The following is a 57671-nucleotide window of genomic DNA, read 5'->3' on the forward strand; positions in this document are numbered from 1 at the left end:
GCAGATCCAGATGCTCCGGATGGTACTCCAGATGGCCTGCGTACGCCTCCGGGGAGAGTCCCAGCGCCTCCGCCAGCACGGCGGCGGTGTGTGGATCGAACCTGCCGCGGGAAAATGAAGCCACCTTCTGCGCGGGCAGCCCTGATTTCCCGGCAATCTCCTCCAGAGAGAGAGCCTGCCCCCGCAGAGCTTTCTTCAGAACGTAGGTGAAATCATCTTCAAGCATCCCAGTTACAATCGGACGGGATGGGAAAACCACAAGCGGCAATGATTCCGTGATATGGGAGTCCGGAATGGGGCATTCCTTCCTTTCTTTTTCCCGGAAGGATTATCCCGTTGCAATCCCTCCTCCAACCACCGAAAGGATTGGACTATATGGAAACACCGCGGCCGCAGTCATCCTCACAGGGTGCGATCAACGGTCTATGGACCATCGGTCTGTGTTCGTTCGTCATCGCCGCGCTGTACTTCGGGCGGGAGATCCTGACACCCATCGCGCTCGCGGCCCTGCTCACGTTCCTCCTGTCCCCGCTGGTGACGCGGCTCCAGCGGTGGGTGGGCCGCATCTGCGCGGTGCTGCTGGTGGTGATCATGATGCTCGGCCTCACCATCGGTTCGGGCTGGATCCTCACCCGCCAGATCGTGGATCTGGGAACAAAGCTCCCGGACTACAAGGAGAACATCCGGATGAAGATCAAAGCGTTCCAGCTTCCCTCCGGCGGCGCGTTTTCCAAGCTCTCCGAGGCTTTCGAGGATCTCAAGAAAGACCTCCCGATGGGGAACGGGAACATCCGTGAAAAAGCGGACGAGGGGATCCGGAAACTGGAACCGCAGGAAAGCGGCAGGGCCATCCCGGTGGAGGTGGTCTCCACTCCTGACGCCTCTCCGCTGGAGCTTTTCAAGCTGATCGTCGCGCCGGTGGTGGGACCGCTGGGAACGGCGGCGCTGGTGCTCCTGCTGATGGTCTTCATGCTGTTGCAGCGGGAAGACCTGCGGAACCGGATCATCCGGCTCATAGGCCAAGGCAGGATCAGCGCGACGACCAGCGCGATGGACGACGCGGCGGCCCGTGTTTCCCGTTATCTTTTCATGCAGTTGGTCGTGAATGTGACCTATGGCATGGGGGTGGCGCTGGGGCTGTGGATCATCGGGGTGCCGAACGCCATCCTGTGGGGGACCTTCGCCACCGTGCTGCGCTTCATCCCCTATGTCGGACCGTGGATCGCAGCCGCGTTTCCCATCATCCTCTCCATCGCGGTCTCTCCGGACTGGTGGATGCCGGCGAAGGCCATCGCCCTGTTCGTCGTGCTGGAACTGGTCAGCAACAATGTGATGGAACCGTGGCTCTACGGCTCCAGCACCGGGGTGTCCTCCATCGCGCTCATCGTCGCCGCGGTCTTCTGGACCTACTTGTGGGGGCCGGTGGGTCTGGTGATGGCAACTCCCATCACCGTCTGCATCGCCGTCATGGGGAGGCACATCCCCCAGCTCGCCTTCCTGAACGTGATCCTCAGCGATGAGGATGCGCTGACACCGGCGGAGGATTGTTACCACCGGTTGCTGCGCTCCGGAGGAGACGATGAACTGGAGTTGGCCGAGTCCTACCTGAAGACCCACACGCTCACGGATTTCTACGACAGCATGCTGATCCCCGCGCTCATCGCGGCAGGCAGGGATCAGGGCCGCGGAGTTCTGGACCGGGACCAGCTCAACCAGGTGGAGCATGCCATCGGGGAGTTGCTGGAAGAACTGGACGAACGGCTGCCGGGAATCGCCAAAGTGCCCGAATCCCTGCCGGAGCATGTCAGTTCATTGGTCGGCCCCTGCCGGATCCACTGCGTGCCCGCAAAGGCGGAGCGTGACAGGCTCTCCGCGGAGATGCTCGCCCAGTTGCTGCGGATCCAGAAGTTCGAGGTGACGATCTCCCCTCCCCAGCTCACCGCATCCGAGAAACTGGAGCGGATCCGGCAGGAGGATCCGGATGTGATCTGCATCTCCGTGACCGAGCCGACCACCCCATCCCAGGCCCGCTATCTCTGCATGAAATTCCGCGCGGCCCTGCCGAAAAGGAAGATCGCCATCGGACTTTGGAGCATGTCCACCATTCCTCCGGAAACGGAAAAAGCGTTGCGGGAAGCGGGAGCGGACCTGATCATGAAAGGCGTGGCCGACACCCACATCGCCGTCATGCGGCTGGCCAGTGCGTTCTCCCGCGAGATGCAGCCCGCCCCCATCCCGGCCAACGACGAGGCACGGGTTCAGGCGTTGGAACTGAGCGGTGCCATGAAGACATCGGATGACTTCACGGTCGTGACGGACAAGCTCACCCGGATCTTCGAGACCCCCATCGCCATCCTCAGCCTGATCGACAGGGACACGCAGCATTTCAAGGCCCAGTCCGGCCTCCCGGACGAACTGAAGGGAGGCGGAGGCAGCCCGCGCGAAACCTCGATCTGCGGCCACGTGGTCGCGGCGGACGAGTTCGTCATCATCGAGGATCTCGCGCGCGACCGGCGATTCGCCGGAAACGCGTTCGTGAAGAAGAACGGCTTCCGCTTCTACGCGGGCGCGCCGGTCCACTCACCGGACGGCCATGCCATCGGCTCGCTCTGCCTCATCGACACGAACCCGCGGGATTTCACCCAGCGCGAGCGGAAGCTGCTGGAGGAATACGCCGCGGAGGTGTCAGATGACATCCGCCGGGCGACGGATGCCATCTGATGGGGAGGAGCACTTGGAAGCCGATGTGCCTGGAGCACCGGGCGGCCTTTGCTGGGTAGCCGAGTAAGGAGGGGGGACATTGCGGCAGAGCCGCCATGTCCGCTGCGCTCCCATTCCTGTCCCCCGGCGGCATTGGCGGATGAAGGGAAGAGTGGATCAATCCCACGATTCCTTTGCTATGGGTTCCCGTTGCAGCAGGAGGACAGGAGTATCCTCCCTCCTCACTGCCTCCTTACTCCACCGCGAAGGTCATCAGGCCGTTGTGGATGTCCGCGCGGATGACATCACCTTCCTTGAAGTTGCCGTCCAGCACCTCGAGGCTGAGCGGGTCGAGGAGGTGGTGCTGGATCGCGCGCTTCAGCGGGCGGGCGCCATACACCGGATCGTAGCCCTGGTTGCCCAGGTATTCCTTCGCCCCTTCGGACAGCGCGAGCGCGAGGCCCTGCTTGGCCAGACGCTTGCGCACGCGCTCGAGTTGGAGATCGACGATGGTCATCAGTTCGTCCCGCTGCAGGCGGTCGAAGATGATCGTTTCATCGATCCGGTTGAGGAACTCCGGCCGGAAGTGCGCGCGCAGGGCTTCGGTCACCTTCGCCTCACGCTGCTCCGCATTCTCCTCCGCCAGGATGTACTGCGAGCCGATGTTGGAGGTCATGATGAGCACGGTGTTCCGGAAGTCCACGGTGCGCCCCTGGCCGTCCGTGATGCGTCCATCATCCAGCACCTGCAGCAGCACGTTGAAGACATCCGGGTGGGCCTTCTCAATCTCATCGAAAAGCACCACCGAATACGGCTTCCTCCGCACCGCCTCACTGAGCTGGCCGCCCTCGTCATAGCCGACGTAGCCCGGAGGCGCGCCGATCAGGCGGGAGACGCTGTGTTTCTCCATGTATTCGGACATGTCGATGCGGACCATCGCCGCTTCGTCATCGAACAGGAACTCCGCCAGTGCCTTGGAAAGTTCCGTCTTCCCGACACCCGTCGGTCCGAGGAAAAGGAACGAGCCGATGGGGCGGTTCTCATCCTGCAGGCCGGCACGCGCGCGCCGCACCGCGTTGGACACCGCCTTGATCGCCTTCTTCTGGCCGATCACCCGGGCACCCAGCCGCTCCTCCATATGGACGAGCTTCTGCTTCTCCCCTTCCTGCAGGCGGTTCACCGGGATGCCGGTCCATGAGGAAACCACGCGGGCGATGTCTTCCTCCGTGACCTCCTCCTTCAGCATCGCGCCGTTGGTCTGGAGCGAGGCGAGCTGGTCCTTCGCGTCGTCCAATGCCTTGTTGGCAGCGGGCAGTTCGCCATAGGTGATCTCCGAGGCACGGGTGAGGTCACCGATGCGCTGGGCCTTTTCCGCCTCCGTCTTGAGGATCTCGATCTGCTCTTGCGCCCCGCGCACCTCGTCGATGATCTCCTTCTCATTGCGCCACTGCGCCATGAGGCCCGACGACTGCTCGCGCAGGTTCGCCTGTTCTTCCTTCACCTTTTCAAGGCGTGCCGCGGATCCCTTGTCGGTTTCCTTTTCCAGCGCCTTCTTCTCCATCTCAAGCTGGAGGATCTGGCGTTCCAGGGTGTCGATCTCCGTCGGCATGGAGTCGAGTTCGATCTTCAGCCGGGACGCGGCCTCATCCATGAGGTCCACGGCCTTGTCCGGCAGGAAGCGGTCGGAAATGTAGCGGTCCGACAGCGTGGCTGCGGCGACAAGCGCGCCGTCCTGGATGCGCACGCCGTGGTGCACCTCGTAGCGTTCCTTCAGCCCGCGCAGGATGGCGATGGTGTCCTCCACCGATGGCTCCCCGACCATGACGGGCTGGAAACGGCGCTCCAGCGCGGCGTCCTTCTCGATGTGCTTGCGGTATTCATCCAGCGTGGTCGCGCCGATGGTCCGCAGCTCACCGCGTGCGAGCTGGGGCTTGAGCAGGTTGGAGGCATCCACTGCGCCCTCGCTGGCACCGGCACCGACGATGGTGTGCAGCTCGTCGATGAACAGGATGATCTGGCCGTCCGACTCCGTCACCTCCTTGAGGAAGGCTTTCAGCCGCTCCTCGAACTCGCCGCGATACTTTGCGCCCGCCAGCATGCCGCCGAGATCCATGGCGATCACGCGCTTGTTCTTCATCGAGTCCGGCACGTCGCCGGAAACGATGCGCCGCGCCAGCCCTTCGACGATAGCCGTCTTGCCGACGCCTGGCTCACCGATGAGCACCGGGTTGTTCTTCGTACGCCGGGAGAGCACCTGCAGCACGCGACGGATCTCATGATCCCGGCCGATGACCGGGTCGATCTTCCCGGCACGGGCGCGTGCGGTCAGGTCGTTGCCGTATTTCTCCAGCGTCTGGTATTTTCCCTCCGGCTGGTCGTCCGTGACCTTCTGGGAACCACGGACGCTGTCGATGCCTTCCTTCGCGGAGGCTTCCGTGAGCCCCGCGTCCTTCAGGAGTTTGCCCGCAGGGGAGTCCCCCTTGAGCGCACCGAGCAGGAAATGCTCCACGCTGAGATAGTCATCGCCCATCCCTTCGCGGATGGTATCCGCGGCATCCAGCGTGGAGCGCAGACCCACACTGATCTGCGGCTGGGTGCTGGCTCCCTGGACACGCGGCTCCCGGTCGAGCGCGGATGCCACCGCAATCTTCAGGTGGTTTGTGTCCACCCCCGCCTTCTGCAGGATGGGCACGGTGATGCCGCCTTCCTGCTGGAGCAGGGCGAGCAACACGTGCGCGCTTTTCAGCTCGGAATGCGATGACTTGGAAGCCAGCCGCTGGGCGGACTGGAGCCCCTCCTGTAACTTCTGAGTGATTTTTTCGAGTCCCATGATTTGATGCTACACCGTTCCCTAGCATTCGCCTTTATCAAATAAAGGATGCGGAAAATTTGAGAAAATCCGCCTCCTTCCATCTCCGCGCTGACTATTTTTCCATCGTCAGCCCTCCCCCATTTCCTCCACGCTCCCGGCTGTCATGAAACTCAGAACCGTTCTCGCTTTCGCACTCACCTCCGTCTTCGCGCTCGCCCAGCCCGCCGCTCCGGCGGCGGATGCTGCCCGCTCCACCACCCCGGGCGACCGCCTTGCCGAAGGCTGGTGGAAGGATCGCTGGGAGGCGAAGGTGAAAGCCACCGCGGAGGCCCGGGACAGCCAGCTTGTTTTCCTCGGTGACTCGATCACCCAAGGCTGGGAAGGCGCCGGCAAGAAAACCTGGGAGGAGAAGTTCGCCGCCTACAAGCCGCTCAACCTCGGCTTCTCCGGCGACCGCACGGAGCATCTGCTGTGGCGCATCGAGCAGGACAAGGAGAGTCTCAAGAAGCTCAGCCCGAAGGTGGCTGTCATCCTCATCGGCACGAACAACACCGGCCACCAGCAGCGCCCGGCCGGGGAAACCACCGCCGGCATCAAGGCGTCCCTCGACGCGCTCCACGCCATCTGGCCGAAGACCAAGCTGCTGGTCCTCTCCGTCTTCCCACGTGGTGCGGATGCGAACGATCCGCACCGCAAGCTGAACGATGAGATCAACGCGGAGGTGGCGAAGCTGGCGGACAACAAGACCATCTTCGTGCAGGATATCTCCTCCTCCCTCATGAACGCGGATGGCACCCTTTCCAAGGAAATCATGCCGGACCTGCTGCACCTTTCCCCGAAGGGTTACGAGCTGTGGGCCGCCGCCATCGAGCCGAAGCTGAAGGAGCTGGGCCTGTAAGCCCGCGCCTTCATTCCCTGGAGTAACCCTCCACCGTGCGCCGCAGGATTTCCGAGATCCTGCGGCGTTCCTTTTCCCCGATCTCCGGGAAATCCTTCCCCTGCTCCAGCACTTCCTTCAGCCGGGAAAAGACCGCGCCTTTCACCCGTGGCGGCAGCACCTTGAAGGCCTGTGAATAGATCATGTAGGAACAGCGGCTCTTGAACAGGCGGCTGCCGAGCTGGAACTCCGCCAGCGTGCCACCGTCGTCCGTTTTGGGGTAGCGCGCGGCAAAGGCATCTTGGAAGGCGGCATCGCCATCGACACCGCCATCCCCCATCGGGGCCTCGTCCTTGAACAGCATGGCCTCCACGATGGCCACCGCATGTTCATCCGCCGTCTTCCCCGCACGGCCGTCATCCGGGTCCGCGTCCGGCTCCAGGGTCTTGGAAAACCAATGCAGCCGCCGGTATTCCATGGAGGCGGAGACCAGCAGGTTGTGCATGCGGCACTGGTGCTCCAGCACCATCAGGGAAACGATGTCGCTGGTGTTGCGGAGGTATTTCGAAACGTCGATCACATCGTCCAGCGTACGGTGTTGCACGGCTTCGGTGACGCCATCACGCTCATCCGCCTCCGTGTAGATCCGGTTGCCCAGGTGCGGCAGTGAACTGTTCCCGGTGACGTAGTAGCCGCCCCAGCGGATGGGGATGGGGCTGCGGGCGTCGATATGGTCCATCCCCAACTTCAGGATCAGGTGGCCGTCCTCATCCGGATGCACCGAGCGGATGAGAACCCCCGGCACGGACTCCGTGCGGCGCGTGCCATGACAGGCGAGGCACGCGTTGCCATCCCTGGCGACGATCTTCGCGGGATCTTTCTGCGCCAGGTCGATGAGGTAGAAGGTCATGCCCAGCACCGGATCATGCGTGATGATCTCGATGTCGCCTCCCGGTACGAATCCGACATAGGAGTTCTCGTTGAAATACAGGCACCGTGGATTCTTCGGGCGTATGAGGGCGTTCTGCTGGCTGGTCTGGGAATAAACCAGCACCTGGGACTCCACCGGCACGTCCAGCATCTCCAGCACGCCCGCCAGTTTCTGGAGGTCCGTCTCCCCCTTGAGCGTCGTTTTCCCGGAGGCGAGGTCGGCCGCGAGCCGGGCAATGCGGTCCGTCGCCTGCGTGTCGGAATACCGGATGGGCTCCATCTCCCAGTAATCCACTGCTCCCGCCGTTCCGCAGAAGGCGCTCAGGATCATGACGGGAAACCGCTTCAACACCCCGAAACTGAATCTCCGGAGGCACGCCCGCAAACCGAAATCCGTACCACTTTCATACCACTCGACAACCCGGGCCGTTCCATCTTTCCATATCCCCGCAACAGTTGCATACAAATCCATGTCCGAATTTCTCGTCATCCCACGCGCCGACCATGATTCGCTCGTCATCGCCGCCTACCAATCCCGCGGCTACTCCGCGGATGAAGCCGCCGAGGGCGCGAAGCTGGCCGCTGAAGCAGCCCGTCACGGCATCCGCACCCACCACGCGCTGAAGGCGCTGCACTTGGACCACCTTTTCGGCTCGGAGATCGGAGGCTGCGTTCCCGGCGCGGAGATCGAGGTGCTGCCGTCCCGTTTCCCCGCCTCCGAGCGTTGGAACGCGAACAAGAAACTGGGCCAATCCGTGGCCTACCGGGCCATCGACCGCGCCATCGAACTGGCGGACCAATACGGCGTCGGCCAGATCGCCGTGGACAACACCTTCCATTACCTCTGGGGCGGCGGCTACGTGATGGAGGCTGCGGAGCGCGGCTACTACGCCTACACGAACTGCACCTCCACCCTCGCAGAGGTGGTTCCTTTCGGCGGAAAATTCCCGACGCTGGGCACGAACCCGCACTCCTGGGGCATCCCGAGCACGGAGGCGAACGGCTTCCCCATCGTGATGGACTGGGCGACCTCCACCGTGGCCATGGGCCGCGTGCAGGCGCTGAAGCGCGAAGGCAAGCAACTGCCTCCGGGTGCCGCCGTGGACAAGGACGGCCAGCCGACCAACGACCCGCACCAGGTGGCGGCGCTGCTGCCTTTCGGCGGCCACAAGGGCTACGGCATGTCCCTGCTCAACGAAATTTTCGGCGGACTCATCGGCGGATCACTTCCGACCATCCGTGGCCGTGAGACAACTATCCCCGGTGAGAAAACCACCACCGTCTTCTACTTCCAGGTCATTCATCCGGACGCCCTTTCCGGCGGCAATTTCGCCCAAGGCCGCACCCAGCAGGGCAACCTCAAGGCGGTGCTGGACGACGTCCTGGGCCACGGCAATGAAAACGCCATGCTCCCCGGCCAGATCGAGGCCGGCTTCCGCAAGCGTTCCGACGAAGCGGGCGGCATCCTGTTCACGGACGCCGAAGTGGCGGAGTTCAACGAACTGGCGGCGAGCCTCGGCTTGGCGACCTGGGATGTGTCCGCGCTGAAGCGCGCCTGAAAATCAACCGCGAGCCGTTACCGCATCACTCCAGATCAAGGGCGATGCGGGCGGCTTCGCGGATCTCCTCCACCTCCCCATCCGTATAGGCCTTTTTCCCGTCAAAGGCCCAAACGGTGCCGGGCCATGCGGGATCCCCGCTGGTCCGCCCGACGATGTGGATGTGCATCTGGCGGACGATGTTGCCGATGCAGGCGACGTTGAGTTTTTCAGGAGAGAAGTGGGATTCCACGAACTCCGAGACGTGGCGCACGACCTCCAGGACCTCGGTGTAGCGCTGCGGCGGGAGCTGATGCAGGTCCTCCACCCCCTCCACCTCCGGGACCAGAATGAGCCACGGAAAATGGGCGTTGTTCTTCAGCAACAGCCGGCACCCGGCGGTCCGGCCCAGCGCGAAGCCGCCATTTTCCAGCTTGGGATCGAGCGTGAATGCCATGCATGAGGAAGGCATCATCGGCGGCCCTTGTCACCCCCGGATTCCCGGTTTAGCCTCGCGGGGCCGATGCCCTTCAAACTCGCCAGCAACTACGAACCCCAGGGCGACCAGGCACAGGCCATCGCCAAGCTGACGAAATCCCTGCGGGCGGGGAACCGGCACCAAACGCTGCTGGGCGTGACCGGCTCCGGCAAGACCTTCACGATGGCGAACCTGATCCGCGACATCGGCAGGCCGACGCTGATCATGAGCCACAACAAGACGCTCGCCGCGCAGCTTTACTCGGAGTTCAAGAATTTCTTCCCGCACAACGCGGTCGAGTACTTCGTTTCCTACTTCGACTACTACCAGCCGGAGGCCTACATCCCGCGGAGCGACACCTACATCGAGAAGGATTCCTCCATCAACGACGAGATCGAGCGGCTGCGGCTCAGCACCATGGGTTCCCTGCTCACCCGCAACGACACGATCGTGGTGGCGTCGGTTTCCTGCATCTACGGCCTCGGTTCCCCGGAGGACTACAAGGGCCGGATGCTGAAGGTTTGGAAAGGCCAGCGGATCACGCGGGAAGAGTTCCTCAGCGAACTGGTGGGCATGCTTTTCGAGCGGAACGACATCGCCTTCGGCCGGGGAAAATTCCGCGTGCGCGGGGACGTGGTGGAGATCCACCCCGCCTATCTGGAGAACACCGCCATCCGGGTGGAATTTTTCGATGACGAGGTGGAGCGCATCACCAGCATCCACACCGTTTCCGGCCACGTGATTGACCGGCTGGAAGAGCACACTTTTTTCCCGGCCAAGCAGTTCGTCACGGAAGGGAACAAGATGCGGAAGGCCGTGGTCGCCATCCGGGAGGAGATGACGGAGCAGGTGGCGAAGTTCGAGAAAGAGGGCAAGCTCATCGAGGCGCAGCGCCTGCGCATGCGGACGGAGTATGATCTGGAGATGATGGCGGAAATGGGATTCTGCCAGGGCATCGAGAACTACTCCCGCCACCTCACGGGGCGCGAGCCGGGCGCGCGTCCGCACACGCTGCTGGATTTCTTCCCACGGGACTTCCTGCTGTTGGTGGACGAAAGCCATGCCACGATCCCCCAGGTCGGCGGCATGTATGAGGGCGACAAGAGCCGCAAGACGGTGCTGGTGGACCACGGCTTCCGCCTGCCCAGCGCGCTCGACAACCGGCCGCTGCGTTTCGACGAATTCATGCAGATGACGGACCAACGGGTGTATGTTTCCGCGACGCCCGCCGCCTTCGAGATCGTCAACTCCCGCCCGGAGAACAAGGCGTGGATCCCGGTGAAGTCCCGCGATGACATGGGCGGCTTCACCCACATCGACCTGAAGAAGCTGCGGGTGAAACCGAGCGGAAATGAGGAGCCGGTGGAGGATTTCGATCCGTCGAAGCGCGGCACTCCCCTGGTCGTGGAGCAGATCATCCGGCCTACGGGGCTGCTGGATCCCACCCTCACCCTGCGCCCGCTCAAGCACCAGATCGACGAGACCATCGAACTCTGCCGCCAGCGTGTGGAACGGCATGAGCGGGTGCTGGTCACCACGCTCACCAAGAAGACGGCGGAGGACCTGTCCGAGTATCTCCAGGGGACCGGGCTGAAGGTCCGCTACCTGCACTCCGACATCGACGCGATCGAGCGGGTGGAAATCCTCCGCCAACTGCGCGCGGCGGCGTTCGACATCCTCATCGGCATCAACCTGCTGCGGGAGGGCCTGGACCTGCCGGAAGTGTCGCTGGTCTGCATCCTGGACGCGGACAAGGAAGGCTTCCTGCGGAATGAAACCTCTCTGATCCAGACCGCTGGCCGGGCCGCGCGCCACGTCGGCGGCGAATGCGTGCTTTTCTGCGACAACGTCACGGATTCCATCCAGCGCCTGATGGATGTGACCGAATACCGCCGGAGCCGCCAGATCGCCCACAACGAGGAGCATGGCATCACCCCGCAGAGTGTGAAGCGGGCGGTGCAGCAGAGCCTCCAGACGCACGAACGCACGGTGGCGGGGGCGGACCAGCTCAACGCCTCCCTCGTCGCCGAAGACGCCGCCGCCTACGACAAGGTCCGGGTCATCGCCGAACTGGAGGAGGAAATGCGCGAGGCCTCCTCACGCCTTGAGTTCGAACGGGCGGCCCACCTCCGCGACCAGATCACCGCCCTGAAGAACGGCCGGACGACCGGGCAGCCGCCCGTGGAGGTGAAATATCCGAAAGGACGGCGGTCAAAGCGATGAGCCGGTATTTGGAATTTTGGGAAACTTGACCAAATGTAACAATTTCCTCACGGTGCCCCCCGTGTTCAGCGCGAAAGCAGACCGCCCTTACTTCGATGCCTGGCTGAAGCGGACGCGGAAACAACTCGCCGTCAGCGGACGCCTGTCACAGACCGCCCTCCTTCTTTCCCAACAGGAAGGCGGCACGATGGAAAGCTGGGCCGAACGCCTGCGGGGCCTGCTGGACGGACACGAAGTCCCATCCCTCGATCTGCTGACCAGGATCGACACCCTCCTTTCCCACACACCTTCCCCGCCTCCTCATCAGGAAAGCCAGGGTTCCCTCTGGTGAAAATCCCGTTTCCTGTTCCAACCCATCCCGATGCACCGCCTGCCTTCCCAATCCTCAGTCACCCGCTTCCGACTGGCCGCCTATCTCTATGTCCTTTTCATCCTGCTGCTGATTGCTGGAGCCAGCTACCTCGGCTGGGCGCTGCTCAACAACCATCCCCAGCACGTCATCTTCGCGGCTTCCTCCATCGGCGGGGCCGTGGCTGTTTTCATTTTCCACTGGATCACGGCCTCCCGTGTCCGCTGTCCGCTCTGCCTGGTCCCCTCCCTGGCCAGAAAAAATTGCTCGAAGAACCGCAACGCCAAGAGATTGCTGGGCAGTTACCGGCTGAAGGTCGCCAGTTCCATCATCCTGCATAACCATTTCCGCTGCCCTTACTGCAACGAGCCTACGGTTCTGGAGGTCCGGCAGCGCCGGAACGCCTGAAGACTCGGTATTTGACAGAATCCCCGGCAACGAAGAGTTTCCCCGCCGTGAAATTCTCCGCCAAACCCTTGCGCTCCACCGCGCTCCGTACGCTCGTGCTGGCCACCGCCCTCACCACAGCGTCACTTCCCACCTACGCAGAAACCAAAATGCCCGAGACTCCAGCCGATGTCAAAGCCGCCCCAGCCGATGCCGCGAAAACCGCGTCCGGCTTGGCCTCCAAAGTCCTTCAAGCAGGCAAGGGCGAGAAAAAGCCCGCGGCGACCGACACGGTGACCGTCCACTACTCCGGCTGGACCACGGACGGCAAGCTGTTCGACAGCTCCGTCCAGCGCGGCGAGCCAACCAGCTTTCCCCTCAACGGTGTGATCAAAGGCTGGACCGAAGGTCTCCAGCTCATGGTCGAGGGCGAGAAGCGCCGCTTCTGGATCCCCGCAGACCTCGCCTACGGTGAAAACCCGGGCGGCGGACGTCCGGGCGGCCTGCTCGTCTTCGACGTCGAACTCATCAGCATCAAGGAAGCCGCGAAGGTCCCCGCCGATGCCGAAAAGGCCAAGGATGGCACCGCCTTCAAGAAACTCTCCCCTGCCACCGGCGAAGGAAAGCCGGGCGAAGGCGATCTGGTCACCTTCCACTTCAAGGCGGCAACCATGGACGGTGAGACCGTACAGGACACCCACGGCGAGCCTGCGCCACCGACCGCCCCGCTCGACAAGCTGCCACCCGCCATGGCCAGCCAGTTCCAGGACATGGGACCGGGCGAAAAACGCCGCATCTGGATTTCCGAGCCACGGGCACCTGGCGGACACATCGTCGCGGATCTGGAACTGATCTCCTTCAAAGCCGCTCCTCCCGCGCCAAAGGCACCTGAGGACGTCGCCAAAGCACCGGATGATGCGGAGAAGACCGCCTCCGGCCTTGCCTCGAAGGTTCTCACCAAAGGCACCGGCTCCGCCAAGCCAAAGGCGACCGATACCGTGGAGGTCCACTATTCCGGATGGACCACCGACGGCAAGCTGTTCGACAGTTCCGTCCAGCGCGGTGAAACCACCTCCTTCCCGCTCAACGGCGTGATCAAAGGCTGGACCGAAGGTCTCCAGCTCATGGTGGAGGGTGAGAAGCGCCGCTTCTGGATCCCGGCCGATCTCGCTTACGGTGAAGAGCCGGGCGACGGACGTCCGGGCGGCCTCCTCGTGTTCGACGTCGAACTCGTCAAGATCGCCAAATGACCCGCGCTGCGGTCACTTTCCTCGCGCCCATCCCGTTGCTGGCCGTGCTTTCCTGCACCGGCGCGCAGCGGGAGGCCGGGGACGTGACCGGGTTCAAGCCTTCGTCCGGGCTGAAGGTTTCCGCGGAGGCGGATGAAACACCGGTGACACCCGGCGCAGGGCGTGTCACCCGGATCATGCTGGGGGATCTTTTCAAGCTCCAGCAGGAGAACCGGGTGCTGATTTTCGATGTCCGCCCGGCATTCCTCTACCAGCTCGGTCATATCCCGGGCGCGGTGAGCTGGCCGAAAGCTGGTTTCGATTCACAACTGCCGGCCAATGAGGCGCGCATCGCCGCCGCCAGGGCGGCGAAAAAGCCGGTGGTGGTTTATTGCGTGGATTTCGCCTGCCCGGATGCACGCACCGTCGCCACATGGCTGTCCGAGCGGGGGCACTCCACCGCTGTTCTCGAAGGAGGCTGGGATGCCTGGAAAACCGGGGGCTTGCCCGCGGAATAGCACGAACGCCATGGCTTCCTTCCCTCCTGTTCTTTTCCCTGTGGCCATGGCGTGCGTCATCGCGTCCTGCGCACCCTCCCAAGCTCCGGCTCCGGCACCATCCGCCGCAAAGCCGGAGGAAACCAAGCCCCCGGCACCGGAGAAAAAGCGACTGCCCGCCAGCCAACGCGGCGAGGTCAGCTCCATTTCCCTCACCAAGCTGTTCGAACTCCAGCAGTCCGGCAACGTCCTGATCTACGATGCACGCCCGTCCGTTTTCTACCGGGAAGGTCACATCCCGGGAGCGATCAGCGTGCCGAAGTCGGTCGCCGAGGAGGCGATCCGTGTGCGGGATCCGGAACTGAAGGCCGCGAAGGCCGCCGGAAAGCCGATCGTCGTCTATTGCACCGGGATCCTTTGCGCGGATGCCCGGACCGTGGCGCGGCTCCTTGCCAGCGCAGGCTACTCTTCCTCCACCTTTTCCGGCGGGTGGGATGAATGGAAATCAGCCGGCCTCCCCACCGAATAACTCTCAACACATCATGTCAGACTCCGCATTCACCAACGTCACCGTCGATACGAAGGCCAACATCTACTTCGATGGCCGCGTCATTTCCCACAATGTCCACTTCCAGGACGGCAGCCGCAAGACCATCGGCCTCATCTATCCCGGCGTCTATCACTTCGGCACCGCAGCGCCGGAACTGATGGAGATCATCGCCGGAGAGTCCAAGGTCGTCCTGGACGGAACCGACGAGACGCTGGAGATCACCGCCGGCACCTCTTTCGAAGTTCCGGGCAAAAGCGGATTCACCATCACGGTGGCGGACGGCATCTGCGAATACATCTGCTCCTTCCTCCCCGCCTGAACCGCTCCTTGATTTCCTGATGCGGGTGCTGAAATCCACCGGACGCGCGCTTTTCCTCTTGGGGGTGCCATTGCTGGCCACTTCATGCGGCCTGCGGCTGCCCGTCCACCGCCAGCCGGTGGCCACCAAGCCTGCGGAGACGCGCACCGTCCTTGATCGGGAAAACTTCCGGATCACGGATGAAAATGATCCGGATGTGGTGGTCTATCTGCTCGCGGACACCCTCCACACGGGCGTGGTCTTCCCCTATGACTGGCTGGTGGACTCCGGCTTCGTGCCGCCGGAAGGTTTCAAGGAAACCCCGGTGGCCGTCAGCATGAGCTGGGGGAACCGCGACGCGTACGTGGAGAAACGCTGGCTCAGCCCGTGGAAAGTGTTCCGCGCGCTCTGCACTCCTTCCCCTTCGGTGATGGAGATCATCCCGGTGAACTGGAACATCCCCGAGGTGGTCCCGCACCAGCGCGTTTATCAGAAACTGGTGCCACGCTCGAAGGGGCCGGAGGTCGCCGCTTTCCTGAACAACTGCAGCCGCATGGACGCCGGCGGCAAGCCCGTGAACATCGGCCCCTCCAGTTGGGGGACAGGGGTCTTGCTGGAGTCCCGGCACGCGTATTTCCTCCCACGGATCTGCAACATCTGGACCGTCCAGGCACTGGAAGCCACCGGATGCGACATGAACGCATGGATGGGCCTCAGTGCCAACGGAGTGATCCGCCAGGCCGTGAAACCGGGCAACGATTTCGAGCAGATCTGGCTCGGTCCTGAGACGAAGAAAACGGACTGATGCCAAAATGGCAGGCCAGCTTTATTCGATCAACAACCGTCCTGCCCGCCTGCGGAGGCGTTTTCCACCTGGTAGATTGACGGACGAAGGTTCCCCATCAATCATTTCAAGCGATCGATTCAAAAGATCCCGGCTTGGGGTGATCTCGTTCTGGAGCAGATAACGGGCAAGAGCTTCGCGTTGTAAAGCCAGTGGCAGAGTCTTGAACTGAGGAAGATGCAATCTTTTCTGTGGATCAATGATATCCACTTTTTTTAATGCAAAATCCGTAACCGATGAAATCTCCGCGAAATCTTCCATCAAGCGGACGAACGATCCAATGCCGTCTCTGCCGCCGATCTCATCCAACAAGGGAAACACTTCGTTCCGCAAGCGGTTCCGCACGGCGAGCGGTTCATTGTTCGTAGCATCCTCCCGCCATTTCAATCGATTGCTTGAAAGCCATTCACGAAGCTGTTTCCGCCGCCAATCGAGCAGGGGCCGATGGAATTCGAGGCCGTTGACGGCATTCATTTCCTTCATCCCTTTCAGGCCATGGGAACCCCGGAGGAGGTTCCAGAGGAGGGTTTCCGCCTGATCGTCCGCATGATGCGCGAGGACGACGCGGTTGCACCGGTGCCGGGCGGCACATTCGCGGAAGAACCCATGGCGCGCATGGCGGGCCGCCGTTTCCATGGACTGGCGGCGCTCCTCCGCCAACCGGCGCACATCCACCCGGGTCATTTCGCAAGGCAGTCCGAGCCGGGCCGCCAGGCGCTTCACGAACGCGGCATCCGCGGTTGAGACCCTCCCCCTCAGACGGTGATCGACATGGCAGACGACCAGATTCCGGAACCCTTCCTGAAACAGCAGGTGGAGCAACGCCACCGAATCGGCGCCGCCCGAGACGGCGACCAACCACTTCCGCCGCTTCGAAGCCTCCCCGAACCAACTCATCAGGAAGAATCCTCCATCTTCTACCTTGAATCTTCAATCCCCATTCCCAAGTCTTCCGCACATGCAGACCGCCCCTTTCTTGAAAGACCTTTTCGACCTGTCCGGGAAAACCGCCGTCATCATCGGCGGAACCGGCGAACTTTGCGGCACGATGGCCGTCGGTCTCGCCCGCGCGGGAGCGGAAGTCGTCCTCGGTGGCCGGATCCCGGAGAAGGCGGAAAAGCGTCTCGCTGAAATCGAAAGCCACGGCGGCAAGGGCTACTTCGTTCCGGTCGATGTGACCTCCCGCCAATCCCTCCATGATCTCCTGGACGCCGTGATCGCACGCTCCGGCAAGGTGGACATCCTCATCAACGGCGCGGGCACGAATTCGCCCACGCCTTTCCTGGAGATCTCGGAAGACGAATACCAGCGGATCATGGACACGAACCTGACCGCGATCTTCCGCGCCTGCCAGGTCTTCGGCCAGTATTTCCTGGATGAGGCGCGGGCCGGCTCCATCATCAACCTCGGCTCCATTTCCGGCCTCAATCCCCTCTCCCGTGTCTTCACCTATTCCGCTTCCAAAGCGGCGGTCCACAACCTCACCCGGAACCTCGCCCGCGAGTGGGCCGACCGCGACATCCGCGTGAACACCCTGGTCCCCGGTTTCTTCCCCGCGGAGCAGAACCGGAAGGTCCTGGACGAGTCCCGCGTGCTGGACATCCTCCGCCAGACCCCGTCCTCCCGCTTCGGCAATGCGGAGGAACTCATCGGCGCGACCCTGCTGCTCGCCTCCCCGAAGGCCGGCTCCTTCATCACCGGCATCGAGATGATCGTCGATGGTGGCTTCCACGCCATGACCATCTGATGAAAGGCCGGTCCCTCCGGCATTCCTCCCGCATTACATTTTTCGCACCACCACCGCTCTTGCGTCGCCGGATTTCCCGGTATATTGCCTCGCCCCCGGCGGAATATTCCCGCCAAACCTCGCTCTCACATGATTAAGTGGATCCTACAGAAAATCGTCGGCAGCAAAAACCAACGCGAGCTCCGGCGCATCCGTCCGACTGTTGCCCGCATCCGGGAGATCGAGGAAGCCCTGCAAAGGGAGCCTGAGGAAAAGCTCCGCGAAATGACCGCGAAGTGGCAGAAGCATCTGTCCCGCTATCATGCGCTGGAAGCTCCGCCGAAGCCGGTGGTGGAACGCATGGGACCGGAGGAACTCCGCGCCACGGCGGAGGCACTCGACGAACGTATCGCCCCGCTCCGCGACGAATTTTCCTCCCTGCCTTCCAAGGTGGAGGCAACCGCATCCTCGATCGACGCCGCCAAGACCGCGTTCCATGAGATCGAAGGTGACTTCATCCGCTCCCGCGCGCGCTATCTGGAACAGATCCTCCCGGAAGCCTATGCGGTCGTGAAAAACGGCGCCCGCCGGATGTGTGGCAGCACCATTGAGGTGAACGGCCACCCGCTTGGCTGGGAAATGGTCCATTTCGACGTGCAGCTCATCGGCGGCACGGCGCTGCATCGCGGGATGATCGCGGAGATGCAGACGGGTGAGGGAAAAACCCTAGTCGCCACGCTGCCGGTCTATCTCAACGCGCTGACCGGCCTGGGTGTCCACGTCGTCACCGTCAACGACTACCTCGCCCAGCGGGACTCCCAGTGGATGGGTTCCCTTTTCCGCTTCCTCGGCCTGACCGTCGGCTGCATCCAGAACCAGATGCCACCGTGGGAGCGCCGTGCGGAGTACTCCTGCGACATCACCTACGGCACAAACGCCGAGTTCGGCTTCGACTACCTGCGGGACAACGGCATGGCTTCGTCCAAGGACGAGCAGGTGCAGCGCGGCCATTACCTCGCCATCATCGACGAGGTGGACTCCATCCTCATCGACGAAGCCCGGACACCGCTCATCATTTCCGGCCCGACCAGCCAATCGACCCATCAGTTCGACAAATACAAGGATTCCGTCGAAGCACTGGTCCGCAGGCAGACCCAGCTTTGCACCGAACTGGCCGCGGAGGCGAAGAAGTTGCTGGACGAAGGTGACAAGGACGGAGCAGGCCGCGCCCTCTTCAAGATCAAGCTCGGGCAGCCGCGCAACCGCCAGCTCATGCGCTACATGGAGGATCCGGACATGCGCCGCCTCCTGGAGAAGACAGAGCTTTCCCTCTACCAGGATGCGCAGAAGCGGGAACTCTTCATCATCAAGGAAGAACTCTACTTCACCATCGACGAAAAGGCGCATGACGCCGACCTGATGGAGATGGGCCGTGAGTTCCTTTCGCCGGGGGATACGGAAGCCTTCACACTGCCTGATCTCGGCACCCTCTACGCCGACATCGACACCGACCTGAGCCTCAACGACGAGCAGAAGGCCGCGGCCAAGGAAGCGGCCCAGGTGCGGATGGATTCCCAGGCGGAGAAGATCCACAACATTTCCCAGCTCCTGAAGGCCTACTGCATCTTCGAGAAGGATGTCCAATACGTCGTCAAGGATGACAAGGTCATCATCGTGGATGAAAACACGGGCCGTGAGATGCCGGGCCGCCGCTGGTCCGACGGTCTCCACCAGGCCGTGGAAGCGAAGGAAGGCGTCTCGATCGAGAAGGAGACGCAAACCTTCGCCACCATCACCATCCAGAACTACTTCCGCCTCTATGAAAAGCTGGCGGGCATGACCGGCACCGCGGAAACGGAAGCGGCGGAGTTTCATGACATCTACCGCCTCGACGTGCTGCCGATCCCGACGAACGCGCCGAACATCCGGGTCGATGACAACGACCAGGTTTTCAAGACGCGCCGTGAGAAATTCAATGCGGTGATCCAGAAGATCGAGGCCGCCCACACCAAAGGCCAGCCGGTTCTCGTCGGCACAGCCTCCGTGGAAGCTTCCGAAACCCTCTCCCGGATGCTGAAGCGGGCGAAGATCCCCCACACGGTCCTCAACGCGAAGTACCACGCCCAGGAAGCGGAAATCGTCTCCAATGCCGGCCAGCTCGGCGCCGTCACCGTTTCCACCAACATGGCGGGCCGGGGCACTGACATCAAACTCGGGAAAGGCGTCCACGAACTCGGCGGACTCTACGTCGTCGGCACGGAGCGCCATGAATCCCGCCGGACCGACCGCCAGCTCCGCGGCCGCTGTTCCCGCCAGGGCGACCCGGGCCGTTCCCAGTTCTTCATCTCCTTCGAGGACGACCTGATGCGCAACTTCGCCGCCGCCGACCGCATGACCAACATGATGGAACGCTTCGGCATGAAGGAAGGCGAGGCGCTGGAGCATTCCTGGCTCAACCGTTCCGTCGAAACCGCCCAGAAGCGTGTCGAGCAGCGGAACTACACCGGCCGGAAGCGCGTTCTGGACTTCGATGACGTGATGAACAAGCAGCGGGAGGTCGTCTATGGCTACCGCAACGAGGTCCTTACCACCGAGACCCCACGGGATCTGGTCAATGAGATCATCGACGAATGCATCAACTCCAAGGTCGGCGAGTATCTGAACGACCGCGACGAGAACTCGGAGGATTACAACGAGCTGCTCCATTGGGTGAACTCCACCCTTCCCATCCGCGTCACTCCGGACGAACTGAAGTTCGAGAGCCGCGATGAGGAGCAGATCTCCCAATTCCTCATCGGCAAGGTGAAGGAAACCTACGAAACCCGGGTGGCGGGCCTTCCTCTGGAAGTACTGGACCAGGAGGAGCGCCGCATGGTGCTCGCCGCCATCGACAAGCAATGGCAGGCGCACCTCTACAACATGGACGCCCTCCGGGAGGGTGTGGGCCTCCGCGCACAGGGCCAGAAGGATCCGCTCATCGAATACAAGAACGAGGCCTACAACCTCTTCGTCACGCTGATGGACGCCATCAAGCAGGACGCCCTCCAGAACCTTTTCCGCTCCGCGGCGAATCTGGAAGCCTTCCTCCGCCAGCTCCACAGCGCGCCACAGGAACTCCACTCCAGCGAGGAAGACCACATCTCCCACGACAACATCGCGGAGTCCGGCAGTTCCGGTTCCATCGACCCGGCTTCCATGCCATCCCCCGAGGGAACGAAACTGACGCTCAATCTGCCCAAGCGCAAACCGAGCTTCGCCATCGAATCGACCGGGCGGAATGCCCAGTGCCCGTGCGGCTCCGGAAAGAAATACAAGCAGTGCTGCGGCAAGGAGGCGTAAAGCCTCTTTCTACCAGAAACTTCATTTCGAGACGCCGGCGGGATCTCCGCTGGCGTTTTCGCGTCCACCGGTAGCGGCGTGGCTGCGCCACGACGGCTGGGTGAACCATCCCCTATCCCGGGACTTCAATAGATCGGGGGTATCCGCCACCAGCGTCGGAGGAAGACCGACAACGGAGGGTAGTGGGTGCATCTTCTCAACCGGAATGGCGCAGCCATTCCGCTACTCCCCATACAACTCCTTCTCGACACCCCCGCGGGCGCAACCTATTTTCCGGCCTTTCCAATCAAACCAATACCCTGATGATCCGCAACCTGATCCCCGGCACCCTGGCCCTGAGCCTGATCGCCACCGCCTTCGCCCAGCCTGCCTCCCCCGCCGCTCCGGCCACCCCGGAAGAAGCACCGAAGCCGGCCGTGGATCCCGCCGCACTCAAAAAGGACTCCTCTTATTTCCTCGGCTTCAGCAGCGGCAAGCAGTTCGCCGGGCACGGCCTGACCGCCGCGGACGTCGATACGGAAGCTTTCGTGAAGGGCTTGCTCGCCTCGTTTGATTCGAAGAGCGAGATCGATGAGGAGAAGTTCAAGAACACCATGCAGTCGCTGGGCGACGTGCTACAGGAGCGCGAGAAGGTCAAGGCGACCGCAAACCTGGAAGCCGGCAAAAAGTTCCTCGAAGAGAACGGCAAGCGCGAAGGTGTGACCACCACCAAGAGCGGCCTCCAGTATGAAGTGCTGGCAAAGGGCGGCAGCGAGAAATACGTGGCTCCCAAGGAAGGCGACGACAGCGAGAAGCAGTTCCAGGTGAACTATAAGGGCAGCCTCATCGACGGCACCGAGTTCGACGCATCCCCTGCCGGTGAAACCGTGCCGATGACCCTCGGCGTGATCGACGGCTTCAAGGAAGCCCTCACCACCATGCCCGTCGGCGCGAAGTGGAAACTCTTCATCCCGAGCGAACTGGCCTACGGCGAGCAGCGCCAGGGTGCGGACATCGCTCCCAACAGCGTGCTCATTTTCGAACTGGAACTGGTGAAGATCGAGGACGCACCCGCCGCTCCGGCCGGGGGCTTCCCGATCCCGATCCCCGGACAAGGCGAGTGATCCCCTCAAACAAAGCGGCTCCGGGCATCCAGCCCGGAGCCTGACCGGTGAGGCCCGTTGCATGCGGGCCTCATGCCGTTTTCAGACCAGTCCGCGGATCTTCTCGCAGACGTGGCCTTCGTTCTGGTCGATCCGCTCCGGACGGCCCTTGTCCTGGTAGATCATCTGGGTGTGATCGACCCCCATCAGGTGCATGATGGTGGCGTGCAGGTCGTGGACATGCAGCTTGTCCTTCACGGCATGGAGGCCGAGGTCGTCGGTTTCGCCGATGGACTGGCCGCCTTTCACGCCGCCGCCCGCCCACATCATGGAGAAGCCGGTCGGGTTGTGGTCGCGGCCGTCACCCTTCTCGGACATCGGCGTGCGGCCGAACTCGCCGCCCCAGATGACCAGGGTGTCCTCCAGCAGACCGCGTTGTTTCAGGTCCTTGATCAGGCCGGCCACCGGCTTGTCCATCTCCCCGCAGAGTTTCTTGTGGTTCGGTTCCAGATTGTTATGGGCGTCCCACTTGCTTCCCGCACCGTGGTAGAGTTGGACGAACCTCACGCCACGCTCGACAAGGCGGCGGGCCAGGAGGCACATGCGCCCGAAGTTCTGGGTGTGCGCCTCGTCCATGCCGTAGAGCGCCTTGGTCGCATCGGACTCGCGGCTGAGATCGACCGCCTCCGGTGCGGTGGCCTGCATGCGGAAGGCCAGCTCCATGCTGCGGATGCGCGCGTCCAGCTCCGTGTTGTCCTCCCTGCCGCGCATGTGGCGCTTGTTCATTTCCCCCAGCAGCGCGAGCTTCTCCTTCTGCCGCGCGGCGGTGATGCCCTTCGGGTTGTTGAGGTTGGCAATGGGGTTCGGGCCGTCATCCAGCAGCGTGCCCTGATAGACGGCGGGCATGAAGCCGCTGCCCCAGTTCCGCACGCCGTTGACCACCTGGGAGTCGCTGTCCTTCAGCACGACGAAGGACGGCAGGTTCTGGTTCTCCGTGCCGAGACCGTAACTGACCCAGCTCCCCAGCGACGGCCTGCCGCCGAAGATGGAGCCGGTGTTCATCTGGCACACGCCACCGGCGTGGTTGATGCCGTTGGAGACACAGGCCTTCAACTGGCACCATTCGTCCGCGACGGATGCCATGTGCGGCACCAGGTCGGAGAACCACAGCCCGCCCTCGCCATATTGCTTGAAGGTGCGCGGAGTGCCCATGATGGGGGCGTTCGCCTCACCCATGGCGGTGATGACCTTGCCAAAACTCTCCGGCAGTTGCTGGCCGTCCAGCTTGTTGAGCAGCGGCTTGGGATCGCAGATGTCCAGGTGGCTGGGGCCGCCCTCCATGAAGAGGAAGATGACGCGCTTCGCCGTGCCGGGCAGTTGGGTCAGCTTCGGTGCCAGCGGGTTGATCACGCTGCCCTGTGCTCCACCCAGCGCGGCCATGACGTTGCTGTCGCCGAGGATGGAAGCGAGCGCGACCGCGCCGAATCCCGCGCCACCACGGCGGAGGAAGTCGCGGCGGGTATGGAGGATTTCGTGATGGGGAATCATCGGGTTCATGGCAGGTAGAAGAATTCGTTCGAGTTGATGAGGGTGTGGAACAGGTCCGCGAGGGCTTCCAGTTTCGGAGAACTGCGGGTCTTCGAGGCAGGCACGCCGCTGGACTTCTCCCAGCCAAAGGTCGGCTTGTAGGTGTCTGTCAGGGTGTCCGCGTTCAGTTCAAAGAGACGCTCCGGGGCGTTCATCGGCTTTGATGCGGCAAGCTGGCTGGCATCGAGCAGCTTGTTGGTCAGCGAAACGGTCGCCATCGTGCCGCTCCAGAGGTGCTTGTCGGTGGAGTCACGGCCACCGATGATCAGCCTGCGCTCCGCATTCACATATCCGTTCCCGATGCCGTGCGGAACCGTGACAGATACCAACTTCGCATTCGGATCCGCGAGGTTGAGCGCGTGGAAGGTGACGGAACCACCGAAGGTCTTGCCCTCCATCGGGCGGTTGCTGACCACCGCCGCGACGTAGTAGGGGGTGCGGTCGGGGACAATGATGGTGGACGGCAGCACCTCGCGGACGAGGGAACCCTGGAAGTCATCCCCGGTGATCTCGAAGACGAGGTGGTTCGGCTTGTGGCGGGAGGTCTTGCCGGTGAGGCCGAGCGACCAGCCCTTCGTGGCGAGGTCGCCGTTCCAGCGGGAGGCGATGGTGCGGACGGAGGCGTCCGGGAAGACGGAGTCCACATTCACCACGGCCTCCACCGTGAACTCCGGAGACTCCGGAGCGGCGGGAGACACGCGCACTTTTTCGAAGGTCGTGCCAGACCGGAAGGTGATCGCCTTGGCCGGAGCCAGGAAGTGCTTGTTGAAATGTGGTGCCGCATCGACCACCGGATTGGTCACCTCCGGAGCAGCCTCGACCGGCCTGTCTTTCGCAATGACCTCCTGCTGGTGCTTGAGGAAACCGACCACGCCATCCACCTCTTCCTTGGTGCCAGGACGGGAGTAGGCCAGGCGGATCGCTTCCGCGGCGGCTGCTTTCTCGTCGTTGTTGGCCTCCTTGAGCACCCGTGCGGCCATCACGCGGGCACGCTGGAGCGGCCACTCGCCATTGATCATGACCAGGCTCTGGAGCGCGGTGGTGGTGGTCTCGCGCTTCGCCATGCTGAAGAAGCCGGGGGACGCATCGAACCGCGTCATGAACTCATCCGGGGAATTCCGCCGCTTGCGGGTGAAGACGGAGCGCACCGGTTCGCTGGCATCCACGCCGGGGCCTGAGATCTGGTCCTTCAGCTCGCCGCTCAGCATCAGCAGCGTGTCCCGTGTCTGTTCCGCGTCCAGGCGGAGCGGGTTCATGCGCCACAGCAACTTGTTCGCCGGATCGACCTGGTTGGTCAACTCGGTCGGCTGCACCAGCGAACTCTGGCGGTAGGCCTCCGAGGTGAGGATCAGGCGGTGGAGTTTCTTGAAGCTCCAGCCGTTCGCCAGGAACTCGCCCGTCAGCCAGTCCAGCAACTCAGGATTCGAAGGAGCAGTGCCCAGCTTGCCGAAATCGCTGGTGTTCTCCGCCAGCGCCCTGCCGAAGTGGAATTGCCAGACGCGGTTGACGATGACGCGGGTGGAAAGCGGGTTGGTGGGATCCGTGATCCAGTCCGCCAGCGCGGTCCGGCGTCCGGAGGAGTTCCGCTCTGCAAGCGGCTTCACATCCAGTTCATCCGGCTTGAGGATGGTGAGGAAACCCGGCCTCACATCGGTGTCGCCGCGGCGGGATTTCAGGATCGTCGGAGGCGATGTCACGCCCACATCCGTCGCCACGAAGGCATAGGGCAACGGCTTCGGCTTCGTCTCTTCGAACGGCTTCATCGCCTCGATGACCGGGTCCGGTTTCTGCCGCAGCTTCGCCAGGGTCTTGTTCTGGTCCACCATCACCTGGCGCTCGACGAGGTAGTTGATCTGCTTTTCGTAAGGCGTGCGCTGGTCGTCGGGCTTGGCGACCATGGCCTTCACCTCCTCCGGGAACATCTCCGTGGCCTTGCGGCGGGCGTTGTCCAGAGCGGGCTGGATGAGCGCGTCGTAGGCCTCCCGCGCTTCCTTGGAAGTTTCCTCCCACGCCTTCATCTGCTCCGCATGGGCGGCCTTTTGCTCCGGGGTGGCCAAGGCCACATCCTCCCGCCACTGCACGCCGGTGAAGAACGACTTCAAGCGGTAGTAGTCCTTCTGCAGGATGGGGTCGAACTTATGGTCATGGCAGCGTGCGCAAGCGAAGCTGAGGCCGAGGAAAAGCTCGCCGGTCACGTCCGTCATCTCGTTCACCATCAGCTCGCGCTGCCCCTCGGCATCGCGCTGGTTCCACTCATAGATGCCGTGGCGGAGGAAAGCGGTGCCAATGAGCACGTTGGGATCGTCCGGGTTGATCTCATCCCCGGCCAGTTGCTCGCGGACGAACTGATTGTAGGGCTTGTCGTCGTTGAATGACTTGATGACGTAGTCCCGGTAGGGCCACGCGTTCGGACGGTAGGCGTCCTCGCGGTAGCCGTCGGACTCCGCATAGCGGGCCAGGTCCAGCCAGTGCTGGCCCCAGCGGATGCCGTAGCGCGGGCTGGCCAGCAGCTCGTCCACCAGCCGCTCATAGGCGTCCGGGCGCTTGTCATCCAGGAATGCCTGCACCTGTGCGGGTGTCGGTGGCAGCCCGTGGAGGTTATAGTAAAGTCGGCGCACCATCTCCAGGCGGCTGGCCTGGGGTGCCTGTGGCAGACCTTTTTCCTTCAGTCCGGTGGTGATGAAATTATCAATCGGGTTGGCAACACGCGCATCACCGGCGGCGGGCGGCGTGACCTTCTTCAGCGGCTGGAACGCCCACCAGCCCTTTTCCTCCTCCGTGAACTCACCGGGCTTCTTCGCCTGCACGATCTCCGCCTTCGGCCATGGGGCGCCCATGTCGATCCACTTGCGGATGTCCTCGATCTGGCTGTCGGGCAGCTTCTTGTCCTTCGGCGGCATCTGGAGGTCCTTGTCCTCATAGGTGACCGCCTTGTAGAGATGGGACGCCATGGCATCGCCGGGGATCACCGCAGGGCCGCCTTCGCCTCCCTGCAGGATGTAGCCCAGGTTATCCATGCGCAGGCCGCCCTTCTGCTTTTCCTCGCCATGGCAGTCGTAGCAGCTCTCCGCGAAGACCGGACGGATCTTCGTTTCGAAGAACTTCAGCGCCTCGGCATTCTCCGCGGTGGCATGGAGCATCCCCGGCAAGGACAACAGTCCGAGCAGCAGGAACTTCGTGCTGGGTTTACACAGGAAGGTCATTTCAACCAAACTAGTCGAAACCGTTCCGTTTTTGGACAAAAAAGATTTCCGTCCAAAAACCCGCCGATCTTCACTTCTTTTGACAGAATCCCTGATTTCCAGCGGTGGAATGACCCGATGAGCGAAGACCCCAGCACCGACTTCCTGACCCTGCTGGCCCGGCATGACCGGGCCCTCTCGCTCTATGTCTATGGCCTGGTTTCCGCGCAGGCGGATGCGGACGATATCCTGCAACAGACGAAGATGGTCATGTGGAAGAGTTTTTCCCAGTTCGAGCCGGGTACCAACTTCATCGCCTGGGCGCGGAAGATCGCCTTCCACCAGATCCTCGGCTACCGCCGTCAGGCAAAACGCGCCCACCTCCCCCTGAGTGAAGAGATGCTCGAACAGATCGGCCATGAGGTGGCGAAACTCTCCGACCACGGACAGGCCAGGCGCGAGGCACTGGAGTCCTGCCTTCACAAACTGCCGGTGGAGCACCGCCGGATCCTGCTGATGCGCTATTTCGAGGATCTGGAGGTTGACCAGATCGCCGAACGGGTCGATAGCACCGCCGGCGCCGTCTATCGTGCGCTCAGCCGCCTGCGCTTCACCTTGCTGGAGTGTGTCGAAAACCGTCTGAAAAACGAAGAATCCGCCCTGTCATGAACTCCGGAGATGCCAAACGCTGGGAACTGATCGAGCGCTGCGAACGCGCCCGGGACGGGAAATTGTCCCCGGATGAGGAGACGGAACTGGATGCACTGCTAAGGGAGGATCCGGAAATGCGCGCCCTTTTCGCACGCTCCCTGTTTCTTGACGCGGAGTTGCGGCACGACCCGCGCCTGGTCAGGGATCTGGCTTCGGAGGAAGCCACAACCGCCAATGTGGTGCCGTTCAGGCGGACCAACGCGGTTGTCCCCCTCGCCCTCTTCGCCGCCGCCGCCTGCGTGATGATCACCGTAGGCATCCGCACTTTCGTGAAAGATGGTCCTTCCTCCCCTGTCACGGAGATGGTCCCGACGGTGGCCTCCATCACCAAGTCCCAGGGTTGCCGCTGGGGTGGCAGCACCCTCCCCACCGCGGAGGGATCCCGGATTTCCGCCGGCACCTTCGAACTCGCGGAAGGCCTTGCCACACTCAAATTCGACAGCGGCGCGGAGGTGGTCCTGGAGGCCCCCGCCACCCTCGAGATCATCGACGCCATGAACTGCCGCCTGGTGCGTGGCACCATCGTCGCGGATGTGCCGAAGGAAGCGATCGGTTTCACCGTCGATACCAAGGACGCGAAGGTCGTGGACCTTGGCACCCGCTTCGGCGTGAGTGCGGATGACGATGGCAAATACCTCGTCCATGTGATCGAGGGTCTGGTCGAGGTCGGCCACAAGGGTGAGAAGGGCATGAAGCAGGTCACGCCGGAAAGGGCGCTCGACCGCGGACTGCTCAAGAAAAAGCTCAACCCATCCTCCGTGGATGATGACGAAACGAACCGCTGGCAGCCCGATGTGATCGTGAGCGACCACCAGGGCTGGCAGACCATTTCCACCAACTACGGCAATGGCCGGGATGCTTTCATCCAGTCCACCAAGGAGCCGAAGAACTATGGCGGCGAGCCTTTCATGCGGGTGAAGAACACCACCCACCAGGAAGACCTGATCCGCAAGGGATACGCCGCCTTCGATCTGTCGAAGTTCGATCTCGATAAGGTCGAAGACGCGGAGTTCAGCCTGAACGTGGAGCCGAGCGACCTCGGCTTCGCAACGCTGGTTCCGGACAGTGTCTTCCATGTCTATGGCCTGACCGATGAGACGGGCGACAGCTGGGAGGAAAAGGGCATCACCTGGCAGAATGCTCCCGCGATGAACGGCGACGAGAAGCTCCGCCACCTGCCGGATACGGCAAAGGTCGTCCCGCTCGGCAGCTTCGAACTGGCACAGGGAACCAGCCGCGCCACCTGCACCATCAAAGGATCCGCGTTGGTCGATTTCCTGAAAGCGGATACCAACGGCACCGCCACCATCATCATCTGCCGGGAAACGGATGAGACGGCGAAAAACGGCTTCGTCCATGCCTTCGCCACCCGTGAGAACCGCAGCAACACGCCCCCCCTGCTGCGTGTGAAGCTGCGGGAGTGAGGGGGGGGGAGGAGCGATCGATATGACCGACCGGTGCAACCGCGTAAGGAGGGTGGACACTCTTGTCCACCGGCGGCATTGGCGAATAAAGTGAAGGGTGGATCGATCCCGGAATGCCTTTCCTACGGGTTCCCGTTGCAGCCGGTGGACAGGAATGGGAGCGCAGCGGACATAGCGGCTTGCCGCTCTGTCCACCCTCCTTACTGTTTTCCGATGACATCCTCCTCCACGCAGCGTTTCTCCGACCGGGTGGAAAACTACGTCCGTTACCGGCCCGGCTACCCGGCGGAAGTGGTGGATCTGCTCGTCAGGGAGGCGAATCTGACCCCGGCATCCCGGGTGGCGGACATCGGCTCCGGCACCGGCATTTCCGCTGAAATGCTCCTCAAGGCGGGTGTCCCCGTCACGGGCGTGGAACCGAACGCGCCGATGCGGGAGGCAGCGGAGCGACTGCTGGCAGGCTATTCCGGCTTCACCAGCGTGGATGGCACCGCTCAGGCCACCACCCTGCCGGACGGGAGCGTGGATCTCATCCTCGCGGCGCAGGCGTTCCACTGGTTCGCCGAGGCGGAAACGCGGGCCGAGTTTTCCCGCATCCTGAAGCCCGGTGGCCTCATCGCGCTGCTGTGGAACGTGCGGCAGGTGGACACCAACCCTTTCCTGCGGGATTACGAGGCGCTGTTGCTGGAGTATGGCACCGACTACAACACAGTGCGCCATGAGACCATCGACAGCCGCGTGCTGGGCGGGTTCTTCACGGAAGGCTTTGCGATCCATACCTTCGCCAACCGGCAGGTGTTCGGCTACGACAGCCTCCGGGGCCGCCTGCTTTCCTCCTCCTATGCCCCCGCACCGGGACAACCCCGACATGAGGAAATGATCGCGGAACTGGAGCGCATCTTCGCCCTCCACCAGCAGGACGGCACCGTGAGCATCGACTACATCACGGAGGTCTATCTCGGTTGTTAGGAAATACACGGCTACGGCAGACAAATCTTCCCCTCCCGCGCGTCCCACCGATAATGGCAGGCGCGAAGCGGAAACCCTCACCCGAAGAACTGGAGCGGATCTACGAAGATCACGCCGCCGCGATGTTCGCCCATGCGATGTCCCTGCTGCGGGATGAGGCCGCCGCGCGTGACATCCTGCAGGACCTTTTCCTGAAGCTCGCCGGAGGCCGTGCGGATCCCTCCATGATGGAGAACCAGCGGTCCTACCTGCTGAGGATGGTCCACCATGCCGCGGTCGATCTCATGCGGCGGAACACGGTCCGCGCCGACCACGCCGCGAAGGGACAGGGCGACCTGCTCCAGTCTTGCGCGGATCCGGACCGGGAGGCCTTCCGCCAAAGGCTGGAGGAAGCGCTGGCAGGCCTGCCCCCGGAGCAGCGGGAGGTGGTCGTGCTGAAGCTCTGGCAAGAGCGCACCTTCGAGGAAATCTCCACCATCTGCGGCATCCCCATGAACACCGCCGCCAGCCGCTACCGCTACGCCTTAGACAAACTCCGCAACCTCCTGCGTCCCCTGTATGAAGAGCTTTGATCCCATGAACGCCGGCGGTGACAACGAAATCGAAAGACAGCTTCTGGAAATGAAACCCCGTCCCCTGCCCGCGCACTGGAAGGCGATGATCCTGCCCGCCCCCGTGGCGGTGCCATGGTTGCCGAAACCCTTCCTCGCCGGTCTCTGCGTCTGCTGGGCCGCCACCCTCACCTTCATCCTGATGGCTCCCCCGGTGGAGCGAATGGAGGGGCCGGTGCTGCGGCCAGCATTCGACACTCCGCCGCCTCCGATGGATCTGCTCGGACAAAACACAACCCGACAAACCGATCCATGAAAACCCTGCTCGCCCGGAAGTGGTTCCGCCGCCTCTGCCAAACCCTGCTCGCCCTGGCCACCCTGCTGGTGCTCACCTACGCCGCCGCCAACTGGCACGGAGCCAACATGAGGCGCGATGCCATCCAGAGGATGAAGGCGGAAGGCCATCCCACCCGCCTCGTGGACATGATCCTCCCGATGCCACCGGATGGGGAAAACTTCGCGATGATCCCCCTGCTCGCGGAGGCCCGGAGCCAGTCGCTGACCGAAAATCCAAATATCCCCCATGCTCCCGATTCCGCCCTCGCCCGCATCAGTCAGGTGAAACTGAGGAAGGGTGGAAGCAAGAACCGCTTCTTCCGCCATGATGACCGGAGCCTGAAGGATCTGAAAAAATCCCTGGGCCTGACAGCGGAGCCTGCCACCAACCTCGCCACCTTTGAAAAGACCCTGGCCGGAGTCCTGCCGGAACTCCGGGCCGGACTGGATCGCCCGGAGACGGCCTCCCCTACTCTGGCGATGTTGTGCCAACTGGAGGAACCCAACGTCAGCTTCGGCCTGTCCTTCCGGCTGATCAACGTGGTGGGCGCCCTCACCCTGCGGGCGGAACTCGCGCTCGAAGCCAACCGTCCGGAGATCGCCCTGGAGAGCATGCTGATCTGCCTGCGCCTGATGGAGACCATGGCGTCCGACCAGTTGATGACGTCCGTCCTGTTGCGCGGCGCTGCGTTCCAACGGACCCAACCCACGCTGGCGAAATGCCTGGAGAGAGGAGGCTGGGATGCTGCCGGAATCAATGCCATCCGCTCACGGTTGGCCCGCTGGAACCCCACCGCGGAATACCGCAGGGCGCTGGAACTGGAGATCACCGCCACCTTCCCGATGTTTGATTCCTACAAAAAAGGCCAGCCATCCGGATACGTGCTCTTACCGGGACATCGGAATGCCTTTTCCTCCTTCCCCGGTTTGATCCCACGAGGATGGTTCGACCGCAGCGCCGCCATGGTGGTCGCCCGTGAACTCGACCTGAAAAGGGATTTGCTGAGAACGGGGAGCCTCAGAGACTGGCTGGAAGTCTGTGACCGCTACGCCGCCACCACACCTGGCCCGTCATTCTTCAACCATCCGGCGGTGGAGTGGGACTTCGCCAGGCAGTGCCGGATGGCCACCGACCTGACCATCCAGATCCATCTGGCGATGCTCGCCTGTGACCTGGAGCTTCACCGGCTGGAGCACGGAAGCTACCCGTCCACGCTGGCGGAATTTTCCGGCGAATCGAAGATCGACCCGCTGACACGTGAACCTTTCCACTACCGGATGGAGGCAGCGCAACCCGTCATCTACTCCGTGGGAACGGATCTGAAGGACGACGGCGGCGTGCCTTGGAAGGGAGGCAAGCCCTCCTCCGATGTGGTCTGGTAATGGAACGTAGCGGAACGGCTGCGCCGTTACGGTTGGGTGGATGCCTGCCACCTGCCGGGGCAGCCCTCATCATGCTCTCCCTCCGATAACAAACCTCCTCGCGGGATCGTGGCCGCTTTCCCAGCCGTCGTGGCTGAGCCACGCCACTACTCAGAGGCAGGCTCCCGCATTGGAACGGCGGAGAGTGTAATGTCCGCCCCATTTTCCACGTGCTTTCCACGCGGCCAGGTGCCAGAAATCAGGAAGTCTTCCACTCAATGACATCCTTCAAAAGGTCTTTCGTCGTCACGGCGGCCCTCGCCGCCCTTCCCTTCTCCGCTTCCTTCGCCCAACAGGAGTTCAACTTCGACACACTGAAGGCAAAGGCGCGCGACTTGGCGGCCAAGCCGTATGAGGCACCGAAGGACGATCTGGCGGACTTCTGGAAAAAGCTAACTTACGACCAGCACCGGGACATCCGCTTCAACATGGAGTCCGGCTTGTGGTGGAACGACGGGCCGTTTTCCATCGACTTTTTCCACCCCGGCTGGACGGCGAAGAAGACCGTCTCCCTGCATGAGGTGAAGGACGGGAAGACCGCCCACCTCGACTTCAACCAGAAGCTTTTCAACTACGGCAAGCAGGTCGTGCCGAAGGGGACGCCCCCGCCGCCGAACTACGCGGGCTGGCGCGCGCGCACCCAGCTCAACTCGAAGGAATACATGGACGAGTTCCTGGTCTTCCTGGGTGCCAGCTACTTCCGCGCCATCCCGGCGAACTCGCCCTACGGACTTTCCGCCCGGGGCCTCTCCCTGAACAGCGGCATCCCCGGCGTGCCGGAGGAGTTCCCCGACTTCACGGAGTTCCATCTTGAAAAACCCGCCAAGGACTCGAAATCACTGAAGGTATCCGCCCTGCTCAACGGGCCGAGCGTGGCAGGTGCCTACCAATTCACCGTCACTCCCGGTGAGGAAACCATCGTCGAAGTGGAGGCGGAACTCACCCTGCGCAAGCCGGTGCCCCAACTGGGTCTCGCCCCGTTTTCCAGCATGTATTGGTTCGGTGAAGGGACCCACCCGAAGCCGTTCGACTTCCGTCCGGAGGTCCACGACAGCGATGGCCTGCTGATGGAACTGGGCAGCGGCAACCTCCACTACCGCCCGCTGGAAACGACGAAAGACCAGTTCCGCCACTGTGTCTTCACCATGGAAAAGCCACGCTCGTGGTCCCTGCTCCAGCGCGACCGCCACTTTTCCTCCTACCAGGATCCGGAGGCACGCTACCATGAACGCCCGAGCGTGAAAGTGGAGCCGGTGGAAGGCTTCGACAACGGGAAGCTCCACCTCATCGAGATGCCCACCAAGGATGAGACGGACGACAACGTGATCCTCCTCTGGGAACCGCAGCCGGAACACGCCGTCGGCAAGCCGTTCAAGGTCCACTACCGCCTCCGCTGGATACGCGATCCGAAGCCATCCGGCCTGTTCACCGTCCGCGCCACCCGGCTGGGAAATCCCGTGCAGAAGCCTAACGAGGTGCTGGTCGCCGTCGATTTCGCCAAGCCGCTGGAACCCGAAAAGAAAGTCGGTGATCCGAAGTGGGATGACATCAAGGATTTCAAACCCGTCGTCGAGATCAACAACAAGCAGGTGAAGCTCATCCACGTCGGCCTGTCGGACATGAGCATGCCGAATGTCGATGACATACCCGCCGGTCTCGGCCGCAGCCCGCAACTCCATATGCCGCAGGTGCTCCGCGCCTTCTTTGTCCTGGATCCCGGCACCGCCAATGACCTGGACATGACCCTGGAACTACGTGACGGAAATGACAAAGCCATCTCCGAGCGCTGGGTCTATTACTGGAGGAAGACACACTGAACTCCAAGGAGGCCGTTTCCTTTGCCCTTGTGCCCATCCCGGCAACTTCCATCTTGAACGTCTCCGCCGGACGGTGGTGCGGCCAACGGCCCGCTCGGCATGGAGCGTGAAAGCACCACGATAACGGTCCATTCTTTCTTGGCGACCGCACACCGGGAACACGCGCACGATCCAGGATCTTGGTAAGCCGGTGTGATCCTTCTTCCGGCATGTTTCCGGGGAAACAGGAGACTTTCCCGGCTTCCCTGAAGACCACATCGCCCGCTCTTCCCTGCTTACAGACCCCGGCCGGAGTTCCACCGCCAGGTCTCTCCAGGGGCTTTCAGATGCCCGTCACTTTCTTTGTCCGACTCTCCTTTCTATTGATGGCAGTTTCACATTCCAGTTCCAGACACCCTCCCAGCCCATCAAGGCTTGGCTGGCACCAACGATGAAAGCTCTGCCCGTAACACATAGCCACTATGCCTATGACGGCAACGACACCCCTCCTGCAATGGAGTTCCGGAGGTACCACAGACCACGCTTACGGATTTACCGCACCGGATGGATGCCTTCGTCCTGCGCAAGCTGGTTGATGATCTTGATGCCCTTGAGTGCTTCAAGAGCGACCCTTGCCTTGAACCAGGTGCTATGTGACCTTCATTTTCTTTTCACGGTTCGGTTGGTCTACACCTCCCGAGCCACCACATCATAACAAGACCCTTGGCTCCGTTTTCGGGAGCCACTTCACTTACAACAGAGTGGCCTGCCGCTGCTGTTGGTCGCCCATTCTCATTGCCCGGGAGGCGTTCCGGACTCTTCTTCTGACGGCTGCCTGGTGGTTTCCGGAATAGCAGGAGCATTGTTTCCGTCCTTTGGTTTCCCCCTTGCCGACATGAGTGCGACGACATCTCCGGTGATGTCATCCACTTTGGAAACCCGCCCAACCACCATCGGGAAGCCCCTTGCATCCGTGCCCTTCAGGTTGAGGGCATAATCATAGCCGTTTTTCGCCGCCACCGCCGTCACCACTTTCGAACACTCCGTCCAGATCTCACTGATGATTTTCTTGGTGATCTCGTCCACCTGCTGCTGGGATGCCTTCGAAAGGAGAGCCAATCTATCTTTCTCTTTGCTGTATTCATCGGTAGTGTCCTAATTTGAATTGGCCTTATTTCTCGACCCTTGGACGAAACCATCTCAAATCTGAGAGACTATGAGTGATCCTCTAACCCCTATGGCCATCCCGGACTATCAATCGGAAGAAAACTGGGAGGCTTTCATCCACTTGTTTCCCTTCGAGGAACGCATCGCATCCCCTTCCTACGCGGAAGCCGCCGAGAACCTTAATAGATTCATGGAGTCGGCTAGGAAGACTGGTCTCAACGCCCACCGGGTGAAGGTGAATGCAGCGGACTGGAAGGCTTGGATCGACGCCAATAACTACCCTCAATCCCGAGAGACAGTTGGAATTTATGCATCCTACTGTCTCGGAAAGGAAATTCTGGAGAGCTAAATCCATAACGCATCCTCATATCATGATACGTTGATATGTCCAGCGGATAGTCCGATTCCCCTTCCAAACGTGACCGATTCCGCGTAGTGCATCGGTGTCCGCTTCAAGCGGGCCGAGGTGTGATGACCTCGCAAGAACAGCCCCACCGGAAGGTCGGGGAGGCCACGGTCATGAAATAGGTGCAAGCCGAAAGCCGGGGCAGTCGTGTTCTTGCGACTCATCAACTCCCCGGCCACCTGGAGACGGTAACCACCATTCCAGAAAATGCAGCCTCCCCCTCTTCCTATCCCCGTTGATTTCTTCTGCGTCTATTGCGGGACCGGACTCCGGATGCCCCGGAGATCACAGGATCCCGTCAGTGTCGATTGCCCTCATTGCCAGCGGGAATTTGTCTTTGATTCCGCAAAGCATCCGATCCCTCACATGGAGCGAACCGCGCCGGTCTCTGACCTTGAGACGGATTTGAGAGACCCAGGATTCCGGAAATTCGTTCTCCAGCGGAGCAACCAACAAATCTGGTTTGGGGCCTTGGGAATCGTGGGAACCCTTGTTCTTGTCGGGATCATCGACGCCATATTCCAAATCGAGAACAGGTCGGTAAGCCGTGTGATGGCCGCCGGAGCGATGGGAGGGATCGTGTACGGTATCTACACCATCTTCATCGCCCTCAAATTGAGGGGGACTCTCAACGGAACGTCCCGGAAGCGATAGCCGCCCGGACCGCGTCCGACGGGTCATGGATGGGCGGGAGTTTCAGCACCGTGACGTATTGCGGCTCCTCGCCATTATCGAACCCCCATGCGAAAGCCTCGTCAGTCTGGGGGTGACCGGAAAGGGTGAAGGTCTCAATCTGGCCCTCAAACACTTTCCGGTCCCCGAAATACTCAGTCACTTGGCTTGATCCGGCATGGGAGCACCCGCACCCGAACGCCCTGGTGACGGTATCATGGAGTGCCTGGATATAGGGGTTCATCCGTCGATCCTTTCAATCAGGTCGGTGACTGTCCACTGCTGCTTTTCGAGTCCCGCCTGCATTGCAGGGGTGCAACGGAGGGTTCCATGGATACGGCAGAGATTATAATAGGCGAAGTGCAGGGCAACCGCGGCATCGAAGTTCTCGCGCTTCTTGCTGAAAGCGTTGGTCAGGCGGGAGAGTCGGCGGCAGTGCATCCTCATCGTATGGTTCTGTTTCTCCACGAATGAGGTGGAACACCGGCGCATGTCCGGATGCCCTGCCGCCGAGACTTTTTTAACCTTGAGTACGTCAGGCGGCGTGTACCTCCCGGCCCCGTAAAGGTCCGTATGGGTGAAGGTTTTGACAACCACGCCGTAGTCCACGTTGTCCCCGAAAGCCCGTTCGATGGCATCCGGATAGCTGGCAAGGGCGTCGGATGAGATCTGCGGCCGGTTGATCAGCCGAGATGCGAGGTCGTCCATGAAGGTCCGTGCATGATACTTGTCACGCTTCCCGGTAAGGAATGAAGGAATCAGTTTCGTGTCCGCATCCATGGCCACCCATACCCAGATGTCACCGGTCCCGGCCTTCCCTGTTTCCTTGGCGACGTCGTTCTTGGAACCGATGAACCCCCACATTTCGTCCACCTGGACTTGGGGGATGGAAAGACCTCTCATCATGTCATCCATGATTGAGGCGCATCCTTGGCCGATCCTCACGCCAAGCCGCATGATCGTATCGCGGTGAACTGCGGTCATCCGCTCAATCGCCCGGATGCTGTTTCCTTCACAGAGCATGGCCACTGCGAAGATCTTCTTTTCGATGCTGAGATTGTTGCTCATTTTCCTTGAGGTGTTGGGGGTTCAGGGGTATAGAGACAACGAAAGTGCACTGAGAGGGATTCGAACCCTCACCTCCTAGATGTCGATCCTGGGGAGACTACCATTATCGTATCAGTGCGTTTCGTTCCACCCGGTGAAGCCTGTCCGTCCAAAGATCAGCTTCACCGGGTGTTTCATTTTCAGGGGTTGGGTTTGAGAGAGTAGATGGAAGGCAGCCGCCCCACTCCACGTTGGGAGACGGTGATGCGGCCCTCCTTGGCCAGTCGGCTCAGGATGGCGCTGATGCTCACTTTGGGGATGGTGTTGTAGAGGCCCATGTTTTCGATTTCGTTGAAGACCTGCTCGGCGGTGAAGGCATCGTTCCCTTCCATCATGTCCACCGTTTCTAAGACGGCTTCCACGTCGGAAGAGTTACCGGAAGGGCGGGCGGGGTGCTTCAGGAGATCCCGGAGTTTCTTGTAGGTCCGCTCCAGTTCGGACAGGTGGGCTTTCTCGGCCTGAATCCGTTCCAGTTCTTTCTCCAGCTCGTCCAAATTCACAGACGAAAAGTGGCCGAAATCCGTGTGTTGCACAAGAATTAATTCAACATTTGTATAAGACGTTGAAAATTCGGGGTTTCAAATTAGGACACTACCTATTCATCCGCCAGTTTGACAATCTCGGATTTCTTGGCAACCAGTGTCGGCTCGATCGATTTATCCTTCGGAAGCTTCCCGACCAGGCCTTTCATCTCCTCTTGCAGGGCTTTGATCGCAGCCCCGCGCTTTTCGTTGGCGGCGGCGGCCTCATGCAGCCCCTTGTTCAGTTCGGCCGCACGGCTGTTGATGCGTTCCTGGAGCCGGTCTTTCGACCCATAGCTGTCGAACACCTCTTCCATATCCACAAAGCAATACCTGGCACGGACCGGCTCCGGAGCCCGCACTTCTTGTTCCACCACAGGCGGCGCGGGTGCGGGTGGTGGCGCCGCGACCGCCACCACAACGGGCTCCTCCGGCGCATCATGCCGGGTTGCGTTCCGATCTTCACATGACACAAAGAGCGGTGCCATAAGGATGGGGCAGATGAAATGGATATGTTTCATAAACGGGCTTGTTTCCTGGAAAACCGGAATGGAATGATGGACAACAACAGGATGACAACCGTGGCTCCGCATAGAAGCCATCCATGGGGTGTGATTTTCATCACTTCCAACACCGATTTCCCCGCGAAATATTTCGAACTGGGCATGATGTGGTGCAACGTGTTGTAAACCGCATTATAGGCGCAAAGGGCGATGACCCCGCACGACATACCGATCAGGAGCCTCGCAGGCAGGAAGAGAAATCTTCCGAATGCGAGGCAGACCACCGCGGAAATGGTGAAAATCTTATGAACGGCGGGAGCCGACTTGATGATGTCGTCCAGCGACATGCTGTTCATGGGCTTGGCCAGCCCTTTCTCCGCCAGATAGACGGAGGCGAGGAGCAATCCCGCGATCAAGGCTTGGTTCACCCAAAAGAATATCCCGCTTTTCATACGCCACGTTGTTTGACCAAAGATGCCCACACCACCGCATAAGCGGCGGCGATCCACGCCAAAAGAACCATGATCGCGGAATGGGCCGGGGAGAGGTTCTCGAACAGCGTGCCTTTCACCCACACCACATCCCTTCGGTTATCGACGGTCTCGCTTTTCCCACCGGAAAGCTTGGAGTCCACCTGCCGGTGCTGGCCGATCCTGTCATAGTGGACGATCAGATTCTGCCAGGAAATGTTGACGCTGGAGCTTTCGTAGAATCTCTCCGACTTTTTCTCAAGCTTCCCGTCGATCACCTCCTCCCATTCCACCGGCTTTCCGTAGCCTTTGTCGGAAGTCAGGAAAGTGGGGGTTTTGGTGCGGTTGGAGATCAAGGGCACCTTGCGCCCGAATACGTGTGAGACATCCACCAGACGCTGGCATGAGAAACTGGGGAACGCCAGAGCGGCATTCCGCACGTAGGGCGGCATATCCGGAATAGTGATCACATATCCGCCCAGAAGGATCTGCGGAATGAGGATGAGCGGCACCCACATCACCGCCTGGGTCGTGGTACGGACCACCGAGGAAATCATCAACCCCATCGCAACGCCCACCACCGCCGCCAGACAGAAAGATCCGATCTTCAGCAGAAGGCTATTCACCAATACGAATGGGACGGGAATTTCGGGAATCCACAATTTGGCTCCCGTTTGCGGGTCCCTGAGCTGATTTCCATCCGCTCCTTTCAATTCCTTCCGGCCGGACTGGAGGATATTTTCCTCGATCCTGAAATTCCGTGCGAGCCACCTGATCAACGGGTAGGCCGGCACATCATCCAAGGTGACCCTCTTCGCGGAAGCAGCGGTCTCCCCCGGATCGCCAACGGCGATGTCGTCATACCCGGACGTCGATCCCACGGCATCCAGCTTGCTGGGATCCATCCTTTGATAAGTCTCCCCATTGTCCGCAACCACCGCGCCCCCGCCCCCGCCGCTTTTGCTGTAAATGGCTCCAGGATGATAGCGCTCCACCAGTTCCTCGTCGAACGAACTGGCCAGCTCATGGGGGTGGATGAAGTTCGCCAAGGTTACGATGACACCGAACAGGATGACCGCCTGGACGACGGATATCCAGGATTGGAACGCGAACTTGCTCGATATGTAGGCATGCATGCCCAGGCCGCAAAGATGCTCACGCTTGAACACCGGGAGTTCACCCACCACTTGCTGGGCGCCATTGCTGCATCCGAACCACATCGCGGCGATGACACCCAGGAACATCCGGAAGCCTTCCTGGTCCGACACCGCGGCGACGATCACCCCGATCAAGACCGCCTGGGCCAGAAGGAATGCGATATTCCGTGGATCCGCCCGCACGATGGCCCACTGGCGGCACATCAAGGTCACGAATTGCCTGACAAAGCCCGTTTTCTGCACCTTCGGCACCGCCCGGTCCTCCCCGGTCCGGGATTCCTGGCCGACCCATCCGCGCCTGATATTCGCGTAGTTGCGGAATGCCGTTTCCCACTCGGCCGCCGGAGTTTCCCCCTTCAGCACGATGGGATAGATTTTCTCCATGGGCATGAGTTTGGGGGACCCCGCGCCCCCTTCAGGCGTGGGTGCGTATCCACCGACCCCTTCGCCATCCATTGACTCGTATTTGAGCCGGTTCGAAAAGAAGTCCCTGGCCTCCATGGAGTCCCCCTCGAAGATGAATCAGGGTCCCGCCGTGTCCGCGGCTCCAAGCGGAGCATGATAGCTCAGCAAGCAGACGGTCTTCATCAAACCGATACTGGAGAAAAGTGCACCGGAAATGCACCGCTGCACTTTTCTCGAAACGAACAAGGGGAGCCTTTCGGCTCCCCAAGTCATTGAGAAAGAAGATGGTGGGCAGAGCTGGATTCGAACCAGCGTAGGCGTAAGCCAGCAGATTTACAGTCTGCCCCCTTTAGCCACTCGGGCATCTACCCATCCCGCGTTGCGGGGCGCGATGTATGAGGAACGGGGGGGGCTTTGACAAGGGAAAATCGTCCTATTTCTCCAAAAAAACCTCATCGTTCCGTCACTGCGCCAATGACGCCCGCCATGGTGCGCGTCATCAGCCCCCGGAGCGGCGGAAGTGACTGGGAAACACGGAACATCGCCTGACGGAAAGGAGTGATCCATTCCATGTCCGATTGGAAAAACGGCGTCAGCCGGCGGGTGGCGAACTGGTAGTAGCGGATGGTTGGCCAGCGGCGGCGCTGGTACTCGCTGAGGGCATCGGCAAGAGGCTCGCGGGAGATGCAGTCCGCCAGGCAGGATGCGTCCGCCAGCGCCAGATTCACCCCCTGCCCCAGTTGCGGACTCATCGCATGGGCGGCATCCCCAAGGACGACGATCCTCCGGCCATACCAGCGGCGCATGCTCACGTCCCCATAGCGGGCGGTGGCGATCTGGCTCCAGTCGTGGATCTGGTCCAGCAGGACCGCCGCACGAGGACAGAGCGCCCGGATGGGCCGTTTCCACTCCTCCAGCGGTTGGGAGCGCAGCTTCTCATCATCCCGGATGCGGATGCTCCAGAACAGGCTGACGAGCGGCTCGTCATGATCGAGATCACAGCCGGTGGCGAGGAAGCCGCCGAGCTGGCGGGTGCCTCTCACCACCTGGTAAAGTTCATTGGCAGGAAACACTCCGCAGTTCTCGCCGATGAACCAGTGGGCACCCCATGGATAGCCACGGTTGGTGCCACCGCCGCCAACAAGGTGGCGGAGGGAAGAGCGAGCGCCATCGGCAAGGACCAGCAGATCGAAGGGATCGCTGGCAGCGCCGTGGGAGAACGTGAGCCGCCAACCGTCGTGTTCCTCCTCCGCTGAGGTGATCGTGTGGCCCCACCGGACATCGACCCCGGCCCTTTCCATGGCCAGCATCAGGTGATGCAGCAACACGGGACGGTGAAGCCCGGCACCGAAGATTCCGTCCTCCATCTCGCGATAAAGCAGCTCAAGCAAGGTCGTGCCATCCGGGTTCACGATGTGGAGGGAGTCCACCTTCGCGGCTTTCGCTAGAACCGCCTCCGCGATGCCCAGCTCCTCCAGCACGGCCATGCCGGATGGCTGGAGCAGGAATCCGGCACCAACGGGGCGGCACTCCGGCGCACGTTCGTAAAGCGTCACCTGGTGACCTTGGCGGGCGAGCAGCGTGGCGGCAGCGGGACCGGCCGTGCCACAGCCCACCACCGCGATCCGCATGCGCTCGGTCTTCATACGCTACCAGACGCCGTATTTCCCATAGGCCATCGCATAGAGCCCCATCAGGAAATTCGCCACCGCGTGCATGATGACGCAGGCCCCGAGGCTCTTGCTCCACACGCAGAGGACATAGGTCAGGCTGCCGTAGATGAAGGCACCCGCATAGTCCACGGGTGCGTGGGCGAGCATGAACAGGACGGTGATGATGAGGTAGGATTTCCAGTGCGCCCGGCCGAAGGGCTGCTTCCAGTAGTTCCCCTCCCAGTCCATCACGAAGCGCATCAGGAAGCCCCGCCAGAAAATCTCCTCGACCAACGCGACGATCACCGCGGCGCGGATGAACCGCATGACCGTGGAGAACCAGAAGGCGGCGGGATTTTCGAAAATGCCGGGATCAAAGCCTTCCTTCCTCTCCGCCACTCCCAGCAGCTTCAGGACACCCTCCGTCTTTCCGGTGAGGCCCCAGTAGTCGTAGAGCGTGGTGGGCAGCAGCCAGAAGCCGATGCCGATGGCACCGAACACCGCTCCGATGAAGCCCCACTTCCACGACCAGTTGAAGGTGTAGCTGCGCCAGTAGCGGATGAGGAAAAAGCCCGTGGCCAGCACCTGGATGGGATAGACCAACTGCGCGGGGTCCCGCCGCCACCAAGGCGCGGCGGGATGTTTCCACTCCACCAATGCCCCTCCGAACTGGAGGAGCATCAGGAACCCCATGAACACGGCGAACGGGACGATATGCGCCCGGGCCAGCACCTCGGGATCGTTGGCGGGCCGTGCGTCGTTCATGCCGGATCTCAGAGGCGGTTGACGAAGCGCTCGATCTTGTCCGTGGCGGTGCGGATGTCATCGAACGCCGTCGCATAGCAACAGCGGAGAAATCCCTCACCCGACGGGCCGAAGGCACCACCGGGAACGGCCGCGACGTTCTCCTGTTCCAGAAGTTTGAACGCGAAATCCTTGCTGCTGAGGCCGGTTTTCCGGATGTCCGGGAAGACGTAGAACGCACCGCCGGGCGTGTGGCAGTCCAGGCCGATCTCGTTCAGCCTGCGGACAAGGAAATCCCGCCGCTGATGGTAGCTGTTGCGCATCTCGATCATGGCGGGCGTGCCATTCTCCAGCGCCTCGATCGCGGCGTTCTGGCTCATGATGGGAGCGCAGAGCATGGAGTATTGGTGGATCTTCATCATCGCCTCGATGATGGGCTGCGGCGCGCAGGCATAGCCCAGGCGGAAGCCGGTCATGGCGAATGCCTTCGAGAAACCGTGGAGCAGGATGGTGCGCTCCTTCATGCCGGGCAGCGAAGCGATCGAAACGTGTTCCTCGCCGTCGTAGCGCAGCTCGCTGTAGATCTCATCCGTCATGACGATGAGATCATGCTCGATGGCCAGCTTCGCGATGCCCTTGAGGTCCTCCAACGGAGCAACCGCACCGGTCGGATTGCACGGGAAATTGATGAAGATGATGCGGGTCTTTGGCGTGATCGCCGCGGCCACGGCCTCCGGCTTCAGGGAGAACTCGTCCTCCTTGGTGGTCTGGACGGCAACGGTCTTGCCGTGGGCCATCACGATGCTCGGGCTGTAGGACACGTAGCACGGCTCGTGGATGATGACCTCATCCCCGGGGTTGAGGAGCGCACGCAGCGCGATGTCGATCGCCTCCGAGACACCGACCGTCACCAAGACTTCCGTCGGAGCGTCATAGGAAACCTTGAAGAAGTTCTCCACATATTTCGAAATCGACTTCCGCAGGGAAAGGAGACCCAGGTTGGAGGTATAGGTCGTTTGTCCTTTTTCCAGCGAGTAGATGGCGGCTTCGCGGATGTGCCATGGAGTGACAAAGTCAGGCTCGCCCACGCCGAGGGAGATGACCCCCTCGCGTCCCTGGACGAGTTCGAAGAAGTCGCGGATCCCGGAACGGGGGATGGATGCGACGTTTTGCGCGATTTTCGCTTGGTAATCCATTGGCAACTCCGCACTTCGGCGGGCGGGAGGTTCTACCCCACCCACCGCCAACGTCAATGCGGGGTTTGTACCGTATGGTACAATTCCCGCATTTCTTCCGCTGCTCAGGCCGGTGTGGAGATTTTCAGCCCCACGATGCCGATCAGGATCAGCGAGATGCTGACCACCCGGAACACACTCACCGGATCCCCCATCAGGATGATGCCCGCGATGACGGTGCCGACCATGCCGATGCCGGTCCAGATCGCGTAGGCCGTGCCCACCGGCAGCGTGCGCATGGCCAGCCCCAGCAGGCTGAGGCTGATGATGATGGCCAGGACCGTGAAAACACTCGGCCAGAGTTTGCTGAAGCCTTCGGTGTATTTCAGGCCCAGCGCCCAACCGACCTCAAACAGGCCGGCGATGACAAGGATGATCCAATTCATATTTCAACTAGGGGTTCCCAAGGTCGTCCCTGGCTGATGAGTTGGATGGGCGGGGTCGTCCCCGCTTCCGCCTTGCGGCGGCGGAAAAGTAGAGGATCACCACTGTATTTCAATCACTTATTCGCGATACTTTGCAAATCCGGCAGCCACCTTTGATCGGAGGCAGGAAGATTAAAGTGGAGGCAAAACGGCAGAAATGAACGGAAAAGCGATGCAACCGACGAAAGCGGCATGTGTATGGTGGGAAGACCGGCATCACTCCCGGGCCAACGTCATGAATCCCTGCCGCCATTCCCCGACTCCGGCGAAACCCGGCCTCCTCCGTCCGCTGGCCGTCATTCTTGCCGTGCTGCTCCAGTGCCACCCATCTGCCATGGCCCAGGCAGCGGATGGAGGGGAAAATCCATCCACCCGGGAACCGGCTCCGACCGATGTCACCGTCACCCTCGCACCGGGTGAAGGCACTGTCCTCTGCCTCGGAACGGATGCCGATTTCGCCGCCGTGAAACAAAGCTATTTCACGCCGGGTGCCGCGTCCGTGGAAACCAGCGCCCCACACGCGACCGTACGGCCCTACCGGTTGGACTACATGCCCATGGGATTCTATCTCGGCGACAAGGCGTTCCATGAGAGGAACGCCGCCGCCATGGGTCTGGATGTATGGATCTACCTCGACCGGCTGCTCGACAAGCTGAAGGCCATGGGTGCGAACACGATCTACCTGCAGGGAGGAGCGCTCACGGCACCTGAACTGCCGAGATTCGTCCACGCGCGTGGCTTCAGGATCATCCTGCAGATGGACGATCTTTACTTCCGGGGAACGGACTATTTCAAAGGCAACGCGAAAGGACCGTGGACCCAGTTCGGCGGGCCGCGAGAATACTACGAAGGAAGCCTCAAACCGCGCCTGGAAGCCCATCTACCCCTGCTCGAAAAGGATCCCGCCATCTGGGCATGCAGTCCGGTGGAAGAACTGCCCGCGGACAGCGAACGGTTCTTCACACCATACAAGGAACTCATCCGGCGGCTCGCGCCGCGCCCCGTGCATTTCCAACTGGATAGCCAGCAAGCGACCGCCGCGCAGCTCTCTTCCAAACAAGCGCCCTACCCCGACCTTTTCGGTTTCGATCGTTATCCATGGTGGTCGCAGCCCGGGAACAACGGCGACAAACATGGACTCTCCTTGTATCTGTGGACTCCACACTTCACCGCGCACTGGCTTTACGGAGCGCTGAAAACCTACGCGGACGATGTCCACCGGCTGTATCAGGCGGACTCGCTCGCCGTTCTCCAAGGTCCCGCCACTTTCAGCTATTACAGCAAAGAGGACGGACAGCGGTTCGGCTGGAAGGAGGACGCCGCCTTCATCCCGCCCACCGCACCCCAGATCCGCTGGTTCCCGGAACACGGCCTCTGGGGAGGCTGGAGTTCCCACCTCCCTCCCCCCGGCGCTGAAAGCCTGCAAAGCTGGCTCGGGATCTGTGCCGGGATGAAAGGCATCCTCATATGGGCCGCCGTGTTCGACAAACCCGAGGAGGTGCTGGCACGCGTCAGCGGATCGAAACCGGCCATCGCTCCGGAATTCCATTCACCCGTGGAAACATGGGAGAAATACGCGGGCATCCTTCCAACCGATCTGACCACGACACCGCAATCGGAGGAACTGGCTGCGGCCTGGAAGCGCATCAAGCCCTTGGAAAAACTCATCCTCGGTCTGCGCCCATCCGCCCAGGCTCACGTCGCACCGGGCAAGGATCCCAATCTCTTCATCAACTCCTTCACCGATGATGCCGGTCGACGTTTCGTCGTCGTGGTCAACGGCAGGATCGGCCAGTGGGACGGCAACAACCCGGCATGGCTCGACTATCCGAACACCAGGCTTTCGGTTGGCGCGGATGGAAATCTCACGAACTACACGGCTCTCCGCGAGCCCCGCGAATGCAGCATCACGCTGACCAAGCCATGGAAGGCAGTGGATGTGCGCAAGCTGGTGGCGGAACCGACGGAATGAGATCCGGGCTCCCGCCGTTGTTTCTTGAAGGATGTCCGCGGCTCCTCTATCACAGGATGACCGATAGACCACCATGCCCACCAAAAGCCCATGCGGACAAAACTGAAATCCTTGGATTTCATCGCGTTGGTGGCAGGTTCGCTTGCGGTGTGGATCGTCACCTCACACGTGACGGAACGCTTCATGGATGGTCAGGGCGGACGGGTGCTTGTCCGGGAACAGCAGCCACAGCCCGTCCCGAAAGTGGCGGATAGGCAGGCAACCGTTGAAAGATCCCCAGCACCACCGGCTACCCCATCCCCCACCCCGTCCGTGAACGCACGGAATTCCGATGAACTGCGGGAGGAGCTGGCAAAGCTGGCGGCTGGGACCCTGTGCGACAGAGCCGATGCCGAAGCTTCCCGGAAATGCGGACGGCAGTTCCTGATGGCGGCGAAGTCCGCGGGATTCCCTGATGACGATATCGCGGCTTTCCTGATGGATGGGATGGCCGCGCGCGATCCGGAACTTGCCCTTTATCTCCTGGGAATGATCCAGCCTCCCGAGCCGCTGTGGCGATCACAGGACAAGATCCTGAAGGAAGCGGTGACAAAGGACCCGGTGGCCGCCATGCGGATGATCCTGGAGTTTCCGCCCGGATCGCGTTTCAGTTCCGCTCTCGGAACATTGGCCAGAAATCTGCCGAAGGATGCGGAACTGCCCGGGCGGGTTGCGGAGCTGTTGGCCATGCTCCCGGAAGGCAAGGAGCGGGAGATGTTGATAAGGGGTATCTCGTTGGCGCTCGGTGATGGACTAAGATCCCGCCACCTCACGGAAGATTACCTCACGGGTGTCATGAAGGACAAACGGACGGGTACCGGGCTGCGCCACGAAATCGCGTCCACGCTGTGGTCTCAGGGCGGTGAGAAACCCTCGCTGGAGAAAGCGCGGAGAATCATGGAAGAAGCGGGCGGCGAAATGGGATCGGGAGCAGGGCAAATGAGCCGGGATCTGCTGAGGCGGGATGTACCGGTGAAGGACCTTATGGACCTCGCGCGGAACGCGGATGAGGTGACATTCCAGGAGATGCTTCGCCCCCTTTTGGAATCGAAACGCATGACCTTCGAGGAGCTGCGGGATGCCGCCGTGCTGGCTGCGGCACAGACAGGCAGATACAGTTGGAACCATGTCAGGGATGTCGCCAATGAAGCCGGTCGGCTGCCACCGGAGATGGATTCAGCCATGGCAGTTGCCATGCCAGCGGATAAGAGGGATGCCTATCGCTATGCCATGGTCAGCCGCGACCTGCTGAAGAGGGATTTCACCCGGGCGATGGCAAATGCGGAGAGTATGGAGGATCCCAAAAGGCGGGCGGATACCGTCAGGGATGTCGCCAGGCAGATCGAAAACGCAAAAGGCAGATGACCGACCACCGATGAACAAACGCGCGGTCATCTATCCCTTGGTCTACTCCGTGGTGGCATTGGTCGCCTGTGCCGTCACCTGGTCCTCGCATGCCCCTCCCACCGCAGATGAGGTGGATACGGCAAAGAAGCCCCCCGCCACCCGCACGGAGCGGAAACGCGAAATGATGCGGAGCTTTTCCGCGGAGCGGCAGGCGGCGTTGTCCCGTCATCTGGAGAAGGGCACGGACTGGAGGGATCTGGTGGCCAAGAAAACCTTCGGAGAAGAAATGACGGAAGCCTTCCGCCGCGCCATGGCAGACGGCGACCACGCTGCAGCCTTGGTGATCGTGATGCAGGGAGACAAACGTGGCGAAGGACTGCGGGCCGTGTTCAGATCATGGGCACTTGCGGATCCCGCCGCGGCCTTGGACGCTCTGGTGAAACTGGAAGATCCACCGCCTCATAAATACACCGTGCAGCTTGCCGCCGCCCAAGGCTATTTCCACGGTCTGAACGCCGGCCCTCCCGGCACGCTGGAGGCCCATGTTCCCGAAACACTGCGGAAGATCCCCAATGGTCAGGTGGCGCAGGCGTTCTTCGACCTGACATGCGAGCACCTTCTCATCACCGGACGGGCGGACGGAGCGCGGCTGCTGGATTGGTGGAAGAGTTCGCGACAGGACATGAACCTGGGCGATGGAGTGACGTCGCTTGCCAAGGCGGTGGTGATCGCCCTGGAGCTGGAGAAGAAAGCGGAGATACAGCAGGGCGAACGGCTGGCAATCCATGCGGGAGTCTTCCGTGCCATTGAGTCGCTGCCGGAGGGAGATCGCTCCACCTCAGGCGTTTCGGATTGGCTGATCCACATGACCGGCGGCATGGAGGACCGGCACACCAGCCTGGATGCCTACGAGACGCCAAAAAACCCGGTTTCCGTGGAGATCTACATGAAGGGGGCTGCCCAGAAGTTCGCGCCGGATCCGCCTGCAGAGATACTGTCCCTTATGGCCACAGCCAAGGATGATACGGATCGCGCGAAAGCGGATGGACTGTGGTCGGGATATGTCTCCCATCGCGCGAGACAGAGATCCACCCTCGATCTGATGATGGAGTTTTCCTCCTCTGACATACCGCCCCACAGACAGCAATCCGCCGCGAGGTCGATCGTGAACAGCCGGATGAACGAAGACTCCATCCTCCTCACCACGCTGGTGAATGATCTGCCCGAGAATGCGCTGAAGGATGCATACCGTCTCCACATCGCTGATTGGCTCCAGCAGAACAGGCACAAGGAAGATGCGGAGATGTGGCGGAACAGCATCCGCGACAAGACGCTCCCGGGGAAATAGAGGCCATATTCAACCGGGAACCGGACGATACCCCCCCTCCCTTTTCTCCGAAATCAGGATCACAAAAAAACGGCGGCCCCGTTTCCGGAGCCGCCGTTGTGAGATTCAGCGCAGAGGCCAATGACCGCCGCGCGGGGCAATCACTTGCCGAGAACCTTCAGCTTTTTGATGCCGAAGACCGCGTCGTCGCCCAGTTGCTCCTCGATGCGGAGCAGTTGGTTGTACTTCGCGATCCGGTCGGAGCGGCTCATGGAGCCGGTCTTGATCTGGCCGCAGTTGGTGGCAACGGCGAGGTCGGCGATGGTGCTGTCCTCGGTCTCACCGGAGCGGTGGCTGAGCACGGCGGTGTAGCTGTTCTCCTTGGCCAGCTCGACGGCGTCGAGGGTCTCGGTGAGGGAACCGATCTGGTTGACCTTGACGAGGATGGAGTTGGCGACGCCGGCCTTGATGCCTTTGCCGAGGAAATCGACGTTGGTGACGAACAGGTCGTCGCCGACGAGCTGGGTCTTCGCGCCGATCTTGTCGGTGAGGACCTTCCAGCCATCCCAGTCGTTTTCGGCGCAGCCGTCTTCGATGGAGATGATCGGGTAGCGCTTCTGGAGGTCGGCGTAGAAGTCAACCAGCTCGGAAGCGGAGCGGACGGAACCGTCGCCCTTCTTGAAGACGTAGGCGTTCTTCGCCTTGTCGAAGAACTCGGAGGAAGCGACGTCGAGGGCGAAGGCGATGTCTTCACCCACCTTGTAGCCGGCTTTCTCGATGGCCTGGCAGAGCACCTGCATGGCGTCTTCCACACCGTCGAGGGACGGGGCGAAACCACCTTCGTCACCGACGGCGGTGGAAAGGCCGCGGTCGTGCAGCACCTTCTTCAGGGAGTGGAACACTTCCGCACCATAGCGGAGGGACTCGCGGAAGGTCGGCGCGCCGACAGGCACGATCATGAACTCCTGGAAGTCGATCGGGGCGTCCGAGTGGGCGCCGCCGTTGATGACGTTCATCATCGGAACGGGAAGAACCTTCGCGTTCGGGCCACCGACGTACTTGTAGAGCGGCTGGCCGAGCTGGGCGGCGGCGGCTTTCGCCACGGCGAGGGAAACGCCGAGGATGGCGTTCGCGCCGAGCACCTTCTTGGTGGAGGTGCCGTCGAGCGCCAGCATGGCGGCGTCGATGGAGGCCTGTTCGGTCGCGTCGAAGCCGAGAAGCTCGGGAGCGATCTTGGCGTTCACGTTCTCAACGGCCTGGGTCACGCCCTTGCCGAGGTAGCGGCCTTTGTCGCCGTCGCGGAGTTCCACGGCTTCATGCTCGCCGGTCGAAGCGCCGGAAGGCACCGCGGCACGGCCGATGGCACCACCCTCGAGGTGGACATCGACTTCAACAGTAGGATTGCCGCGTGAATCGATCACCTCGCGGCCGCGGATTTCAACAATGGTGGTATAGTCCATGGTGTAGTGTAAATAGAGTAAGCAGAAGTGGTGCCCGTCAGGGATTGAACGGCTTGATGGAGCGGATCGTCAGGGTTTGCAAGGCTTCCGTCACGGAATCCCGGACTTTCACCTCGTCACCGACAACGCGCTCCATGAGCGACTTCCCGACTTCGGAGAGATAAGAGACGACCTTCGTGTCGGGATCGGAGTCCCACGCGCCGAGGACGGTCATGACGATCTCTTTTCCGGACTCGTCCGTGAAGGTGATGACCGTGCCCGCGTTCACTTTGGAAGCGTCTGAGCCTTTGAAATCGGTGCCGCGGGCGCGGGCGATGTCCTTCTCCAGCTCGCTCTTGCGGCGCATGAGGACTTTCTGGAGGTCCTTGGCGGACTTGTATTCGAAGTTCTCGCGGAGGTCGCCGTAGGAGCGGGCGATCGAGATATCCTTGGTGTTCTGAGGGATACGGACGCGGATGAGTTCGTCCAACTCGAGTTTCTTCTTCTCGAGGCTGTCCCAGGAAACGAGGAGCGGCTCCTCCTTTTTCCCTTCCCCGCCCACCAGTTCGGCGGTTTCCGGACGGGCCTTGATGATCCGTGCCATCAGCGATTTCTTCTCCAGCTCGGCGAACACCGGGCAGTCGAGAAGCCTGCGGGAGAAGTTCCGGGACTCGTTGATGTCCATCGCCTCGACCAGATCCTGGAGGAGCGTCTTGTCCTCGCTGAGCAGGGTCTGGAGACGGGAGGTCTTCCGCGGACCATCGGAAAGGTGGTCGTTCTCGAGCAGGTTGAGGATGGAGGCACCCACATCCGCGCTGAAAACCTCGGCGGAAGCACCCTTCCGCTCGCGGCACACCCAGATCAGGGCATCCGGGCCGAGCGCACGGCGGGCCAGTGTCGAGCGCAGGTGAGCCTCCAGGGCCTCCAGTTCCCCGCGGTCCGAAAGGATGCGGGCGATCTCGGTGACGCCACGGGCACCCACCTTGTCAAAGACATGGACCATTTTCTCCACCCACTCGTCTCCGAAGGCATTCGGGAAGGCTTCATAAATCGCACGCTGACGGCCGGAAGGAAGAGTGCCGGCTTCATCCGCCAGTCTGGAGGAATCCGCGGTGAGGATCAGATCGGAAAGACGGACGGCGGTAGGATCGAGTTCCAGCGCCTTCGAGGAGCCGATGACTTCGTCCCGGGCGGCAACCAGTTGCAGCGCCTGGCCGAGCTGGACGCGGGCGGCTTTTTTCGCCCCTTCGTCGATGTCGTGGAGCAGGCGCTTCAGGGCATCGGAATCGTTTTCAAAGGCACCGATGTCGGCGGCAATCGCCTCCAGGGCCTTGATCATTCCCTTGATGTCACGGGCCGCCTCGAAATCCGCGACCAACGCTTCGGCGGGAGTGCGGTCACCATCCCGGAGGACAAGTGCCTCGGTCCGCTTCTGCGGCACCACCACGCGGCGGCTTTCCTTGAGGGCCTTTTTGGCGGAGTCCCACCATTTCTTGAAATTGCCTTCCGCAACCACTCCGCCGGAGATCTGTTTCTCAAGCGCCTCACCGGTCATGCTGCCGCCATGGCTCTGGAGGAGGTGGACGATGAGTTCGACGGGGTCTTTCTTCGCCAGTGTGCGGAGTTCCTCCAGTTGCTCGATCTTCTTGGCCCGGAAGTCATCGGAAGGGATCCACTCGGTTTTCTGGAACGCGAACTGCAGTTCCATCACTTGTCCGGAGGACCGCTCGAAATCGATGGTCACCTTCTTTCCGGGAAGGTCCCAATCGACCACTTTTCCGGCTCCGAAGGATTTGTGCAGGCAGAAATTTCCGGGAGCCAACTGGGAAAGCCGCTCGCCGACAGGTTTTGGAATGCGGCCGGCGTCAACCAGCTTCGCCACATCAGGATGCATTCGCCAAGGATGCGAACCCGTCTCATAAAACGCAAGGCATTCCCTGTGGAAATCTGGCCGCAATCCGCATCATGGCCGCCGGAATGCTTGGATACAGGCCGAACGCATGACAGCGGGCAAAGCCGTCCCTTGTAAAATGGACGGTGCACAACCCCGTCAAACGGGATCGGCCTCCCCATGACCAAGGCAACCTGGCCAACCGGCGGCAGCCCCCTCAGGAAGACCGATCATCCTTCCGGCAAAACCCGGGGCGATGTCACCTGCTCACCCCTCCGTCATTCTCCGGCGTAGAACCATGGAGCAGGCCAACGCCAACGCACCCGCGCCAAAAGCCGAAGGCTCCGGGACTGCCTCGATCTGGAAGCGGTCGAAGCGGAGGGTTTCCGCGTTCGACTCCGTCAGCACGCCCGCGCCCACGAGAGTCCCGGCAGGCAGATCGGATACCGCCGCGCCACCAAGAACCAATGACGCCCCCGGCGCGAAAGTGAGCAAGCGCCACGCCGAAGCAGCGGTCGTGAAGGTGAAATTCTCCAGTTCACCGTTGGTGCCGAAGTTGCCCGACGTTCCAGCCGTCGCGCTGTTGCGGCCATACGTATCCGCCGTGGCGAACCACTGCACCGATCCACCTACATCAATCCCGATCGCCATCCGTGAGAGATCGGTGGTCAGGTTGTTGTTCGAGCGGAATGAGATCGAGACCAGATCCGCCAGAAGGACCGGGGAGAACTCATCCGTCCATGCGATGCCAATGTCGCCGGAGGCCGTCCTCGCGCCGATGCCGGCCACACCACCTACGCCAGCACTATTGGTGACGATGTAGGGTGAGGTGGTCACCCCGCCGACGTCTTCAGCGGTGCCCCCGCGGTGCGCACGCCACTGGACGGAGGAGAAACTCTTCGGATTCGTGTCGAAGATGGGGTTGAAATCCTCCGTGTAGATCACAGCCGCCGGAGCGGAGGAGATCAAGACGGCGGAGAGGGTCAGGCAGAGGTTCCGGGTTTTCATGGATGGCGGGTTTTTCAAGTCGATGGTCATGGGTTTGCAGAAAATCGTTTCAGGCCTTCCTCACCTTCTTCTCCAGCACCTCCGCCACTTCCTTCCACTCCACTTCGTGGGGCAGGCGCTTGCTGGTGGCGGCGACCGCACCGGCAGCCCCCGCCGCCTCGCCCATGGCCACGGCATTTCCGGTGACACGGTAGCTGGCGTGGGCGATGAAGTCGCCGCTGATGCAGCGCCCCGCCATCATCAGGCCGTCCACATCCTTCGCGATCAGGGCGCGCAGCGGGATGTCGTAGGGCGTGAACTTCGTCACCCCTCCCCGCTCGATGGTCAGCTTGTCATTGTCCTCCTTGGTCTTCGCATGGATGTCCACACCGAAGGTCACGCGTGCCACCGCATCCTCATGCCGTGCGGCGTTCATGAGATCCTCCTTTTTCACCACGTAGCGGCCCTTGATGCGCTTGCCATCCCTGACGCCGATCTGCTCCGCCGTCGCCACCACCTGGAGGCCATCCCACACGCCACCCAGTTTCCGCAACGATCTGCTGATGTCGAAAATCTCCTTCCGCGCCCGCACCGTCGCCGCCGTCATCGCGTCCGCGTCATCCGGCCGGATGCCATACTCATGGTTCAGCATCAGCAGGACGATGTTATCCCGGATGTGGAAGATGGTGGGCATACCATAGGAAGGATCGATGCCCGCCTTCTGGATGTCCGCCTTCAGGTTTTCAGTGGCCTTCACGTGCCAGTTCAGATCCCCTTCATAGAAGGAAACGTAGTCCCGCATTTTCGTTACATCCTTCACTGCGGCGATGGCGTTCATGGTGAGCGGCTGGCAGAGGCAGCGCGCGGACTCTTCCTTGCCCATCTGTCCCAGTTCCCAGTCGCAACCGGCCAGCGCGCCGAGAACCCCATCCCCGGTGGCGTCGATGAAAACCGGCGCGCGCCAAGCCTCCCGCCCGGAAGCGGACTCGGTGACGATGGTGGTCAGCCGCCGCCCGTCCCGGTACGCGGCCACCACCCGTGTCTGCAGGCGGAACTTCACCCCAGCCTCCGTGCACATGTCCTCCAGCAGGAGCTTCATCTCATCCGGCTCATAGACGAACACCTTCGGGCTGGTGCCGCGCCGCGCGTCCCGCTCGTCCAGCTTCATGCGGATCTCCTTGGTCAGGCCCGGTTTGTCGAAGTCGAAAATCCACGTCAGCAGTCCCGCCGTCCACACCCCGCCAAGGCAGCCATGGACGTCGAACAGCCGGACCTTTGCCCCCGATCTGGCGGCGGCGATGGCGGCGGATACCCCGGCTGGACCTGCACCGCACACGATCACATCCGCATCCTCCACCAGCTTCAGATCGCGCGGCGGCTCGCCGAAAATCCCTTTCGTCACCTTTGGAACCTCCTGCCCCAGCAGGGGGACGGTCATCGAGCCAGCCAAGGCGGCGTGGATGAACTTGCGGCGGGAAACGTCTGATGTGTTTTGCATGGGTTCCAGGAAGGTAAATTTGACACCTGATGACAGGACAGGATTCCCACCCTATGCCATTCTTCCTTGATAAGGAGAAGAAACATGAAACATTCATAGCACAAAAGAAACATGAGAAGCCACGACCCCAGTTCCCGTTTCTCCCGTCTGATCGACCGTCTGCTGGCACGGGATCTCCCGTGCGGAGTGCACGCCGCAAACGAATCCGGAGCACCTCCCGGAAGCCATGGCGTGCTCCCCTATCCCCGTTTCAGTCTCTGCCTTGCCGGCACAGCCCGTTATGATGTGTCCGCCGCCGGTGGCACCCGCGTGGTCACCCTTGCCCGGGGAGAAGCCATCGCGGCAGCACCTGGCTGCCTGATGGAGCCGCATCCGCAGTCACGGTATCTCGCGCTTGGCATCGTCTTCACTCCGGAGATGACGCGCTTCCTGCTGGCCCGGAAGGACCCGGGACAGCACCGGTTCCTGTTGGCCCATCATTCCACCGCCCTCCTGGACGAGGAAACCAGCCAGTTCTTCCGCGCACTGACCCGCCCTTCCTCCCGGACACCGGGTGATCCCTACCTGAGCAAGCTGCTGCAACTTCTGCTCATCAAGTCACGGGAAATGGTGGAGTCGGAGCAGCCCGTCCCCACCTCCCGCAAGGCATGGTTCACCTGGCAATCCGCCTGCCGGTTCATGCAGGAGAATTTCTCCCAGCCCATCGGCCGCCCGGAGGTGGCCGCCTTCCTGCACCTTCACCCTAACCACCTTTCCCGCCTCTTCACCCGCTTCAGCGGCTGCAGCTTCAACCAGCATCTCCTCGACATCCGGTTGCGCCACGCGACGGAGATGCTGGCAGATCCCTCGATGAACATTGGAGACGTCGCACGGGCCAGCGGAATCCCGGACACCAACTACTTCATCCGCTGCTTCCGCAAGCGGACAGGGTTGCCTCCGGCACGCTACCGCTCCGCCGCAGATAAGCATTGAGCCGGGACCGGACAACTCCCCATCCTTTCCCCATCCATGGATCTCCAAAAGGAAGGCTACCGGATCATCCGTTCCGTGTTCACGCGGGAGGAGATCGAGCGATTCCGCGAGGAAGCGGACAGGATCGCCACCGCCGCAGGGTCCGCCTGCGTGAGACATCTCCGGTCACATTCCGGCCTCTTCATCGGGCTTTCCCGGGATCAACGCCTGCTGCTCCAGCTACCGGGCGACTCCGTGGTCGCACGCAGCATCCTGTTCGACAAGACGCCTGGGGAGAACTGGCCGGTGGCATGGCACCAGGATCTCACCATCGCCCTCCGCAGGCAGGCGGATGTACCCGGCTACGGTCCATGGTCCGTCAAGGACGGGGCGCCTCACGTGCAACCTCCCGTCGATCTCCTGCGGAACATGGTTACCATCCGCATCCATCTGGATGATACCCCTGCGGACAATGGTGCGCTGGCCGTCATTCCCGGCAGCCATCTGCACGGACGGATCCCAGCGCATGACGTCGCAGCGCATGTCCGGGACCCCGTCATTTGCGAATGCCGACCGGGCGATGTCCTGCTGATGTCCCCGCTCATCCTGCATTCGTCGAAACGTGCGGTGATCCCACGCCGTCGCCGGATCGTCCATTTCGAGTACGCCCGGCGGGGAGACTTGGCGGGAAACCTGGAGTGGCTGGAATCCTGAAGCCCGGCTAGGGGGCCTCATGGCGCTCCATCAGGTGCTGGATTTCCTTCTGCACCAGTGCCCGGTCGAAAATGAACACCTCGTCCATCCCGCCTTTGAAGAAATTCCTCAACCCCGGTACCGGCACGCTGTGCCTGCCGAGGACCACACCGCTGTCCGCGCTCTTCACATTGGTATCCACCTGGAAGTCCTCGCGCCGGGAGATGGGTTCCAATTTCCCATCCACATAAAAGAGGACGTTACCCGGAACACCAGGCCTTCTTCCCGGACCCAGCACCACGGCGATGTGATGCCACTTTCCATCGCACAGATTCGTCGTTCCCACCACCCTGCCGCCATAGGTCCCGATCCGCAGCTTCCCCTTCGTGCCCTGGTTCGACCAATCGACCGCGATCTGCCACACGCCATACTCCGTCGCGCTGCCCCACGAAAGGATGCCCTGCCCCGCAGAGGAATCACCTTCCGGTAGTTTCACCCACAATGCCACCGTCCGTGGCAAAGCCCCCTCGACCCCGAGGTAGCCGGACTCCGCATAAGATCCCACGCCATCGAACGACAGGGCTTTTCCGCGGACGCCCTTGATCCACTTCGGCGGCGTGCCGATGCCGAAGCCGTATGTGTTGGAAACATCGCTCCGCAACTTCATGGCGGCGTCACTCCCCATCGCCAGATAGCGACCGGAGTCCGCACCCGCCTCGCCCGCGCCTTCATCAAAGCTCCAGTGGACGTAACCACCCTCCTTTTCCGATTGGTCCGGAATCCGGGTGATGAACGCGCTCGCATCCGCAGTTCCCAAGCTCGTGCCGCCTTTCTCCACCTTCAGCGCGTCCCCCTCGAACAGGGAGATCGTCTTCCGGTTCGCCGCGTTCATCTTTACCATTCCCGTCAGCACGTGCACCTCGGTAGTCCCGTCACCGGAAGCCCGCATCCCGAACTCCGTCCCCAGATCGACCACTTTTCCTTCGCGGGTTTCCACGGTGAAGCCTCGCGCGGACGGCGGGCATTTCACCGCCAGCCTGCCAAGGTTCAGCTTCATGTCCATACGCCCCTTCAGCTCCACGTCGAACGGTCCCTCCAGGATCACCTTCGCGCCGTTGCTCAGACGCAGTTCCAGAAGTCCGGCAAGCGCTTTCAGCCGCTCTCCGCGTTTGACCTGTCCATCACGGATGCCGCTTCCCGCCTCCCATACCAGCGACTCGGACCGC

51 protein-coding genes and 2 tRNA genes (2 of these 53 cut by a window edge) are annotated in these 57671 nt (G+C 61.7%); 27 read left to right on the top strand and 26 right to left on the bottom strand.

Features of this window, described 5'->3' with window-relative positions:
- A protein-coding gene (locus KF712_17135; protein MBX3742712.1) for an MBL fold metallo-hydrolase crosses the window boundary here: on the bottom strand, positions 1-226 show its 5' end (the start). It extends 545 nt beyond the left edge of the window; 226 of the gene's 771 nt are visible here — the first part of the coding sequence; the start codon lies at positions 224-226; its stop codon lies off the left edge, out of view.
- A gap of 149 nt (positions 227-375) precedes the next feature.
- Between KF712_17135 and KF712_17140 the strand changes: the two genes are divergently transcribed.
- Complete coding sequence (locus KF712_17140; GenBank protein MBX3742713.1) at positions 376-2721, top strand: AI-2E family transporter; 2346 nt, start codon at positions 376-378, stop codon at positions 2719-2721.
- Between the two features lie 232 nt (positions 2722-2953).
- On the opposite strand, the gene clpB is transcribed toward KF712_17140, so the two are convergent.
- On the bottom strand, positions 2954-5530 hold the full coding sequence (gene clpB, locus KF712_17145) for an ATP-dependent chaperone ClpB (protein MBX3742714.1): 2577 nt from the start codon (positions 5528-5530) through the stop codon (positions 2954-2956).
- Positions 5531-5675: 145 nt separating this feature from the next.
- Between clpB and KF712_17150 the strand changes: the two genes are divergently transcribed.
- A complete protein-coding gene (locus KF712_17150; protein ID MBX3742715.1) occupies positions 5676-6410 on the top strand; it encodes a GDSL family lipase in 735 nt (244 codons plus the stop codon).
- A gap of 10 nt (positions 6411-6420) precedes the next feature.
- Here KF712_17150 and KF712_17155 read toward each other — a convergent pair whose 3' ends face one another.
- A complete protein-coding gene (locus KF712_17155; GenBank protein ID MBX3742716.1) occupies positions 6421-7650 on the bottom strand; it encodes a hypothetical protein in 1230 nt (409 codons plus the stop codon).
- A 139-nt stretch (positions 7651-7789) separates the two neighbouring features.
- Here KF712_17155 and KF712_17160 point away from each other — a divergent pair, with 139 nt between their 5' ends.
- Entirely contained in the window at positions 7790-8878 is a 1089-nt protein-coding gene (locus KF712_17160; GenBank protein ID MBX3742717.1) for an Ldh family oxidoreductase, read from the top strand.
- Between the two features lie 25 nt (positions 8879-8903).
- Here the strand turns inward: KF712_17160 and KF712_17165 are convergent, their stop codons facing one another.
- Positions 8904-9314, bottom strand: coding sequence for an HIT family protein (locus tag KF712_17165; GenBank protein ID MBX3742718.1), 411 nt, complete (start codon positions 9312-9314; stop codon positions 8904-8906).
- Between the two features lie 66 nt (positions 9315-9380).
- On the opposite strand from KF712_17165, the gene KF712_17170 reads away from it, so the two are divergent.
- The 8 genes from KF712_17170 (at position 9381) to KF712_17205 (ending at position 15673) form a co-directional block, all read left to right on the top strand.
- Complete coding sequence (locus KF712_17170; GenBank protein ID MBX3742719.1) at positions 9381-11558, top strand: excinuclease ABC subunit UvrB; 2178 nt, start codon at positions 9381-9383, stop codon at positions 11556-11558.
- Positions 11559-11583: 25 nt separating this feature from the next.
- Entirely contained in the window at positions 11584-11889 is a 306-nt protein-coding gene (locus KF712_17175) for a hypothetical protein (protein MBX3742720.1), read from the top strand.
- A 30-nt stretch (positions 11890-11919) separates the two neighbouring features.
- On the top strand, positions 11920-12315 hold the full coding sequence (locus tag KF712_17180) for a hypothetical protein (GenBank protein MBX3742721.1): 396 nt from the start codon (positions 11920-11922) through the stop codon (positions 12313-12315).
- 149 nt (positions 12316-12464) lie between these two features.
- Positions 12465-13544 (top strand): FKBP-type peptidyl-prolyl cis-trans isomerase, encoded by a 1080-nt coding sequence (locus KF712_17185; GenBank protein MBX3742722.1) that lies wholly within the window; start codon positions 12465-12467, stop codon positions 13542-13544.
- Positions 13541-14041 (top strand): rhodanese-like domain-containing protein, encoded by a 501-nt coding sequence (locus KF712_17190; protein ID MBX3742723.1) that lies wholly within the window; start codon positions 13541-13543, stop codon positions 14039-14041. Before KF712_17185 ends, KF712_17190 begins: the two co-directional genes overlap by 4 nt.
- A 10-nt stretch (positions 14042-14051) precedes the next feature.
- Positions 14052-14549, top strand: coding sequence for a hypothetical protein (locus KF712_17195; protein ID MBX3742724.1), 498 nt, complete (start codon positions 14052-14054; stop codon positions 14547-14549).
- Positions 14550-14562: 13 nt separating this feature from the next.
- A complete protein-coding gene (locus KF712_17200; protein ID MBX3742725.1) occupies positions 14563-14889 on the top strand; it encodes a pyrimidine/purine nucleoside phosphorylase in 327 nt (108 codons plus the stop codon).
- A gap of 19 nt (positions 14890-14908) precedes the next feature.
- Positions 14909-15673, top strand: a complete 765-nt coding sequence (locus KF712_17205) for a DUF2459 domain-containing protein (GenBank protein ID MBX3742726.1) — start codon at positions 14909-14911, stop codon at positions 15671-15673.
- A gap of 21 nt (positions 15674-15694) precedes the next feature.
- Here the strand turns inward: KF712_17205 and tilS are convergent, their stop codons facing one another.
- On the bottom strand, positions 15695-16609 hold the full coding sequence (tilS, locus tag KF712_17210) for a tRNA lysidine(34) synthetase TilS (GenBank protein MBX3742727.1): 915 nt from the start codon (positions 16607-16609) through the stop codon (positions 15695-15697).
- A 61-nt stretch (positions 16610-16670) separates the two neighbouring features.
- Between tilS and KF712_17215 the strand changes: the two genes are divergently transcribed.
- Complete coding sequence (locus tag KF712_17215) at positions 16671-17459, top strand: SDR family oxidoreductase (protein MBX3742728.1); 789 nt, start codon at positions 16671-16673, stop codon at positions 17457-17459.
- A gap of 129 nt (positions 17460-17588) precedes the next feature.
- Entirely contained in the window at positions 17589-20777 is a 3189-nt protein-coding gene (gene secA, locus KF712_17220) for a preprotein translocase subunit SecA (protein ID MBX3742729.1), read from the top strand.
- A gap of 21 nt (positions 20778-20798) precedes the next feature.
- Here secA and KF712_17225 read toward each other — a convergent pair whose 3' ends face one another.
- Positions 20799-20969, bottom strand: a complete 171-nt coding sequence (locus tag KF712_17225; protein ID MBX3742730.1) for a hypothetical protein — start codon at positions 20967-20969, stop codon at positions 20799-20801.
- 110 nt (positions 20970-21079) lie between these two features.
- Between KF712_17225 and KF712_17230 the strand changes: the two genes are divergently transcribed.
- The gene (locus tag KF712_17230; protein ID MBX3742731.1) at positions 21080-21880 is read left to right on the top strand and encodes an FKBP-type peptidyl-prolyl cis-trans isomerase; all 801 of its coding nucleotides are present in this window, start codon (positions 21080-21082) and stop codon (positions 21878-21880) included.
- A gap of 81 nt (positions 21881-21961) precedes the next feature.
- On the opposite strand, the gene KF712_17235 is transcribed toward KF712_17230, so the two are convergent.
- A complete protein-coding gene (locus tag KF712_17235; GenBank protein MBX3742732.1) occupies positions 21962-23407 on the bottom strand; it encodes a DUF1501 domain-containing protein in 1446 nt (481 codons plus the stop codon).
- A gap of 5 nt (positions 23408-23412) precedes the next feature.
- A complete protein-coding gene (locus tag KF712_17240; GenBank protein ID MBX3742733.1) occupies positions 23413-26649 on the bottom strand; it encodes a PSD1 domain-containing protein in 3237 nt (1078 codons plus the stop codon).
- A 117-nt stretch (positions 26650-26766) separates the two neighbouring features.
- Between KF712_17240 and KF712_17245 the strand changes: the two genes are divergently transcribed.
- The 7 genes from KF712_17245 (at position 26767) to KF712_17275 (ending at position 33858) form a co-directional block, all read left to right on the top strand.
- The gene (locus KF712_17245) at positions 26767-27297 is read left to right on the top strand and encodes a sigma-70 family RNA polymerase sigma factor (GenBank protein MBX3742734.1); all 531 of its coding nucleotides are present in this window, start codon (positions 26767-26769) and stop codon (positions 27295-27297) included.
- On the top strand, positions 27294-28763 hold the full coding sequence (locus tag KF712_17250) for a DNRLRE domain-containing protein (GenBank protein MBX3742735.1): 1470 nt from the start codon (positions 27294-27296) through the stop codon (positions 28761-28763). The genes KF712_17245 and KF712_17250 overlap by 4 nt, the downstream gene beginning before the upstream one ends.
- A gap of 213 nt (positions 28764-28976) precedes the next feature.
- Positions 28977-29732 (top strand): class I SAM-dependent methyltransferase, encoded by a 756-nt coding sequence (locus KF712_17255; protein MBX3742736.1) that lies wholly within the window; start codon positions 28977-28979, stop codon positions 29730-29732.
- Between the two features lie 53 nt (positions 29733-29785).
- Positions 29786-30304: a sigma-70 family RNA polymerase sigma factor gene (locus KF712_17260; GenBank protein ID MBX3742737.1), complete on the top strand. Its 519-nt coding sequence runs from the start codon at positions 29786-29788 to the stop codon at positions 30302-30304.
- A 4-nt stretch (positions 30305-30308) separates the two neighbouring features.
- Entirely contained in the window at positions 30309-30599 is a 291-nt protein-coding gene (locus KF712_17265) for a hypothetical protein (GenBank protein MBX3742738.1), read from the top strand.
- On the top strand, positions 30596-32002 hold the full coding sequence (locus KF712_17270) for a hypothetical protein (GenBank protein ID MBX3742739.1): 1407 nt from the start codon (positions 30596-30598) through the stop codon (positions 32000-32002). The genes KF712_17265 and KF712_17270 overlap by 4 nt, the downstream gene beginning before the upstream one ends.
- 257 nt (positions 32003-32259) lie before the next feature.
- Positions 32260-33858, top strand: coding sequence for a glucan biosynthesis protein (locus tag KF712_17275; GenBank protein MBX3742740.1), 1599 nt, complete (start codon positions 32260-32262; stop codon positions 33856-33858).
- A gap of 771 nt (positions 33859-34629) precedes the next feature.
- Here the strand turns inward: KF712_17275 and KF712_17280 are convergent.
- Positions 34630-34956 (bottom strand): OmpH family outer membrane protein, encoded by a 327-nt coding sequence (locus KF712_17280; GenBank protein ID MBX3742741.1) that lies wholly within the window; start codon positions 34954-34956, stop codon positions 34630-34632.
- Between the two features lie 97 nt (positions 34957-35053).
- Here KF712_17280 and KF712_17285 point away from each other — a divergent pair, with 97 nt between their 5' ends.
- Positions 35054-35353: a hypothetical protein gene (locus KF712_17285; protein ID MBX3742742.1), complete on the top strand. Its 300-nt coding sequence runs from the start codon at positions 35054-35056 to the stop codon at positions 35351-35353.
- Between the two features lie 342 nt (positions 35354-35695).
- On the opposite strand, the gene KF712_17290 is transcribed toward KF712_17285, so the two are convergent.
- The 12 genes from KF712_17290 to sugE form a co-directional block, all read right to left on the bottom strand.
- Positions 35696-36091, bottom strand: a complete 396-nt coding sequence (locus tag KF712_17290; GenBank protein MBX3742743.1) for a hypothetical protein — start codon at positions 36089-36091, stop codon at positions 35696-35698.
- Positions 36092-36322: 231 nt separating this feature from the next.
- Positions 36323-37150 (bottom strand): DDE-type integrase/transposase/recombinase, encoded by an 828-nt coding sequence (locus tag KF712_17295; GenBank protein ID MBX3742744.1) that lies wholly within the window; start codon positions 37148-37150, stop codon positions 36323-36325.
- 45 nt (positions 37151-37195) lie between these two features.
- Positions 37196-37268, bottom strand: a tRNA-Ser gene (locus KF712_17300).
- Between the two features lie 61 nt (positions 37269-37329).
- A complete protein-coding gene (locus KF712_17305; GenBank protein ID MBX3742745.1) occupies positions 37330-37689 on the bottom strand; it encodes a hypothetical protein in 360 nt (119 codons plus the stop codon).
- Between the two features lie 95 nt (positions 37690-37784).
- Positions 37785-38231: a hypothetical protein gene (locus KF712_17310; GenBank protein MBX3742746.1), complete on the bottom strand. Its 447-nt coding sequence runs from the start codon at positions 38229-38231 to the stop codon at positions 37785-37787.
- Positions 38228-38722, bottom strand: coding sequence for a hypothetical protein (locus KF712_17315; protein ID MBX3742747.1), 495 nt, complete (start codon positions 38720-38722; stop codon positions 38228-38230). The genes KF712_17310 and KF712_17315 overlap by 4 nt, the downstream gene beginning before the upstream one ends.
- Positions 38662-40230, bottom strand: a complete 1569-nt coding sequence (locus tag KF712_17320; protein MBX3742748.1) for an ABC transporter permease — start codon at positions 40228-40230, stop codon at positions 38662-38664. Before KF712_17320 ends, KF712_17315 begins: the two co-directional genes overlap by 61 nt.
- Before the next feature lie 300 nt (positions 40231-40530).
- Positions 40531-40616, bottom strand: a tRNA-Tyr gene (locus KF712_17325).
- 81 nt (positions 40617-40697) lie between these two features.
- A complete protein-coding gene (locus tag KF712_17330; protein ID MBX3742749.1) occupies positions 40698-41891 on the bottom strand; it encodes an FAD-dependent monooxygenase in 1194 nt (397 codons plus the stop codon).
- 3 nt (positions 41892-41894) lie between these two features.
- Positions 41895-42662: a CAAX prenyl protease-related protein gene (locus KF712_17335; GenBank protein MBX3742750.1), complete on the bottom strand. Its 768-nt coding sequence runs from the start codon at positions 42660-42662 to the stop codon at positions 41895-41897.
- 8 nt (positions 42663-42670) lie between these two features.
- On the bottom strand, positions 42671-43837 hold the full coding sequence (locus tag KF712_17340) for an aminotransferase class I/II-fold pyridoxal phosphate-dependent enzyme (protein ID MBX3742751.1): 1167 nt from the start codon (positions 43835-43837) through the stop codon (positions 42671-42673).
- Between the two features lie 104 nt (positions 43838-43941).
- Positions 43942-44262 carry a quaternary ammonium compound efflux SMR transporter SugE gene (gene sugE, locus KF712_17345; GenBank protein ID MBX3742752.1) on the bottom strand — a complete coding sequence of 107 codons (321 nt, stop codon included), beginning with the start codon at positions 44260-44262 and terminating at the stop codon, positions 43942-43944.
- A gap of 274 nt (positions 44263-44536) precedes the next feature.
- Between sugE and KF712_17350 the strand changes: the two genes are divergently transcribed.
- The 3 genes from KF712_17350 (at position 44537) to KF712_17360 (ending at position 49007) form a co-directional block, all read left to right on the top strand.
- Positions 44537-46273, top strand: coding sequence for a hypothetical protein (locus tag KF712_17350; protein MBX3742753.1), 1737 nt, complete (start codon positions 44537-44539; stop codon positions 46271-46273).
- A 90-nt stretch (positions 46274-46363) separates the two neighbouring features.
- Positions 46364-47677 carry a hypothetical protein gene (locus KF712_17355; GenBank protein MBX3742754.1) on the top strand — a complete coding sequence of 438 codons (1314 nt, stop codon included), beginning with the start codon at positions 46364-46366 and terminating at the stop codon, positions 47675-47677.
- Positions 47678-47687: 10 nt separating this feature from the next.
- Positions 47688-49007 carry a hypothetical protein gene (locus KF712_17360; protein MBX3742755.1) on the top strand — a complete coding sequence of 440 codons (1320 nt, stop codon included), beginning with the start codon at positions 47688-47690 and terminating at the stop codon, positions 49005-49007.
- Between the two features lie 140 nt (positions 49008-49147).
- On the opposite strand, the gene eno is transcribed toward KF712_17360, so the two are convergent.
- From eno to KF712_17380, 4 genes are all read right to left on the bottom strand, one after another.
- Positions 49148-50446, bottom strand: a complete 1299-nt coding sequence (gene eno / locus KF712_17365) for a phosphopyruvate hydratase (protein MBX3742756.1) — start codon at positions 50444-50446, stop codon at positions 49148-49150.
- A gap of 37 nt (positions 50447-50483) precedes the next feature.
- Positions 50484-52319, bottom strand: a complete 1836-nt coding sequence (locus KF712_17370; GenBank protein ID MBX3742757.1) for a GreA/GreB family elongation factor — start codon at positions 52317-52319, stop codon at positions 50484-50486.
- 264 nt (positions 52320-52583) lie between these two features.
- Positions 52584-53324 carry a hypothetical protein gene (locus KF712_17375; protein MBX3742758.1) on the bottom strand — a complete coding sequence of 247 codons (741 nt, stop codon included), beginning with the start codon at positions 53322-53324 and terminating at the stop codon, positions 52584-52586.
- Positions 53325-53373: 49 nt separating this feature from the next.
- A complete protein-coding gene (locus tag KF712_17380) occupies positions 53374-54801 on the bottom strand; it encodes an FAD-dependent oxidoreductase (GenBank protein ID MBX3742759.1) in 1428 nt (475 codons plus the stop codon).
- 111 nt (positions 54802-54912) lie between these two features.
- Here KF712_17380 and KF712_17385 point away from each other — a divergent pair, with 111 nt between their 5' ends.
- Both KF712_17385 and KF712_17390 read left to right on the top strand, forming a co-directional pair.
- Positions 54913-55773 (top strand): helix-turn-helix transcriptional regulator, encoded by an 861-nt coding sequence (locus KF712_17385; GenBank protein ID MBX3742760.1) that lies wholly within the window; start codon positions 54913-54915, stop codon positions 55771-55773.
- Positions 55774-55809: 36 nt separating this feature from the next.
- Complete coding sequence (locus tag KF712_17390) at positions 55810-56466, top strand: phytanoyl-CoA dioxygenase family protein (GenBank protein ID MBX3742761.1); 657 nt, start codon at positions 55810-55812, stop codon at positions 56464-56466.
- Positions 56467-56473: 7 nt separating this feature from the next.
- Here the strand turns inward: KF712_17390 and KF712_17395 are convergent, their stop codons facing one another.
- Positions 56474-57671 carry the 3' portion of a FecR domain-containing protein gene (locus KF712_17395; protein MBX3742762.1) on the bottom strand. Its footprint extends 377 nt past the window's final position, so 1198 of the gene's 1575 nt are visible here — the last part of the coding sequence; its start codon lies off the right edge, out of view; the stop codon is at positions 56474-56476.

Source organism: Akkermansiaceae bacterium, from assembly GCA_019634595.1.
Lineage (GTDB): Bacteria > Verrucomicrobiota > Verrucomicrobiia > Verrucomicrobiales > Akkermansiaceae > Luteolibacter.

Coding starts and splice junctions, on each gene's coding strand:
- KF712_17275 (MBX3742740.1), top strand. CDS start 32,260: ATGACATCCTTCAAAAGGTCTTTCGTCGTCACGGCGGCCCTCGCCGCC.
- KF712_17180 (MBX3742721.1), top strand. CDS start 11,920: ATGCACCGCCTGCCTTCCCAATCCTCAGTCACCCGCTTCCGACTGGCC.
- clpB (MBX3742714.1), bottom strand. CDS start 5,530: ATGGGACTCGAAAAAATCACTCAGAAGTTACAGGAGGGGCTCCAGTCC.
- KF712_17355 (MBX3742754.1), top strand. CDS start 46,364: ATGCGGACAAAACTGAAATCCTTGGATTTCATCGCGTTGGTGGCAGGT.
- KF712_17225 (MBX3742730.1), bottom strand. CDS start 20,969: ATGCACCCACTACCCTCCGTTGTCGGTCTTCCTCCGACGCTGGTGGCG.
- KF712_17195 (MBX3742724.1), top strand. CDS start 14,052: ATGGCTTCCTTCCCTCCTGTTCTTTTCCCTGTGGCCATGGCGTGCGTC.
- KF712_17320 (MBX3742748.1), bottom strand. CDS start 40,230: ATGCCCATGGAGAAAATCTATCCCATCGTGCTGAAGGGGGAAACTCCG.
- KF712_17330 (MBX3742749.1), bottom strand. CDS start 41,891: ATGAAGACCGAGCGCATGCGGATCGCGGTGGTGGGCTGTGGCACGGCC.
- KF712_17205 (MBX3742726.1), top strand. CDS start 14,909: ATGCGGGTGCTGAAATCCACCGGACGCGCGCTTTTCCTCTTGGGGGTG.
- KF712_17340 (MBX3742751.1), bottom strand. CDS start 43,837: ATGGATTACCAAGCGAAAATCGCGCAAAACGTCGCATCCATCCCCCGT.
- KF712_17295 (MBX3742744.1), bottom strand. CDS start 37,150: ATGAGCAACAATCTCAGCATCGAAAAGAAGATCTTCGCAGTGGCCATG.
- KF712_17270 (MBX3742739.1), top strand. CDS start 30,596: ATGAAAACCCTGCTCGCCCGGAAGTGGTTCCGCCGCCTCTGCCAAACC.
- eno (MBX3742756.1), bottom strand. CDS start 50,446: ATGGACTATACCACCATTGTTGAAATCCGCGGCCGCGAGGTGATCGAT.
- KF712_17165 (MBX3742718.1), bottom strand. CDS start 9,314: ATGGCATTCACGCTCGATCCCAAGCTGGAAAATGGCGGCTTCGCGCTG.
- KF712_17140 (MBX3742713.1), top strand. CDS start 376: ATGGAAACACCGCGGCCGCAGTCATCCTCACAGGGTGCGATCAACGGT.
- KF712_17235 (MBX3742732.1), bottom strand. CDS start 23,407: ATGATTCCCCATCACGAAATCCTCCATACCCGCCGCGACTTCCTCCGC.
- KF712_17245 (MBX3742734.1), top strand. CDS start 26,767: ATGAGCGAAGACCCCAGCACCGACTTCCTGACCCTGCTGGCCCGGCAT.
- KF712_17370 (MBX3742757.1), bottom strand. CDS start 52,319: ATGCATCCTGATGTGGCGAAGCTGGTTGACGCCGGCCGCATTCCAAAA.
- KF712_17230 (MBX3742731.1), top strand. CDS start 21,080: ATGATCCGCAACCTGATCCCCGGCACCCTGGCCCTGAGCCTGATCGCC.
- KF712_17310 (MBX3742746.1), bottom strand. CDS start 38,231: ATGAAACATATCCATTTCATCTGCCCCATCCTTATGGCACCGCTCTTT.
- KF712_17255 (MBX3742736.1), top strand. CDS start 28,977: ATGACATCCTCCTCCACGCAGCGTTTCTCCGACCGGGTGGAAAACTAC.
- KF712_17240 (MBX3742733.1), bottom strand. CDS start 26,649: ATGACCTTCCTGTGTAAACCCAGCACGAAGTTCCTGCTGCTCGGACTG.
- KF712_17385 (MBX3742760.1), top strand. CDS start 54,913: ATGAGAAGCCACGACCCCAGTTCCCGTTTCTCCCGTCTGATCGACCGT.
- KF712_17350 (MBX3742753.1), top strand. CDS start 44,537: ATGAATCCCTGCCGCCATTCCCCGACTCCGGCGAAACCCGGCCTCCTC.
- KF712_17265 (MBX3742738.1), top strand. CDS start 30,309: ATGAACGCCGGCGGTGACAACGAAATCGAAAGACAGCTTCTGGAAATG.
- KF712_17150 (MBX3742715.1), top strand. CDS start 5,676: ATGAAACTCAGAACCGTTCTCGCTTTCGCACTCACCTCCGTCTTCGCG.
- KF712_17200 (MBX3742725.1), top strand. CDS start 14,563: ATGTCAGACTCCGCATTCACCAACGTCACCGTCGATACGAAGGCCAAC.
- KF712_17170 (MBX3742719.1), top strand. CDS start 9,381: ATGCCCTTCAAACTCGCCAGCAACTACGAACCCCAGGGCGACCAGGCA.
- KF712_17215 (MBX3742728.1), top strand. CDS start 16,671: ATGCAGACCGCCCCTTTCTTGAAAGACCTTTTCGACCTGTCCGGGAAA.
- KF712_17190 (MBX3742723.1), top strand. CDS start 13,541: ATGACCCGCGCTGCGGTCACTTTCCTCGCGCCCATCCCGTTGCTGGCC.
- tilS (MBX3742727.1), bottom strand. CDS start 16,609: ATGAGTTGGTTCGGGGAGGCTTCGAAGCGGCGGAAGTGGTTGGTCGCC.
- KF712_17160 (MBX3742717.1), top strand. CDS start 7,790: ATGTCCGAATTTCTCGTCATCCCACGCGCCGACCATGATTCGCTCGTC.
- KF712_17250 (MBX3742735.1), top strand. CDS start 27,294: ATGAACTCCGGAGATGCCAAACGCTGGGAACTGATCGAGCGCTGCGAA.
- KF712_17290 (MBX3742743.1), bottom strand. CDS start 36,091: ATGACCCGTCGGACGCGGTCCGGGCGGCTATCGCTTCCGGGACGTTCC.
- sugE (MBX3742752.1), bottom strand. CDS start 44,262: ATGAATTGGATCATCCTTGTCATCGCCGGCCTGTTTGAGGTCGGTTGG.
- KF712_17375 (MBX3742758.1), bottom strand. CDS start 53,324: ATGAAAACCCGGAACCTCTGCCTGACCCTCTCCGCCGTCTTGATCTCC.
- KF712_17360 (MBX3742755.1), top strand. CDS start 47,688: ATGAACAAACGCGCGGTCATCTATCCCTTGGTCTACTCCGTGGTGGCA.
- KF712_17335 (MBX3742750.1), bottom strand. CDS start 42,662: ATGAACGACGCACGGCCCGCCAACGATCCCGAGGTGCTGGCCCGGGCG.
- KF712_17285 (MBX3742742.1), top strand. CDS start 35,054: ATGAGTGATCCTCTAACCCCTATGGCCATCCCGGACTATCAATCGGAA.
- KF712_17185 (MBX3742722.1), top strand. CDS start 12,465: ATGCCCGAGACTCCAGCCGATGTCAAAGCCGCCCCAGCCGATGCCGCG.
- KF712_17155 (MBX3742716.1), bottom strand. CDS start 7,650: ATGATCCTGAGCGCCTTCTGCGGAACGGCGGGAGCAGTGGATTACTGG.
- KF712_17260 (MBX3742737.1), top strand. CDS start 29,786: ATGGCAGGCGCGAAGCGGAAACCCTCACCCGAAGAACTGGAGCGGATC.
- secA (MBX3742729.1), top strand. CDS start 17,589: ATGATTAAGTGGATCCTACAGAAAATCGTCGGCAGCAAAAACCAACGC.
- KF712_17390 (MBX3742761.1), top strand. CDS start 55,810: ATGGATCTCCAAAAGGAAGGCTACCGGATCATCCGTTCCGTGTTCACG.
- KF712_17380 (MBX3742759.1), bottom strand. CDS start 54,801: ATGCAAAACACATCAGACGTTTCCCGCCGCAAGTTCATCCACGCCGCC.